Raw genomic sequence first — 45,343 nt, forward strand, 5'->3', positions numbered from 1 at the left:
GTGGTCTCCGGGCCGCCGAAGATCTCGACGTGCCCCGCCCCGGCCTCGCGCAGCGCGGTCGCCAGGTATTCGAAGTATTCGACGTGCCCGCCCTGATACGAACTGACGGCCACGCCCTGGACGTCCTCGGTCAGCACCGCGTCGACCACCTCGTGGACCGCGCGGTTGTGCCCCAGATGGATCACCTCGGCCCCCTGTGACTGCAGGATGCGCCGCATGATGTTGATCGCCGCATCGTGGCCGTCGAACAGGGCCGCGGAGGTGACGAAACGGACGGGATGGACCGGAACGTGCAGGTCGGCCATGTAATCCTCCACCAGAGGCCGGCGTGGGACCGCCGGGCGCCTACGCTTGGCGTCCCGATAGTAGGACGTCAAATCAACTGTACTGTGATGCGGACCACGGCGCCATCGGTGGCTTAAATCACATGACTTCCAATACTTGGATGTCCAACTATAGGATGGCCGCGTACTGCGTCGGCTCCGGCGTGGCAGGCATCGACCGCATCGAGAACAGGACTGGCATGGTTCGCGAACTCACTCATTTCATCGGCGGGCAGCGGGTGGCCGGGACCTCCGGTAACTTCGGCGACGTCTACGACCCCAGCACCGGGCAGGTCCAGGCGCGGGTGCCGCTGGCCAGTGTGTCCGAGGTCGAGGCGGCGATCGCGAATGCGGCCGAGGCGCAGCGCGCATGGGCCGCGTTCAATCCGCAGAAGCGGGCCCGGGTGCTGATGAAGTTCGTCGCCCTGGTCCAGGACGAGATGGATTCGCTGGCCGCGCTGCTGTCGAGCGAACACGGCAAGACCATCCCGGACGCCAAGGGCGATATCCAGCGCGGCCTCGAGGTGATCGAATTCGCGATCGGCATCCCGCATCTGCTCAAGGGGGAGTACACCGAGAGCGCGGGCACCGGGATCGACGTCTATTCGATGCGGCAGCCGCTCGGTGTGGTCGCCGGCATCACCCCCTTCAACTTCCCGGCCATGATTCCGCTGTGGAAGGCCGGACCGGCGCTGGCCTGCGGTAACGCCTTCCTGCTCAAGCCGTCCGAGCGCGACCCCTCGGTGCCGCTGCGGCTGGCCGAATTGTTCCTCGAGGCCGGGCTGCCGGCCGGTGTGTTCAACGTCGTCAACGGCGACAAACAGGCCGTCGACACGCTGCTGAACGACGAGCGGATCAAGGCCGTCGGCTTCGTCGGCTCCACTCCGATCGCGCAGTACATCTACGAGACCGCCACCGCGAACGGTAAGCGCGCCCAGTGCTTCGGCGGCGCCAAGAACCACGCGATCGTCATGCCGGACGCCGACCTCGACGACGTCGCCGACCAGCTGATCGGCGCCGGTTACGGCTCGGCGGGCGAACGCTGCATGGCCATCTCGGTGGCGGTGCCGGTCGGCGAGGAGACCGCGGATCGCTTGCGCGCCAAGCTCGTCGAGCGCATCGGCAAGCTGAACGTCGGCCGCTCCGACGATCCGGGCGCGGACTTCGGCCCGCTGGTCGGCCGCGACGGTGTGGACCGCGTGAACAACTACGCGCAGATCGGTGTCGACGAGGGCGCCGAGCTCGTGGTCGACGGCCGGGGACTGAAGGTCGCGGGCGCCGAGGACGGATTCTTCGTCGGCGCGACGCTGTTCGACCGCGTCACCCCCGAGATGCGGATCTACAAGGAGGAGATCTTCGGCCCGGTGGTCGCGATCGTGCGCGCCGCCGACTACGAGGAGGCGCTGCGCCTGCCGAGCGAGCACGAATTCGGCAACGGCGTCGCGATCTTCACCCGCGACGGCGACACCGCCCGCGACTTCGCCGCGCGCGTGCAGGTCGGCATGGTCGGCGTCAACGTCCCGATTCCGGTGCCGATCGCGTATCACACCTTCGGCGGCTGGAAGGCGTCCGGCTTCGGCGACCTGAACCAGCACGGTCCCGACTCGATCCGCTTCTACACCAAGACCAAGACGGTCACCCAGCGCTGGCCGCAGGGCCTGCGGACCGAACCGGCCGCGGGGGCCGGTGCCGATCACTTCGTCATCCCGACGATGGACTGAGGCGATGTTCGTACTCGACGAGGACGAACAGGCGATCGTGGATACCGCGCGGAGTTTCGCCGACGAGCTGCTCGCCCCGAACGCCTTGGAATGGGACGAGCACAAACACTTTCCGATCGATGTACTGCGCAAGGCCGGCTCGCTGGGCATGGGCGGCATCTACGTCGGTGAGGATGTCGGTGGGTCCGGATTGCGCCGCGTGGACGCGGTGCGGATCTTCGAACAGCTCGCCACCGGCTGCCCGGCGATCGCGGCCTACATCTCCATCCACAACATGGCCGCGTGGATGGTCGACAGCTACGGCACCGAGGCCCAGCGCAACCGCTGGCTACCGGGACTGACCTCGATGGATCTGCTGGCCAGCTATGCGCTCACCGAACCGGGCGTCGGTTCGGACGCGGCGGCCCTGAGCACCAGGGCCGTTCGCGACGGCGACGACTATCTGCTCACCGGGGTCAAGCAGTTCATCTCCGGTGCGGGCAGCACCGATGTGTACGTGCTGATGGCGCGGACCGACGACGCCGGCGCTCGCGGCATCTCGGCGTTCATCGTGCCCGCGGATACGCCCGGACTCTCCTTCGGCGCCAACGAGAAGAAGATGGGCTGGAACGCTCAGCCGACCCGGCAGGTCATCCTCGACGAGGCCCGGGTGCCGGCCGCGAATCTGCTCGGCGGTGAGGGCAACGGCTTCCGGATCGCGATGAACGGCCTCAACGGCGGCCGGCTCAACATCGCGGCCTGCTCCCTCGGCGGCGGCCAGACCGCGCTGGACCGGACCGTGGCATATATGGCCCAGCGCAAGGCATTCGGGGCCCGGCTGCTCGACAACGCGGCACTGCAATTCGACCTCGCCGATATGCGCACCTCGCTGGAGGCGGCGCGGACCCTGCTGTGGCGGGCGGCGGCCGCCCTCGACGCCGACGCCGCCGACAAGGTGGAGTTGTGCGCGATGGCCAAGCGCTTCGCCACCGATGCCGGATTCGAGGTGGCCAACAAGGCCCTGCAATTGCACGGCGGCTACGGCTATCTGGCCGAGTACGGAATCGAGAAGATCGTGCGCGACCTGCGCGTGCACCAGATTCTCGAGGGAACCAACGAGATCATGCGGGTCGTGGTGGCCCGCTCGGTAGTCGGCGCGGCATGAGCGGTCAGCGCCCGGAGGAGGCAGCGTGCGTAACCACGGAGGGCGCCCGCTCATGCCGAGTGGATACAGCGTGAGGAAAGACATGACCGAAGCAGAAGTATTGTTCGACAAGCGCGACGGCGTCGGCCTGATCACGCTCAACCGGCCCAAGGCCATCAACGCGCTCAATCATCCGATGGCGCAGGCGATTCTGTCGACCCTGCGCGAGTGGGCCGTCGACGACGAGGTCCGCACGGTAGTGCTGACCGGTGCCGGGGAACGCGGGCTGTGCGCGGGCGGCGATATCGTCGCCATCCACACCGACGCGAAGAACGCTGTAGCGCACGGCGTTTCGCGCCACGACAGCGCCGATTCGCCGAGCGGCCGGTTCTGGCGCGACGAGTACATTCTCAACGCCTTGATCGGCAACTACCCGAAACCGTATGTGGCCGTGATGGACGGCATCGTGATGGGTGGCGGCGTGGGACTGTCCGCCCACGGCAATCGCCGCATCGTGACCGAGCGGTCGATGGTCGGCATGCCCGAGACCGGTATCGGTTTCATCCCCGATGTGGGCGGTACGTATCTGCTGGCGCGCACACCGGGTGAACTGGGCACCCACGTCGCCCTGACCACCGCGCGCATGGGCGCCGGAGACGCGATCGCGGCCGGGTTCGCCGACTATTTCGTTCCCGCCGAACGCATTCCGGATCTGCTGGCCGAACTGCGCCGCACCGATGCCGACGCCGCGATCGCCGCGTTCGCGCAACCCGCACCGGTGTCGGATCTGGCCGCGCAGCGGTCGTGGATCGACGCCTGCTACAGCGCCGACACCGTCGAGGAGATCGTCGCGCGACTGCAGCGCCACGACGCCCCCGAGGCGGCCAAGGCGGCCGGCGACGTGCTGGCGAAATCACCGGTGGCGCTGAAGGTGACGTTGCGCTCGCTGCGCAACGCCCGCCGGGCGGCGAACCTGGAACAGGCGCTCGACGAGGAGTACCGGGTCTCGGTGGCCGCGTTGACCACCCACGACCTGGTCGAGGGCATCCGCGCGCAGGTGGTCGACAAGGACCGCAACCCGCAGTGGTCGCCCGCGACCCTCGCCGAGGTGTCGGATGCGCTGGTGGACAGCTATTTCGCCGGTCTGGGCGACCGGGAACTCGGACTGAGCGGAGCACAGGAGTGACGAACATGACGAACGTGGCCTTCCTGGGCCTCGGGCATATGGGCGGCCCGATGGCGGCGAATCTGGTGCGTGCCGGATATCAGGTCCTGGCCTACGACCCGGTGCCGGCCGCGCAGGAACAGGCCCGCGCCGATGGAGCGGAGGTCTTCGACACCGCCGCGGCGGCCGTGGCCGAGGCCGAGATCGTCATCACCATGCTGCCCAACGGGCGCATCGTGCTCGACGTCTACGACGCTGTGCTGCCGTCCGCCGAACCCGGCACCCTGTTCATCGACTGCTCCACCATCGACGTCGCCGACGCCAAGCGAGCCGCGGAAGTCGTTGTGGCAGCGGGACATCGGGCATTGGACGCGCCGGTGTCCGGTGGCGTGGGCGGCGCCACGGCCGGCACGTTGACCTTCATGGTCGGCGGTGCGGCCGAGGATTTCGCCGCGGCACAGCCGGTGCTGGACGTGATGGGCGGCAAGGTCGTGCACTGCGGCGGCGCGGGCGTGGGCCAGGCCGCCAAGATCTGCAACAACATGATGCTGGGCATCTCGATGATCGGGCTGTCCGAGGCGATCGTGCTGGGCGAAAAGCTGGGCCTCACCCACGACAAGTTCTACGACGTGGTCTCCACCGCCTCGGGCCAGTGCTGGTCGCTGACCACCTATTGCCCGGTGCCCGGCCCGGTGCCGACCAGCCCGGCCAACAACGAGTACCGGCCCGGATTCGCCACCGCGTTGATGAACAAGGACCTGGGCCTGGCCGCGAATGCCCTGCGCGACAACGATGTCGAGGGACGGTTCGGTCTGCTCGCGGCCGAGATCTACGAGCAGTTCAACCGGTCGGCGGGGGACCTGGACTTCTCCGCTATCGTCACCGATATTCGCCGCCGTTCCGGCGCGAAGCCGGGCCAGGATTCCGGCGAGTAGCCGAGAAAGGGAAACAGTGACCGACTTCGAAACCATTCTGCTGGAGCGCACCGGACGCGTCGCGGTGATCACCCTGAATCGGCCGAAGGCACTCAACGCGTTGAATACGCAGGTGCTCACCGATATCACCGCCGCACTCGACGAGGTGGAGGCCGATGCCGGCGTCGGCGCCGTGGTGCTGACCGGTTCGGAGAAGGCGTTCGCCGCCGGCGCCGATATCAAGGAGATGCAGTCCAAGTCCTATATGGACATGTTCCTCGCCGATTTCTTCCAGGGCTGGGACCGGGTCGGCGCGTTCCGCAAGCCGATCATCGCGGCGGTGGCCGGATACGCCCTCGGCGGCGGCTGCGAGCTGGCGATGATGTGCGACATCCTGATCGCCGCCGACACCGCGAAGTTCGGGCAGCCGGAAATCAAGCTGGGTGTGATTCCCGGTATGGGTGGTTCCCAGCGCCTGACCCGCGCGGTCGGCAAGGCCAAGGCCATGGACCTGATTCTCACCGGCCGCAATATGGGCGCCGAGGAGGCCGAACGCGCCGGACTGGTGGCCCGCGTCGTACCGGCGGCGGAACTGCTGTCCACCGCCCGGGAGGTCGCCGAGACCATCGCCGGAATGTCGCTGCCGTCGGTGATGATCGCCAAGGAGGCGGTGAACCGCTCCTACGAAAGCACCCTCGCCGAGGGCCTGCGTTTCGAGCGCCGGGTATTCCACTCGCTGTTCGCCACCGAGGATCAGACCGAGGGCATGACCGCCTTCGTGGAGAAGCGCGCGGCGAACTTCGAACATCGCTGAGCGGTCTCATCACCGAGCACCGCTCGTAGTCGACGGCCCGGTCGCCGCCGCCGTGTTCGCCGATCCGGCGAGTACGTGCCGGCGGGGACCGGGCCGATCTCGTCGCCGCCGCTGCTCCGCCCGAGCCGGAACCTGCACCGAGACGATCACGCCGAACGGCATCGCGATCAGGTCCCTGCCGCTTCGGCGATGCGCCGGTCCTTGCAGTGCCGGATAGCGGTCGGGTCCACGCCCGCCCCGAGGAGCGGTCGCGCGCCCGGGAATTCCCGTACGCTCATCGGCGTGAGATGGGTAGTCGCCGCGGTCACGGTGGCCACCGCTGTGGTGGTGGCGGGATGCGGCGCGTCCGGGCCCACACCGGCCGCGACGAGCCCGGCCCCGGCGCCGGTCTCCGCGCAGGCGTTGGCGGTCGCCGAATGCGGGTCCGCCACCGACGCCGATATCGTTGCGGCAACCGGGATTTCCGGCATACAGCAGATGTCGGCCAATCCGCTGCGCTGCCGCTGGGAGGCAGCCGCGGGCGCCGTGACCTTCGAATGGTTCCGCACCAGCCCGATCGCCGCGCATACCGCGACGGACCCGGCGGCCCAGGTGTCGCCGTTGCGGATCGGCGACCATACCGGCCGGCTCTTCTCCGCACCGCAGTGGTGTGAGGCCGCCGTCGACTCCGGTGCCGGGGATTTCGTCGACTGGCGTGCCGACGAGCCGCAACAGACTGCGGCACAAGCCTGTTCGGCGGTGCGGCAGCTGGCCGCGGCGACCTTGGCTGAGGCGGGGTGAGGACGATGCGCGGAGCGCGCCGTCTCGTCGTCGCGGTGGCCTTGATCGCCGCTGCGGCCGGATGTTCCTCCGGTCCGACGCCCGCGCAGCGGCCGGTGCAGGCCGAGGACGAGTTACTGCAGGGCTGCGGTCCGGAAACCGATGCCGAGATCGCGAATCTGGTGCACGCCACCGCCGTTCACCGCGAGGGCGGTCCGACCATCTGTGCCTGGGAGGGCACGTACGCCGACGGCGGGATCGTCGATATCACCTACGCCTGGTTCGCCCAGGACTCGCTGCTGCGCGACGGCCAGGTCGCCGCGGCGCTCGGCTACCGCACCAAGCATCTGGTGGTCGGCAGTTTCGGCGGCTTGATCTGGCACGACCCGCGCGATCCGGGCAGCTGCGGGGTGTCTGCGGCCGATTCCGGGACCGTCACCTACTGGGTGCAGAACCGCTCCCGCCTCGCCACGCCGGACCCGTGCGCCGCGGCGACGGACGCCGAGAAGGCCACCGTCAAGCTCGACGGATGACGTGCGGCATCACTTGCCGGGCGCGGGTTCGGAACTGCTGCCCGCCACCTCGACCGGCCGGGTCGGTGTGCCGTCGTGCGCCGGAGGCGCCGCATCGTGCCCGGTGACCAGCAAACCGGTGACCGTGGCACCGAGCGTCGCGGTTACCGCCAGCGCCGCGACCACCTTGCGCCGCGATACCGCCGGTCGCGAATTCGGCGTCGCCGAACCGCACTGCGGCGGCGCGAACCGGATGCCGCGTACCCGCCGCACGGCCGGTTGTTCGGTCGCCATCAGCACCGCCCCGCGCGCGGAGACGAAATCCGGCTCCGGATCGTAGATCACCGGCAGATCCAGTAGCCGTTCGAGCGAATCCCGGATACTCGGACTGCGCGTACAGCCGCCCAGCAGTGCGATCGCCTGCGGCGTGACCCCGGTTTCCTCGATCAATCGCCGCACATACGACACCGAATGATGGATTCCGGCCGCGACCAGATCGTGGAAGTCGCTGCGCGTCACGACGATTCGCGAGCCCGAGCGGGGGTCGCTGACCGTCACCACCCGGGTCGCGCTGAGCTGTTCCTTGTAGTCGCGCCCGGTGGCATTGTCGATCTCGACACCGCCGTGCGCGAGATGCCAGCGCAGCAGGGCGTCGTGGCCGTCGCCGCCCAGCAGGGTGCTGCGCGTCCCGGCCAGGATGGCCTGGGTGCGGCAATCGGCCTCGGTGAGGGTGAGTCCCGACGTGCCGAGGTCGTAGAGCAGCACCGCGCCCTCGTCGGGCAATTGCCCGCTGAACCGCAGATAGCGCAGCTGGGCCGGCGGTTCGTCGATGATGGTGAGCCGGCTGCGTCCGGCCGCGGCCCGGATGGCCTCGGCGTGCAGGGCGCAGCGTGAGGTGACGGCGATGCCGGTGACGAATTCGTCGCGGTCGGCTGCGGAGGCCCGCATCGCGTCGATGGCCTGGAAGACCGGCTCCTCGACCCCGGCTCCCGCGCGACGAGCGACCACGCAGCGATCGATCGGCGGCAGATGGGGCTGATCGGAGTGGGTGAGCATGGCGCGCGCGCCACCAGCGCCCGCCGACACGCCCAGGACCAGCACCATGGCGTCCATGGTGAACCTTTCGGCCGCCGATGGGAAGGCAGCGCCCCGGGATGTCGCTGCCGGAATGCCGGCAACCCGGTGGTCAGGCCCAGCGAGTCGGTGTGTCGCCGCTGTCGAAGTCCCCCGCCTCGCGCCGGAATTCCGCCAGCAACTGCAGCAGCAGGTGGAGACGCTCCGGGGGCAGCCCCGGCCGGGCGAAGACCTTCTCGTTCAACTCCCGGGTGGCCGCCGCCGCCAGATCGCGCCCGGCGGCCGTGATCTCGATCAGGGTTGCCCGGCGGTCGCTGGGGTGTGGTACTCGTTTGACCAGTTGGGCGGCTTCGAGCCGATCGACGGTATTGGTGACACTCGTCGGGTGAACCTGCAGCCGGGCGCTGGCCGTCGCCATCGGCAGGGCCCCGGTCTTGCTGAAGCTGAGCAGCGTCAGCAGTTCGTAGCGGGAGAACGTCAGTCCCGACGGGCGCAGTGCCTCGTCGACCCGGGCCATCACGATCTGCTGGGCACGCACCAGGGAGGTCACCGCCGCCATCCCGTCGGCGACATCGCCCCAGCCGTGCGAGGTCCACTGGCGGTGGGCCTCTTCGATGGGGTCCAGCGGAAGCGGGCGAGGTGCGGCCATACCGCCGAGTGTATTTGCCCGTCCGCTCCCACGCTGCGGTCCGGAGTCGCCGAATCGGTAATTCAGGACAGTCCCGAAAGATCACCGAGGACAACGTGGTTGCGATCGGCGGTGCTGCCCAGTGTGTATTCGGGCATCAACCCGAGATATTCGGCCCGGCTGCGGGTGCTCCACCGCCGCGCGTCCGGGGTGCGGGTCTTGTAGAAATTGACCATGTAGCCGCCCTCGTAGAGGCGCAGCAGGGTGTAGCCGCCCGGATACTCCTTCACCGCGCCCACTTCCAGAAATTCCACCCGGAGCGGGATGTCGGGCCGGGTGCGGCGATTGCGGTGGGTATGGCCCGCATGGTGGAAGAACACCCCGGGCGTCGCTTGATACAGCTGCTGCAGGGTGAGCGCGTCCGATCGATTCAGCACGAAATTCGGCCCGGCGAGATTGGTCAGGCCCGATTCCGCGGTGACCGGATGATGTCCGAAGACGACCGTCGGCCGATCGGGGTCGCGGTTCAGTGATTCCCGCAGGCGATCGAATTGCCCGGGACCGATACTGCCCCCGGATCCGTCGAGTTCGGTGGTGTCGAGCCCGATCAGCCGCAACCCGCCGAGCCGGTGCTCGCTGAATTGTTCCGGGGGAAGGAAGGATTCGCCCCAGCAGTCGTGGTGATCGGCGGTCACCGCCGGGCAGGCGGCGTAGTCGGCGCCGGTATGCGGCCGGTCGTGATTGCCGCGCGCGGCGAACCAGTCCCGTCCCTCGATTCCCCAGGCGTCCAGCCGGTTTCGTACGGTCCGGGTCTGCTCGGGAGTAGCTTCCGCGGTCAGATCACCGGCCAGGATCAGATGGTCGGCGCCGCGATCCGGTAGGCGTAGATCGTCGAGCAACGCCCCCAGCATCACCTCGGGGTAGGGCGGCAGTCCCGGTTCCTGCCGCACACCCGGTGGCAGGTCGGCGGCGATGATGCCGCTGGTCTCCTCACCGATGTGCACGTCGTTGCAGAGAGCGAGGGTGCGCAGCAGCCGGCCCGGGGGAGCGACCAGAGTGGTGAATTCGCCGGTGCATTCGGGTGCGTCCGGCAGATGGGTGACCAGCTCCGGCGCCGGTACCGCCCGCACGCCGTCCGACCATGCCTCGAATCGATACCGCCGCCCCGGTTCCAGACCGTCGATCTGCGCGTAGTGATACGGCGTCCGATCGGCGCCCGCCACGGCAACCGTCCGGGCGGGGCCGGTGGAATCCGCGGGAGCCAACCGGATTTCGGTGCCCGCATCGACCGGTACCGGGGCTCCCGACGCATCGACGCCGAGGGTCGTCCAGGTGATGATCGCAGACGTGTCGGTGATCGTGACCACCTCGAGATCGGTCGCGCGCAGTGAATCAGCCTGGGCCCGAGCCGAACCCGGGAGTACGAGCGGTGCGGCGGCCGCCGCGGCCAGAGCCGCGAGCAGCCGGCGGCGATTCGGCCCGCAGCAGGTCATCGTCGCTCCCTCGGAGGTGGTCGGTTCCGATCCGAAGCCGACCCTACCCAGATCGGCGCCATACCGCGTTTCGTGTCGCTAACCCACGCGGTAGGTTGGCTAGCCGGTCGCCTCGGCGCAATTTCCGATCGGAAGGACGGTCCATGGCAACGGCGCAGCAGCACGAACGCACCCGATGGAAACTCGTGCTCGGCGTGGTGGCGCTGGCCGCCTCGGCGCTGGTCACCGCCTGTTCGGCGTCGTCGGACGCGCCGGAGATCGTGGTCTACAACGCACACGATCAACGCCTGACCCGGCAGTGGGCCGACCTTTTCACCGAGCAGACCGGAATCCGGGTGACGCTGCGCGACGGCGCCGATGCCGAAGTCGCCGACCAGGTGCTGGCCGAGGGGGATCGATCGCCCGCCGATGTGGTTGTCACCGAGAATTCGCCGGCCATGGCCCGGATCGAACGCGCCGGGCTGTTCGCCGACCTCGATCCCGCCACCCTCGCGCAGGTGCCGGAACGGTTCCGCCCGAATTCGGGTCACTGGACCGGAATCGCCGCGCGTGCAACCGCTTTCGTTGTCCATCCGGCCGAGATTCCGCCCGCCGAGCTGCTGGACCTGCAACAGCCACAGTGGCACGGCCGCTGGACCACGGATTCGCACGGCGCGGATTTCCAGGCGATCGTCGCGGCGCTGCTGGAACTCGACGGCGAGAACGCCACGCGCGCGTGGCTGCGCGGGGTGAAGGACAACGCGTCCGTCGCGCCGAACGGTTTCGCCGCACTGAAATCCGTCGGCGCGGGCGGAGTCGGCGGCGCGCTGGTCTTCGCCACCGACTGGTACCGCGCGCAGCTCGCGCCCGAGCGGATCACCGGTCCCTCGGTGCCGCATTATTTCCGCGGCGGCGATCCGGGCGGATACCTCTCGCTGTCCGGTGCGGGCGTGCTGAAATCGAGCCGGCACGCCGCCGACGCGCAGCGTTTCGTGCGATTCGTGACGGCCGCGGCCGGTCAGGGTCTGCTCAGCGGCGGGGCGGCCATGGAGTATCCGGTGGCCCCCGGCGTACCCGCCGACCCGGCGCTGCCGCCGCTGGATTCACTGGACCCGCCGCGCGTGAATCCGAGCGACCTCGACCCGGTGAGGGTCGAGGCGCTGATGCGCGAGGCGGGGCTGCTCTGATCCGCTACGAGGCGGTCAGGTCGTAGCGGTACCTGCTGGTAGGGATGACGTCGAGGTCGCGATCGGCGCCGAAGGTCGCGACGCTGGCCATCATGCGACCGGCGCGGCGCTGCAACTCCGCGTCGTCACCACCGCTGCCCCAGAACGCGTGCTGGTCGGTCATCGCATCCATCGGGAACAGTTCCTCGACCAGCGCGTCCACCCGCGGCCCCGGAGTCACCGCGGCGACCACCGTGTTCTGCACATAACCGAAGGTGGCCTGGGTTTCGATCGCCACTGTCGTATGGCGATCCTGCCAGTTGTGCAGCCATTCGGCGCGGCTCAGTTCCTTCGGAATTCGCAGCAGCGCGATATTGGCCAGTGCGTCGTAGCGGGTTCCGTCCGGGGGCCGCGCGGTGGTGAGCGGTTCGCGTTCTTCCACGATCCAGCCGTTGATCCGCTCGGCGACGCCGCTGAGCACATCGGTGATCGGCCCGTTCTGCCCTTCGCTCCAGACGGCGACGATCGCGGCGACCGGTTCGTCGTAGCTGCTCACCCGCAGTTGTGCGGCGGCGACGTCGGCATCGCCGATGTTGACCTGCAGTTCGGTCGCCCCCGCGGCGGCCAGCCGCCGGTGGAAATCCGGCGCGTGGAGGATATCCGCGAGATCCGGCCCCCAGAGGGCGTACATCAATTTCATGCCGGATCCTTTCGGGGAACTGCGTTCGGCTGCGACGACGGTAATTCCGTCTACCGCGCGACACTCGCGATTCGCCGAACCCGGTCCCGCTCACCGGGACCGAATCGGATGCCGGATCGCCGCGCATGTGCGACGGTCCGGACGGGTCGGTCGCCTACAGTGAGAGCGACATTCATCCGGTGAGAGGAGACCAGGTGCGCCGCATACTGTTCGCGATGACGCTGTGTGCCGCTGTACTGCCCGCGCTCGCCTGCTCCGCCGAGGCCGACCGCGCACCGGCGGGTACATCGGCGCCCGCGTCCGCGCCCGCGGCTGCCGACCACGGCACCAACGGCACGATCGAGGTGGTGGCCACCCACGGTCCCGAGAAGTACGCCGCCGCCGGCCTCGCCGCGGGCATCACCACCTGTCAGGCCGGTTCGGTGCTGGCGACCCTGACCACCGGCCGCGACGGCAAGGCCCACCAGGATGTCGCCGCCGACTGCTATCAGGTGCAGGTGACGTCGGTGCCGATGGGATGCCGGTTGGCCACCGACACCGCCGAGAAGGTCGATGTGGTGGCCGGCCGGACCGCGACGGCGGAGTTCGGATTGGCCTGCGCCTGAGCGCATGTCACCGGTTGGCGAGTTCGGCGAGCCGGTAGGCCAGCGTCGCGCGCACCGCCGGAACGCGGGTGACGAGGCGGATCGCGGTATTGCGCAGCAGGCGGGCCGGGCGCGGGCGCAGGGTAGCCATCCGGGTCATGCGATCGGTGAAGGCGACCACGTCCAGCGCGACCGGGCGGCGGGTGCGCTCGTACTCGTCGAGCAGCGTGTCGGGTTCACCGCGCAGGACCCGGGCCAGCAGCGTGCCCAGTAGCGCGGCGTCCTGAATGCCGGTGTTCATTCCCTGCCCGCCGGCGGGGCTGTGCACGTGTGCGGCGTCTCCGGCCAGCAGAATCCGCCCGGCGCGGTACCGGTCGGCCACGCGGTGATGTACGCGGAAACGCGAGCTCCACAACACCTCTCGCACCGTGGCGCCGGGGCAGCGGGCATCGAGCAGCGCCTGCACTTGCGCGCGGGTGGGCTGTTCGGGTGCTTCGGCGACGGTGGCGACGATGCGGAAACGATCGTGCTCGGGGTCCGGCAGCGGCGCGACGACGGTGATGCCCTCCGGTGAGACGTGCAGCGATACTTCGTCGCGGGGCGCGGGCCAGTCCATCCGCACATCCGCGAGGACGAACGATTCCGGATAGGTGGCGCCGGTGAATCCGATTCCCGCCGCCTCGCGGACCCGGCTGTGCATCCCGTCCGCCCCGATGACGTAGCCGGCCCGGATCGACCCGGATTCCCCTGCGGCATCGGTGAATTCGACGGTGACCGCCTCCTCGCCCGGCATTACCGCGGTGACCTCGACGGGCCGCAGAACCGTTCCGCCCGCCCGCTGCAGCCGGTCGAGCAGGACCGCCTCGGTCGTCTCCTGGCCGATCATCAGCGTGTAGGGGAACGGTGTGGGGAGCCCGGAGAAATCGATGGTGGTCAGCCGATCGGTGCCTTCGTACATGACGAAGCGCGGTACCTCCAGGCCGCGATCGTGCAGGTCCGCGGCGATGCCGAATCCGTCGAGGACCTCCAAGGTCCGGGCATGGACCACCGCGGCGCGGGATGTGTTCGCCCCGGCGGCCAGCCGATCCAGCAGGACCACGTCGGCGCCGGCATCGGCGAGCGCGATCGCGGCGGTCAGCCCGGCGGGCCCGGCGCCGACGATGACGACCGCGGCGGTGGCGGGAACGGTGCTGTTCATGGCTACTCCCTCAGTTTGCCAACCTGTGTTGGCCAACGACTGTTGACTTAAGAATAAGGTCGCGGCCGCTGGAAAGTCAACAGTTGTTGGCCTACGGTTGTGGGCATGAGTGAGGAAACTGCGCCGCGCCGCTCGGACGTCACCCGCGCGGCGATTCTGGAGGCGGCTCGCCGGCATTTCGCCCGCGAGGGATTCGCCAAGGCGACCATTCGGGCCATCGCCGCCGACGCCGGCATCGATCCGTCGATGGTGATGCGGTACTACGGCAACAAGGATGGCCTGTTCGACGCGGCGCTCGACGTCGATCTCGGCCTCCCGGATCTGGCGGCGGTGGCCGAGGACGAGTTGGGTGAGACGGTCGCGCGACGGTTCCTGGAACTCTGGGAGACGCCACCGAGTAACGAACTGCTGCTGACCCTGCTGCGTTCGTCGGTGTCGGACGAGGCTGTGGCGCAACGGTTTCAACGCGTCTTCGCCGAACAGCTGATGCCGATGGTAACCCGGGTCGGTGATCCCGCGGACGCGCCGCGGCGAGCCGGATTGGTGGTCTCGCAGATTCTGGGACTGGCGGTGTGCCGCTATGTGCTGCGTCTGCCGCCCGTGGTGGCGTTGACGGCCGAGGAGATCGTCGCGGAGATCGGTGCGACGGTGCAGCGGTATCTGGTGTCGGTGCCGAAGTGAGGGTCCGAGTGGTCCGGAGGTGGACATGAAAATGCCCCGAGTCCGGCGGGCTCGGGGCATCAGGGCTGCGGCGCGGTCCTCGAGTGTCGGCGCACGGCATCTACCTCCGTTCGATCGGGTGGGCGCTGTCCTGGCCGGTCAGCTGTAGAGACGCTCGACGAATGCGCGCAGGTTCGTGCGCACCCGCTCGGCCTTCTCCTCGTCGGTCAGATCCTCGCGGTAGCGGTTGCCCAGCGCCGGACGCTTCTTGTTGCGCGCGTACAGCGAACAGGCGAGATCGGTGCACATGTAGATGCCGATCGAATTACCGCGCCGCCCGGAGTCGCCGACCTTGTGCGCGGTGAGCAGCGACACGCCGCTACCGGTATGCGTGGTCAGGCAGATCGAGCACAGCTGGGCCCGGCCGGATACGCCCGTCTCGTAGCGCAGGGCCACGCCGACCAGCCGATCGTCCTGCGGGGTCACCAGATAGGCGCGGCCCGGCATCGACCGATCGTTCCAGCCGAAGAAGTCCAGGTCGTCCCACGGTTGCGCGTCGAGATCCCGGGGGACCGGCATGCGTTTGGCCTCGCCCTTGGAACAGTTCACGAACGACGAGCGGATCTCGCGTTCGGTCAGTGGTTGCACGTGTTCACTCCCTTCCGAATGGATGAATGGAAAACGGAGCGAGGCTACGGCCACCGATCGCGGCGGGCAATCGAATATCGGCTCAGCCGGTGGTCCGCAGGCCGGCCAGGGTGACCGTGATCAGCCGTTCGGCCGCATCGGGTGATGTCTCGCACGCGACGCCGATCCCGTGGCCCAGGCGCAACAGATCGCGTGGTTCGATCTCCGGGCGGATCAACCCGGCGTCCTGGGCGGGTTGCAGGACCGAGGTCGCGGCGTCGGTGATCAGATTCGAGCACAGCGTGAAGGTCTGCGATCCGCGGTCGATGGCGGCCTTGAGGGTCACCGCCAGACTGCGTTTGTCCATCACGAACCGCACCTGGGCGCGGAACCACTGCTCCAGGGCCTCGAGCGGGGGGAGGGTTTCGGTCAGCTCGGCGGCGAGTTCGGCCAACGCCTCGATGCTCGATCGGTAGACGGCCTCGATGAGTGCGTCCCGGTTGGGAAAGTGCCGGTAGAGGGTGCCCGGCCCCACCGCGGCGCGGCGCGCGACCTCGTCGAGGGGCGCCTCGGGACCGTGTTCGGCGAACGCCTCGCGCGCGCATTCGAGTATGCGCTCGTAGTTACGCCGCGCATCCGCGCGCATCGGACGCGGCGGCGCCGCGCGCCCGGACCCCTGTGTCGACGGTGCGCTCACGATTCCTCCAGTGGAAACGGACGAACTCTCCGCTTAGTCTTGCGTAACCGGAGAACTTCTCCATATGCTATCTCCATTGGAAACGGAGACATTCTCCGTTTTAGTTCCGCATCCGATGGAGCCTCCTTGTCTACCTCCACGACCTCTACCTCCGTGCTTTTCTCGTCTGCGCAGGCCGGCGCACCGCCCGGCCGCCTGCGCTCCGGCATCGTGCTCGTCACGCTGCTGACCTGCCAGTTGATGATCGTGCTCGACATCACCGTCATGAATGTGGCGCTGCCGCGCATTCAGCACGATCTGCACTTCAGCGCCACCGGCCTGTCCTGGGTGATGAACGCCTACACGCTGGTCTTCGGTGGGCTGCTGCTGCTCGGCGGCCGGGCCGGTGACCTGTTCGGACGCCGGCGCCTGTTCATCCTCGGGACCGTGCTCTTCACCCTCGCCTCCCTCGGCGGCGGTCTGGCGCCGTCGGCCGCCTGGCTGATCGTCGCGCGCATCGTGCAGGGCCTGGGCGGCGCGATGGCCGGACCGAATACTCTCGCCCTGCTCACCACCACATTCGCCGATCCGAAGATGCGGGTCCGGGTGCTCGCCCTGTTCTCCGGAATGTCGAGTGCGGGATTCGCGATCGGGTTGATCCTGGGCGGGCTGCTGACCCAGTGGCTGAGCTGGCGCTCGGTGCTGTTCATCAACGTGCCGTTCGGACTGGTGGTGGCCCTGCTGGCGGTGCGGTATCTGCCCGACGCGCCGCGCCGTCGCGCGCACCTCGACCTCCCCGGAGCGGTGACCGCGACGGGTGCGGTGGCCGCGTTGGTCTACGGCTTCATCAGTGCCGCGGCGCACGGCTGGGACGATGTGACGACCGATGTGTCGCTCACGGTCGGCGTCGTCGCACTGGTGGCGTTCCTGCTCATCGAACGCCGCGCCGTCCAGCCGCTGCTGCCCCTGCACCTGTTCGCCGACCGCAATCGCGCCGCCGCGTACGCGAATATGTTCCTCGGCCCGATGGCGGGAACCTCGATGTTCTTCTTCCTCACCCAGTATCTGCAGGAAGTGCGGGGAATGAGCGCGCTGGCAACGGGTTTCGCCTTTCTGCCGACCGCGGTGACGATGTTCACCATGATCCGGCTGATTCCCCGCCTGCTGCCCCGTTTCGGACCCAAGCCGGTGACGCTGGTGGGGACGGCCGCGATGATCGCCGGACTGGTCCTGCTCACCCTGCTCGATACCGATACCGGTTACTTCCCGCTGCTCGCGGTGGCGACGGTCTTGATGGGATGCGGTATCGGCCTGGCATTTTCGCCGCTGAACGTGATCATCATGGCGAATGTGGCGCCTGAGGAGGCCGGTGCGGCGGGCGGTGCGCTGCAGACGCTGCAGCAGACCGGTGCGGCGCTGGGGCTGGCGGTGCTGGTCACGGTCTTCGGCACCGCTGTCCGGGCCGCGTCCGGCTCGGCCGTGCATGTGCTCGTCTCCGGCATCACGACCGCCTTCGCCGCGGCGGCGGGGATCGCGGTACTGACATTGCTTGTGGCGTCGACATTTCGGAGCGTACGGACGCAGCGGTGAGTGCCGGGACGGCGGCCCTCGGAGATGCCCCAGGGCCGCCGTCCTCGATATCCAAGATCAACTTCGGGCATATCGGACGATTCGAAACTCATTGTCGCGCAGTGACTTATCCGAGATTCGACTCACAGGAACCTTTATGATTGCCGTGCGAAACTCGTCGCGATGCTCACCTATTTCGAAGCGATGGTCATCGGCGCGGTGCAGGGTTTCACCGAGCTGTTCCCGATCTCCAGTCTCGGACATTCGGTTCTCGTGGCGGCCTGGCTGGGTGGACGCTGGGGAGCGCTGGCCGACCGGGGCGGAACCGAATCCGCCGCAACCTATTTGGCGTTCGTCGTCGCCCTGCACGTGGCGACGGCGGTCGCGCTGGTGATCTACTACCGGCGCGACTGGTGCGCGATCATCGTCGGATTCGTCGAGATGGTGCGGACACGGCGCCTGGATACCGTTCCGCAGCGGCTGGCCTGGTTGATCATCGTCGCGACCGTGCCGGTCGCGGTGCTCGGCCCGCTGCTCGAACATCCCCTGCACGATGTCTTCGCGGCTCCGTTGTGCGCCGCGGCCTTTCTGACCGTCAACGGCGTGGTGCTGGTCGTCGGCGAGGGGCTGCGTCGCCGCAACGAGCCCACCCTCGCCGAATACGGCCGTCGCTTCGCCCTGAACCAGGCGAACGGCCGAACTCGCACGGCGACAACGCTTTCCCTCCCGCAATCGGACCGCCGCTTGGCGGCCCTCGACTCCCGGGACGCGGTCGGCATCGGCCTGGCTCAGGCCGGCGCCCTCCTCACCGGCTTCAGCCGGGCCGGCCTCACCATGGTCGGCGGTCTCTGGCGCGGTCTGGAGCACGAACACGCCGCCAAATTCGCCTTCCTCCTCGCCACCCCCGCGATCTTCGGCGCCGGGATTGTCGACCTCCCGGACCTGATATCCCCACGCGCCGAGGTGATCTGGGGGCCGATCCTCGTCGGCGCGGTGGTGTCCGGTGTCACGTCGTGGTTCGCCGTGCGCTATCTCGAACGCTACTTCCAGACTCGAACCCTGTTGCCGTTCGCGGCGTACTGCGTGATCGTGGGGGTGGTGTCGATCGTTCGATTCGGGTGAGTGGCGAGCCGCTAGCGCGCCGCGGCGGGGCTGTTGTGGTACGCGGCAACCGTCCACTTGCCGTCGCGCCGGTGCAGGATCCAGGTCGCGTTGACGTACCGGTCGGCGGGGACGTCGGTTTCCCCGGCGAACAGAATCGCGGCCCTGCTGACCACCACGGCGTGGTCCGCGCCGAGGAATCGGATATCTCCGATGTCGTCGATGACGGTCGAGTTCGCGAGAACGGTCGCGAAACTGTCCGCCATACCCTGCCGGATCTCCGCCCGGCTGCGCCGATAGGTCCCCGGCATGATCGCCGTGGCGTCCTCGGCGTAGTCCGCGACGAAAGCGTCGGCGTCCCCGGCCGCCCAGGCCTTGTACTGCTCGGCCAAGATCTGCGCGATGGCGGCCGAGTCGTCGGTTCGAGTCGTGGTCATGGCATGTCCTTCGTTCGTCGGCGTGGCCCTCGTTCGGGCCGTACACCCCTCCGACGCGCGAGCATCCCCGGAATCGACAACCCGAACGGGACTGTGTGCCTACTGGCCCGACCGGACCGTCCTGAATGGGGTGTGGGAGCCGCCCCGGCAACGCGAGCGACTGAATTCTCCAGCGGTCCGGACCACAACTGCGCGCGCAGAAGGTGTGGACGAAAAAAAGCCCCTGACCAGTGCATCGCTGGTCAGGGGTCTATTTTCTGTGCCCTCGGCAGGATTCGAACCTGCGGCCTTCTGCTCCGGAGGCAGACGCTCTATCCCCTGAGCTACGAGGGCGGGGATTGGACCCGGTCGACACCAGTGGATACGTCGTCCGATCGGGCGGGGAAAGCGTATCGCATCACACGGCGTGCGCCAAAAGACAGGTCCGAGCAGGGATTGCGCGGCGGCGCGGCGTCAACGCGTCGGCATCGGCGCACCCGGCATGCCGGGAATGGCAGGGATGCCGGGGATGCCGGCCGGGAGTTCGTCCATCTGACCGGTGGGCGGGACGGCCTTCTCCTTGTCGGCGTGGTGGCGCGATTTGGGGACGAAATAGACGACCAGGGCGACGACCAAGGCGGCGATCACCACGACCGCGCCGACCAGCGCCCAGGGAACACGCCGGTGCTTCGGCGGGTTGGAATTACCGTTGTACGCCCCGCCGGGGGCGGATTTCGCGGCGGCACGAATCGCCTTGGCTGATTTCGCGCTGGTGTTCGGCATCGGCGTAGCGCTCTCTTCGGGTATGTCGGAGGGGTACGGGCGCGGCGGGCCGGGGCCGCCGGTGCCGGATGCCGGGTGCGCCGAGCAGGTGCCCGCTGGCGGCGCACACCCGCTCGGACCATAGGATAGAGACTCGTGACTCCAGCTGACCTTGCAGAACTCCTTCGTGCGACCGCGGCGAAGGTGCTCGTCGAACGTGGATCCGACCCTGCGGTCCTGCCCGACGAGGTCAAGGTGGAGCGTCCCCGTAATCCGGAACACGGAGACTATGCCACGAATGTGGCCATGCAGGTGGGCAAGAAGGCCGGAATGAATCCGCGCGAACTGGCCGGTCTGCTGGCCGACGCGCTGGCCGCCACCGACGGCATCGAATCGGCCGATGTGGCCGGTCCGGGCTTCCTCAACATCCGTCTCGCCGCGGCCGCCCAGGGCGCCATCGTGGAGCAGATCCGCGCCGCGGGCGCCGCCTACGGCACCGCACAGACGCTCGCCGGCACCAAGATCAACCTGGAGTTCGTCTCCGCCAATCCGACCGGCCCGGTCCATCTGGGCGGCACCCGCTGGGCCTCGGTCGGCGATGCGCTGGGCCGCATCCTGGCCGCTCAGGGCGCCGACGTGACCCGCGAGTACTACTTCAACGACCACGGCGCGCAGATCGACCGCTTCGCCGAATCGCTGGTCGCCGCCGCCACCGGCGCGCCCACCCCGGAGAACGGCTACGCCGGTGCCTACATCTCCGATATCGCCGGCCAGATCACCGCCGCGCATCCGGATGCGGTGACGCTGCCGGAGGACGAGCGGCACGAACTGTTCCGCCGCGAGGGTGTCGAGCTGATGTTCGCCCACATCAAGCAGACGCTGCACGATTTCGGCACCGATTTCGACGTGTACTTCAACGAGAGCTCGCTGTTCGCCTCCGGTGCCGTCGAGAAGGCGCTCGACCAGCTCAAGGCCTCGGGCAACCTGTACGAGAAGGACGGCGCCTGGTGGATCGCCAGCACCGAATACGGTGACGACAAGGACCGCGTCGTCATCAAGAGCGACGGCAAATCCGCCTATATCGGCGGCGACATCGCCTACTTCCAGAACAAGCGCTCGCGCGGGTTCGACCTCTGCATCTACATGCTCGGCGCCGACCATCACGGCTACATCGGCCGGTTGAAGGCGGCAGCGGCCGCGTTCGGCGACGATCCGGACACCGTCGAGGTGCTGATCGGCCAGATGGTGAATCTGTTGCGCGACGGTGTGGCGGTGCGGATGAGCAAGCGCGCCGGCACGGTCGTCACTCTCGACGATCTGGTCGAGGCGATCGGCGTCGACGCCGCCCGCTACGTGCTGGTGCGCAGTTCGGTGAACTCGAGTATCGATATCGACCTGGATCTGTGGACCAAGCAGAGCAGTGAGAATCCGGTCTACTACGTGCAGTACGCGCACGCCCGCACCTGTGCGGTCGCCCGCAACGCCACGGACTTCGGATTCGCCGGTGTCACACCGGATCTCGGTCTGCTGTCCGCCGACGAGGAGGGTGAGCTGATCCGCACCCTCGGCGAGTTCCCGGCCGTGGTGGCGAGCGCGGCGAGCCTGCGTGATCCGCACCGCGTGGCCCGTTATCTGGAGGAACTGGCCGGCGCCTACCACCGCTTCCAGACCAACAAGACGCTGCGGATCCTGCCGCAGAACGACGACCCGGTCCTGCCGGTCAACGCCGCCCGCCTGCAACTGGTCGACGCCACCCGTCAGGTGCTGTCCAACGGTCTGGCGCTGCTGGGCGTATCCGCCCCGGAGCGCATGTGAACCGCCGTCGGTCAGGTCATCGTGTGAGGAAGGAATTATTGTGAGTGCGCATCCGGCGGGACCTCGGCACGCCGAGATCCCCCACGCCCCCAACCTGCCGGAGCGGCCCGCCGACCCCCGCGCGATGATCGACCTGCCCGAAAAGGTCTGGCCCCGCAACGCCTCTCGCGACGCCGACGGCGTGGTGCGCCTGGCCGGTATGCCCGTCACGCAGCTCGCCGCCGAATTCGGCACACCGCTGTTCGTGGTCGACGAGGACGACTTCCGTTCCCGCTGCCGCGACATGGTCCGCGCCTTCGGACCCGGCGCGCGAGTCCACTACGCGTCCAAGGCATTTCTGTGCGGCGAGATCGCGCGCTGGGTGCGTGACGAGGGTCTGCACCTGGACGTGTGTTCCGGCGGTGAACTGGCCGTGGCGCTGCACGGCGGCTTCCCCGCCGAGCGAATCGCCTTGCACGGCAACAACAAATCGGTCGCCGAGCTGGAGCAGGCCGTCGCGGCGGGCGTCGGGCACGTCGTGGTCGACTCGCTGATCGAAATCGAGCGCCTGGAGTCGGTCGCCGCCCGCGCGGGCGTGGTGCAGGACGTGTTGGTCCGCGTCACCGTCGGCGTGGAAGCGCATACGCACGAATACATTTCGACCGCGCACGAGGATCAGAAGTTCGGCTTCTCGATCGCCGGCGGCGATGCGATGGAGGCGTTGGCCCGGGTCTTCGAGGCGGACAATCTGCGCCTGGTCGGCCTGCACAGCCACATCGGATCGCAGATCTTCGACATCGACGGCTTCGAGATCTCGGCGCGGCGCATGTTGCGACTGCTGCGCGATGCGATCGAGAAGTTCGGCGTCGAGCGCACCGAACAGATCGCGATCCTGGATCTCGGTGGCGGCCTGGGCATTTCGTATCTGCCGAGCGACGATCCGCCGCCGCTGGACGACTTCGCCGCGAAGGTGCGCGACATCGTCGAGGTGGAGGCGGCGCAGATCGGCCTGCCCACCCCGACCATCGCGGTGGAGCCCGGCCGCGCGATCGCCGGCCCCGGCACCGTCACCCTCTACGAGGTCGGTACCACCAAGGACGTCTCGCTCGACGCGGGCGCGCAGCGCCGCTACGTCAGCGTCGACGGCGGGATGAGCGACAACATTCGCCCCGCGCTGTATCAGGCCGACTACGACTGCCGGCTGGTCTCGCGCTCCAGCGAGTCCGCCCCCGTGGTGGCGCGTGTGGTCGGAAAGCATTGTGAGAGTGGCGATATCGTCATCCGGGACACGTGGATGCCCGCCGACGTCGGACCGGGAGACCTGGTTGCGGTCGCGGCCACGGGAGCGTACTGCTATTCGATGGCCAGCCGCTACAACATGCTCACCCGCCCGGCCGTGGTCGCGGTCCGCGACGGGCAGGCGCGGCTGCTGCTGCGCCGCGAGACAGTGGCGGATCTGATGAGCCTGGAAGCGACGGAGGTGCACTCATGACCGAGGCGACGAACCAGGCCCGAGGCGGTGCGTTCGGAATCGAACATCCCATCGGGGTCGCGGTGCTCGGCATGGGCAATGTCGGCACCGAGGTGGTGCGCATCCTGCGCGAGCACGCCGACGACCTGCGCTCGCGGGTCGGTGCCCCGGTGGTGCTGCGGGGCGTCGCGGTGCGGCGCCTCGACGTCGACCGCGGCATTCCGGCCGAGCTGCTGACCACCGACGCCGAAGCACTGGTCGCCCGCGACGACGTCGACCTGGTGGTCGAGGTGATGGGCGGTATCGATCCGGCTCGCAAGCTGATCCTGTCCGCGCTCAACGGCGGCAAATCGGTGGTGACCGCGAACAAGGCGCTGCTGGCCGACTACACCGGTGAGCTGGCCGCGGCGGCCGAGGGCAGCCGCGCCGACCTGTACTTCGAGGCCGCGGTCGCCGGCGCCATCCCGGTGGTGCGCCCGCTGATCCAGTCGATGTCCGGCGACCGGGTGAACCGGGTGGTCGGAATCGTCAACGGCACAACGAATTTCATTCTCTCGGCGATGGACGAGACCGGCGCCGACTACACCGATACGCTCGCCGAGGCGACCCGGCTCGGCTACGCCGAGGCCGATCCCACCGCCGATGTCGAGGGATACGACGCCGCCGCCAAGGCCGCGATCCTCGCCTCGCTGGCCTTCCATACCCGCGTCACCGCGGCCGATGTCTACCGCGAGGGCATCTCGAAGATCACCGCCGAGGATCTGGAGACGGCGGCGGCGGTCGGCTGCACCGTGAAGCTGCTGGCCATCTGCGAGCGGATGCCCGGCGGCGAGCGGCTGTCGATGGACGGCTCGGCGGTGGCCGCGCCGGGGGAAGCGGGCAGCACGCCCGCCGGTAAGGACCGGGTGTCGGTGCGCGTCTACCCGGCGCTGATCCCGCGGCGGCATCCGCTGTCGTCGGTGAACGGCGCCTTCAACGCGGTGGTGGTCGAGGCCGAGAACGCCGGCCGGCTGATGTTCTACGGCCAGGGCGCGGGCGGCGCGCCGACCGCCTCGGCCGTCATGGGCGATCTGGTGATGGCGGCCCGCAACAAGTTCTACGGTGGCCGTGCACCGGGTGAATCGGTTTATGCTGAGCTGCCGATCGCGCCGATCGGCGACATCCCGACCCGCTATCACGTGAACCTGCAGGTTGCCGACCGCACCGGGGTTCTGCAGGCGGTGTCCGGCAAATTCGCCGAGCACGGTGTCAGCATCTCGACGGTCCGCCAGGAGGGACACGACGAGGGCGCCCGACTGGTCGTGGTCACCCACCACGCACCGGAGTCGGCGCTGGCCGATACGGTGGCAGCACTTGCCGAGCTGGAATCCGTCACGTCCGTGACCAGCGTCTTGAGATTGGAAGGCACCGAGGAATGAGTCAGACAGGAGCGCCGCCGTCGGCCGGGGCCGTGCACACTCCGTGGCCGGGGCTGATCGCCGCCTATCGGGAACGCCTGGCGGTCGGCGCCGATTGGGAGCCGGTCACCCTTTACGAGGGCGGCACGCCGCTGGTGCCCGCGCATCACCTGTCCGAGCTCACGGGCTGTGAGGTGTATCTCAAGGTCGAGGGCCTCAACCCGACCGGTTCCTTCAAGGACCGCGGCATGACCATGGCGATGACCGATGCGAAGGCCCGCGGCCAGAAGGCGGTGCTGTGCGCCTCCACGGGTAACACCTCCGCGTCGGCGGCGGCCTACGCCACCCGGGCCGGCATGCACTGCGCGGTGCTGATCCCGCAGGGCAAGATCGCGATGGGCAAGCTCGCGCAGGCGGTCATGCTCGGCGCCAAGATCATTCAGGTCGAGGGCAATTTCGACGACTGCCTCGAGCTGGCCCGCAAGGTCACCTCGGACTTTCCCGAGGTCGGTCTCGTGAACTCGGTCAACCCGGCCCGCATCGAGGGGCAGAAGACCGCGGCCTTCGAGATCTGCGACGCGCTGGGCAAGGCCCCCGATGTGCACGCCCTGCCGGTCGGCAACGCGGGCAACATCACCGCGTATTGGAAGGGCTACAGCGAATATCACGCCGACGGCCTCACCGCGAGCCGTCCGCGCATGCTCGGTGTGCAGGCCGCCGGGGCCGCGCCGCTGGTCAACGGCGCGCCGGTGAAGGACCCCGAAACCATCGCGACCGCGATCCGGATCGGCGCGCCCGCGTCCTGGAACAGCGCGGTGGCCGCCAAGGAGCAGTCCGGCGGCGCCTTCCGGGCCGCCACCGACGAGGAGATCCTCGCCGCGTACCGCCTGGTCGCGAGCACCGAGGGCGTCTTCGTGGAACCCGCCTCGGCCGCGAGCGTGGCCGGTCTGCTGGCCGCGCGCAAGGAGGGCTGGCTCGACTCCGGGCTCACCGTCGTGTGCACCGTCACCGGCAACGGTCTCAAGGATCCCGACACCGCGCTGCTGGGTATGCCCGCGGTCGAGGCGATCGCGGTCGATCCGGTAGCGGTGGCTCGCGAGCTCGAGTTGGCCTGAGTTGAGTGCGCGCGAAGGTCAGCTCAGTGAGCGGGCGCGGCGAGTCGACCCCGCAGCGCCTTCGTCGGACGGCGCCGAGCGACAGCACGGTGCCGCGGTGACGCGAACCCTGCCCCCCGGAATCACCGTCACGGCCCGGGTGCCCGCCTCCAGCGCCAATCTCGGCCCCGGATTCGATTCGCTCGGTATCGCTTTGGGGCTGTACGACGAAATCGTGGTACGTACCACCGATTCCGGGCTTACCATCCGAGTGGAGGGTGAGGGCGCCGACGACGTTCCTTGGGGCCCTTCACATCTGGTGGTGCGCGCGATCGAACGCGGTCTGGAAGCCGCGGGCGTGTGGGCCGACGGGCTGGACGTGGTGTGCCGCAACGTCATTCCGCATTCGCGCGGGCTGGGATCCTCGGCCTCGGCGGCGGTCGGCGGACTCGCCGCCGCGCGCGGACTGGCCGCGAAATTCGACCCGGCGCTGACGGGTTCGGATGCCGAATTGGTGCAGCTGGCTTCGGAATTCGAGGGACATCCCGACAACGCGGCCGCCAGCGTGCTCGGCGGCATCGTGGTGTCGTGGACCGAATCCGACCGGGCCGGCGAACTCGACGCGAGCAGCTCGGTCGAGCGCTACCAGCGCGTCTACCGTGCGGTGCGGCTGGATCCGCACCCGCGACTGCGCGCGACGGTGCTGATCCCGCAGGAGCGGTCCTCGACCGCGCACACCCGCGGCCTGCTGCCGGAGATGGTCCCGCACGGCGACGCCGCGTTCAACGTCAGCCGCGCCGCACTGTCGGTGGTCGCCCTGACCGAGCGTCCCGACCTGCTCCTGCCCGCGACCCAGGACCGTCTGCACCAGGGTTATCGCGCCGCCGCGCTGCCGCTGACCACCGCCTGGATCACCCGGCTGCGCACCGCCGGACTCGCCGCGATGGTGTCGGGCGCCGGTCCGACCATCCTGGCGCTGGGCACCGGAGAATTTCCGGACGACCTGCGCAAACTCGCCGAGGACGACGGTCTGCGCGTCGTCGAACCCGACATTTCCGCGGGTGTACGCGTGGATTGATGGCGTGGCTGCCTTGCTGACGTGGTCATACAGAGCTATCCTGAGCACGTCCGTACATCGTGCGCGTCAGACGCCGGTGCTTCATCAGGGCAATCGCTCCAGCAGGCTCCTTGCTCAAGCTCGGTGGCTCGGGGGCTCGAATCACTCGGGACTTCGACCTCGACGTCGGGGACAGCGACTGGAATGATCACTCCCACTCAATGAACCGGTGGCCGTGACCAGGTGGTGATTCCATCGGTCCGGCGGGGCAGGCGATACGGCATCCGAGCTCGGCACAGTGATCGGGCTTCGGGACGAACCCTCGAATATGCACACGGCAATCGAGGGAAGGAAAGGATCTCCGTGACAGATACGGACCTGCTCGCGACACCCGGGGTGGACACTGCAAATCCCTCGGACGGCCGCGAAAGTGACTCCGGACAGATTTCGAAGATGAGCGAACACACCGACGTCGCACGATCGGGGCTGACTGGAATGTTGTTGCCGCAGTTGCGTGCGCTTGCCGGAGAGCTCGGTATCCGAGGCACATCCGGAATGCGTAAGGGCGATCTCATCGCCGCCATCAAGGAAAATCAGGCTTCCGCCGGCGCCGGCAAGTCCGCGCGTGGTGGCCGGGGTGATGCGAAATCCGCCGAAGCGGACTCGGGCGTCGAGTCCGTCGCGAAGTCCGCGTCGAATGCCGGCGCTGCGACCGAATCCGGCGCGGCGGCGAAGACGGACTCCCCCCAGACCTCCGAGAACGCCGCCGAGTCCACCGGCAAGGGCCGCGCCAAGAACGATGCGCCGAAGGGCACCCGCAACGGTGCCGCGCGCGGTCAGCAGCAGACTCTCGACGGTGTGGGCGCCGAGAACGCGTCCGCCAAGGCGGAAACCGCGGAATCGGCTGCGCGCCCGGCCGATTCGGGTGACGAGTCCGGCCGTGACGGCGGCCAGCGTGGCCGCGGCCGCCAGCGTCGTGGCCGCGACCAGCGTGGCGAGGGCGGCGACAACCGTGGCGACAACCGCGGTGGTGAGGTTCGCGCCGAAACCAAGACCGAACCGAAGGCCGAGGGCGGCGACGCCAAGGCGGATCAGGAGTCGGGCGATCGTCGCCGCGACCGCAACCAGTCCGGCGGTCAGAACCAGGCCGGCCAGAACGGCGCCGCCCGCGGTGGCGACCGTGGCGGAGACCGTGGTGGCGACGACGAGGAAGGTGGGCGCGGGCGCCGCGGCCGCCGGTTCCGGGAGCGCCGTCGTGGCGGGCGTGACCGCGAGGGCGGCGAGGGCCGCGAGGTCGAGATCCGCGAGGACGACGTCCTGCAGCCGGTCGCCGGCATCCTCGACGTGCTGGACAACTACGCGTTCGTCCGCACCTCCGGCTACCTGGCCGGCCCGAACGACGTCTACGTGTCGATGAACCTGGTGCGTAAGAACGGCCTGCGTCGCGGCGACGCGATCACCGGTGCGGTGCGTGCTCCGCGCGAGGGCGAACAGGGCAACCAGCGGCAGAAGTTCGATCCGCTGGTGCGGCTGGACACGGTCAACGGCTCGGATGTCGAATCCGCCCGCCGCCGGCCGGAATTCAACAAGCTCACCCCGCTGTACCCCAACCAGCGGCTGCGGCTCGAGACCACGCCGAACAAGCTGACGACCCGCGTGATCGACCTGATCATGCCGATCGGTAAGGGTCAGCGTGCGCTGATCGTGTCGCCGCCCAAGGCGGGTAAGACCACGATCCTGCAGGACATCGCGAACGCGATCGCCACCAACAACCCCGAGTGCTACCTGATGGTGGTGCTGGTGGACGAGCGTCCCGAAGAGGTCACCGATATGCAGCGCTCGGTGCGCGGCGAGGTGATCGCCTCCACGTTCGACCGTCCGCCGAGCGACCACACCTCGGTCGCCGAACTCGCCATCGAGCGGGCCAAGCGCCTGGTCGAGATGGGGCAGGACGTCGTCGTGCTGCTCGACTCGATCACCCGGCTGGGTCGTGCGTACAACAACTCCTCGCCGGCCTCCGGTCGCATCCTGTCCGGTGGTGTGGACTCGACCGCGCTGTACCCGCCCAAGCGGTTCCTCGGCGCGGCTCGCAACATCGAGAACGGCGGCTCGCTGACCATCATCGCCACCGCCATGGTGGAGACCGGTTCCACCGGTGACACGGTGATCTTCGAGGAGTTCAAGGGCACCGGTAACGCCGAGCTCAAGCTCGATCGCAAGATCGCCGAGCGCCGCGTGTTCCCGGCCGTCGACATCAACCCGTCCAGCACCCGGCACGACGAGCTGCTGATGTCGCCCGACGAGATGGCGGTCATCCACAAGCTGCGCCGGGTGCTCTCGGGCCTCGATTCGCAGCAGGCGATCGACCTGCTCATCGACCGTTTGAAGAAGTCGAAGAGCAACGTCGAATTCCTGATGACGGTCTCGAAGACCGCGCCGGGCGCCTTGGACGAATAGGAGAGCAGTACATCTCTCCGTGCCCGGTGCGCACCCGCAGGTGCCGCTCGGCTCGCGATAATGCGGCCCCGCTTCGGCGGGGCCGCATTGCTGTCTGCGGGAACCGTCCACGTCGATGATCGCGTCGCCGGTCGGCGTGTGGCGGGGTCGGCGCATAGAACAGCAGGCCGATCACCGCGGCGCCGGTGATCAGGCAGATCAGAATCAGGGCGGTGACGCCGGTGATGGACCCGGTGGAGACCGAGGTCGCGGCGAATTCGTAGGGCCGACCCGGTCCGGCGGGCGTCGCGACGCTCGCGCGGGGCGGGGTGCCGGAGGCGGTCAGCCACCCGGTGACGACGAGTACGCCCAGCGTGGCCAATACGGTCGCCGCGCCGATCTCCTTCGCATGTCCGTGGCCCGGCACCGGGCGGACGGTGCGATCTCCCAGGCGGCGGTCTCCGGGGCGGGGCTCGCCGACGGCGGGGGCGCGCGATCTCCTACTCGCCCCCCGCGCGGTGTGGAAATTCACTGCTGTCCCTCGGATCGTCGGCTCGATTGCCATGGGTCTTCTTCCTGCAACGAATCTACGAACAAAGGTGTTCATATTCCCGAGTAGCCGACTACTCGTTTTCAGGGTGGCTCGAGAATCGCGAGTTCGCGTGCCGTCAGTTCCTTGGGGTGTGCGGCCTTCCGGGGCGCGCCGATGCCGGAACAAATCCGGTGCGGGGTGCGTTGTGAGTGCGTATCGGCGGTTCTGGCATACTGGACCGTCGGTGCGTCTGCGATCGGCAGACCATCCCGCCTAGTCGGTTCCGGTTCACGTCCAGCACGGCAGCACGGCAGATACAGCCGTGGGCCGGGGCGACCCGGGGCCAGATCGAGAGGACACCCATGAAGGCAGGAATCCACCCGGCATACGTGCCGACCACCGTTGTCTGCGGTTGCGGCAACACCTTCCAGACTCACAGCACCAAGGAGTCGGGCCACATCACCGTCGAGGTCTGCTCGCAGTGCCACCCGTTCTACACGGGCAAGCAGAAGATCCTCGACACCGGCGGTCGCGTCGCCCGCTTCGAGGCCCGCTACGGCAAGCGCGCCAAGAAGGCCGAGGGTTCGGAAGCCAAGTAGCTGCCCCGCCAACGCCCGTCCTGCATTCGCAGGCCGGGCGTTGGTGCGTTTATAGGTGACCGAAAGCTCCCAGCAGGAGGCATAACCGCCATGGCCGACAAGATCACGGCCCCATCCGCCATCGACGACATTCTCGCCGAGCACGCCGGCCTGGAAACCCAGCTGTCGGATCCGGCGCTGCACAACAATCCCGGTGAGGCCCGTCGCGTCGGTAAGCGGTTCGCCGAATTGGCGCCGATCATGTCGACCTACACCAAGCTCACCGCGGCCCGCGACGATCTGGCCGCGGCCCGGGAGCTGGCAGCCGACGACTCGTCCTTCGCCGCCGAGGTGCCCGGCCTCGAACACCAGGTCGAGGAACTGGAGAAGACGCTCACCGATCTGCTCGCCCCGCGCGATCCGCACGATGCCGACGATGTCGTGCTCGAGGTGAAGTCGGGGGAGGGCGGCGAGGAGTCGGCCCTGTTCGCCTCCGATCTGGCTCGCATGTACATCCGCTACGCCGAACGCCACGGCTGGAAGGTCGAAGTACTCGACGCCAACGTGTCCGACCTGGGCGGATACAAGGAGGCGACGCTGTCGATCAAGAGCCGCGAGCCCAGTCGCGACGGCGTCTGGTCCCGGCTGAAGTTCGAGGGCGGGGTCCATCGCGTGCAGCGCGTGCCGGTCACCGAATCGCAGGGCCGCATCCACACCTCGGCGGCGGGCGTGCTGATCTACCCCGAACCCGACGAGGTCGAACAGGTCCAGATCGATGAATCCGATCTGCGCATCGACGTCTACCGCTCCTCCGGTAAGGGCGGCCAGGGCGTCAACACCACCGACTCCGCGGTCCGCATCACGCACCTGCCCACGGGGATCGTTGTGACCTGCCAGAACGAGCGTTCGCAGCTGCAGAACAAGATCCGCGCGATGCAGGTGCTCTCGGCGCGGTTGCAGAGCCTGGCCGAGGAACAGGCCGAGGCCGACGCGGCCGCGGGCCGCGCGTCACAGATCCGCACGGTCGACCGCTCCGAGCGCATCCGCACCTACAACTTCCCCGAGAACCGCATCACCGACCACCGCATCGGCTTCAAGGCCCACAATCTGGATTCGGTGCTGGACGGCGAACTGGACGCGCTGCTGGACGCTCTGGGCGAAGCCGACCGCACCGCCCGGCTCGCGGCGGAATGATGCCGGACCCGGGTGAGGCGGGCAAGCACCGGCTGCCGCTGCGACCCGCGATCCTCGACGCGGCCCGCACGCTCGCGGCGGCCGGGGTGCACAGCCCGCAGATCGACGCGGAATTCCTGGCCGCCTTCGTCCTCGAGGTCGAGCGTTCGCGCCTGGCGCTGATTCCGATGGTCACACCGGAACAGCTCGAACGGTTCCACAAACTGGTGGCTCGCCGGGCCGAGCGGGTGCCGCTGCAGCATCTGACCGGCGCCGCCTCCATGGGTGAGGTGGATCTGGCGGTGGGCCCCGGCGTCTTCATTCCGCGACCGGAGACCGAGCTGATCTTCGCGTGGGCGCTGGCCCAGCTCGAGGCCGCCGGCCACGGGCACCCCCCGATCGTCGTCGACCTGTGCACCGGATCGGGCGCGCTGGCCCTGGCGATCGCCAACGCCCGTCCCGACGCCGAGGTGCACGCGGTCGAAATCGACGCCACCGCAAGGCAATGGGCGCAGCGCAACGCCGAACGGCAAGCAGCGCAGGGAGATACGCCGATCGTTCTGCATGCCGGCGATGTCACCGACGCGCACGTGCTGGCCGAGCTGAACGGCCGCGTCGACGTCGTGGTCGCCAACCCGCCCTACATCCCCACCGGCGCGCGGCTGGATCCCGAAGTGGCCGAACACGATCCGCATCTCGCGCTGTTCGGCGGCCCGGACGGACTCGAGGTGATCGCCCCGATGGTCGCCACCATCGCGCGGCTGCTGCGGCCCGAGGGCGTGACCGCCGTCGAACACGACGACTCGCACGGTGCCCAAGTCGCGGCGTTGTTCGCCGGGCACGGCGGATTCTCCGACATCGTCGAACATCCGGATCTGGCCGGCCGGCCGCGCTTCGTCGCCGCGCGTCGCACTCGCTGACGCACGGATTGCCGAGAATTTGCGCGAAGCCGGGCAACGTGCCGTGAGACACATTCAATAGACTCACCGCCGTGAGTACCGTCTACGACTGCTCCGATCCCGATTCTCGTGCCGCCGGATTGACCGCCGCGCGGACCACCTTGAAATCCGGACGGCTGGCCGTCATCCCTACCGATACGGTCTACGGAATCGCCGCGGACGCGTTCGATTCCACGGCTGTGGCCGGTCTGCTGGCGGCCAAGCGGCGCGGGCGCGACATGCCCGTGCCGGTGCTGGTGGGCTCGTGGAACACCATCGACGGACTCGTCTTCTCCGTGCAGCCGCAGGCGCGGGATCTGATCCGTGCCTTCTGGCCGGGCGGGCTGAGCCTGGTCGTGCAGCAGGCGCCCTCGCTGGCCTGGGATCTCGGCGACGCCCGGGGCACGGTGATGTTGCGCATGCCGCTGCACCCGATCGCGCTGGAACTGCTGCGCGAGGTCGGCCCGATGGCCGTATCGAGCGCGAACGTCTCCGGGCAGCCGCCCGCCACGACGGTCACCGAGGCGCGACACCAGCTCGGGAACCAGGTCGGCGTCTACCTCGACGGCGGCCCGGCCGAACACGGCGTGCCCTCCACGATCGTGGACCTGACCGGCGACCGCCCGCGGGTGCTGCGGGCCGGCGCGGTGACCGTCGCGCAGGTCGCCGAGGTGCTGGGCATGGCGCCGGACGAACTCTCGCCCGAGACCACCCGCTGACGGCCCGGTAGATGGTTTTCAGTCAGGGTGCGGTCGTCCCGCTGCGCGAGCTGCTTCTGGTGCTGCTCGTGTCCGCGGTGGTGACGATGTTGTCCACCGGCGGAATTCGGGTGCTGGCCATCGGTTTCGGCGCCATCGCGGTGCCACGCGATCGTGATGTGCATCTCGAGCCGATTCCCCGCATGGGCGGGGTCGGCATCTATCTGGGCGTACTGGCCGCGGTGCTGTTCGCCCACCAGCTGCCGGCGCTGCGCCGCGGTTTCGACTACCCGCGCGACATTCCGGCCGTGCTGGTCGCGGGCACGCTGATCGTCCTCGTCGGCATCGTCGACGACCGCTGGGGCCTGGACGCGCTGACGAAGTTCGTGGGCCAGATCTCGGCCGCCGGGGCGATGGCCGTGATGGGCCTGAGCTGGGTGGCCATCTACAACCCGTTCAGCAACACCACGGTCGTGCTCGACCAGCTGCAGGGCTGGGTGGTCACGGTGGCCATCACCGTCACCATGATCAACGCGATGAACTTCGTGGACGGCCTCGACGGTCTCGCGGCCGGGCTGGGGCTGATCGCCGCGGCGGCGGTCTTCGTGTTCACCGTGGGTTTGCTCTACCAGCAGGGCGGTGCCACCGACGGCTATCCGCCGGCCCTGCTGGCCGCGGCGCTGGCGGGCGGATGTCTGGGATTTCTGCCACACAATTTCCACCCGGCGCGAATATTCATGGGCGATTCCGGATCGATGTTGATCGGTTTGATGCTCGCCGCCGTGTCGACCGGCGCGTCCGGCCGAATTCCGCTCACCGGATACGGGCCGCGCGACATCGTGGGTCTGCTGTCACCGCTGTTGCTGGTGGGAGCGGTGATGTTCATTCCGGTATTGGATCTGGTGCTGGCAATCGTGCGTCGCGTGCGCGCGGGTGTGAGTTTCTCCACTCCCGACAAAATGCATTTGCATCACCGTTTGTTGCAGATCGGCCATTCGCACCGACGCGTGGTGTTGTTGATCTATCTGTGGGTCGGCGTGCTCGCATTCGCGGCCGTCGGAACCTCTTTGATGGACCGTCGCGTGGTGGTTCTGCTGTTCGCGGCGGGTTTGGTTTTCGCCTTGGTTGTGACGGCCGTCCCATCGCTGCGCGAAGTGGTCGGGCTCCGCGGTCGCCGCAAGTAAGGAACGGGTAAAGTGGCTCGACGTGAGCACGGCACCCGAATTGCACCCCGACGCGCCACTACGAGCAGCGCTGCGTTACGGCATCGCCGGATTGTGCGTGCTGGTGGTGGTTTCGGTCGTCGCCGGCTCGGTCGTCGCGGGCTGGGCCGGTTTCTGGGGCGCGCTCATCGGATCCGCGATCGGTGGTTTCTTCATTCTCACCACGGCCGCGCTCGTGCTGTTCAGTGCGAAATTGGATTCCGGCATTCAGGGCATGGTGATGCTGGCGAGCTGGATCGGCAAAATACTGGTCGTGATGATCGTGGTCGCGATCTTGCACCAGTTCGATTTCTACAGCCCCGGCACCCTCTTCCTGACCGTCGTGGGCGCGTTGCTGATTGTTCTCGGAGCCGAGACGTACGGGCTTCTGCGCCAACGTGTTCCGGTGATCGACCCGCCCGCGGGCTCCGCCGACCAAGATCGTTCGAACGTGTGAACAAGACCCCCTACACGTTGTCGTAGATACCTTGGTAAACTCTTTACCGTAAGCATCCGAACCAACGGGGCCGACCGCATCGTCGCCGGTGCGAGAGGTTATGCTTGCTGCCGTGCCGGTCCTTCGGTGAGAAGATCCGGCCCTGCACCGTCGACGATGTCGCCGACGTACAGACGCCACGGCGGGACTTCCCGCGCAGCTGCTGACGAACTTCGAGCCGACCTGAGTCGACCCACCTGATCGTCAATGTCCGATCGAACCGCGAGATGGAACATGTCTCGCGGCCCGAACACGGGAGAGAACGCTGAGCGTCACCACTTTGGCGGGCGAGTTCCACGCGCCTTCGCTGCAAGACTTCTTCCCTCCGGCTGTGCTGTTCGAGGGGACGCCTTTCGAGCTCGACCGTTTGATGCTCATTCGCATCATCATGGCGGCAGTCCTGGTCGCGGTCATGTTGCTCGCATTCCGGAGCCCGCGCCTGGTGCCGCGCGGACTGCAGAACGCCGCGGAAATCGGTCTGCTGTTCGTTCGGGAGCAGATCTGCGAAGAGGTGCTCGGCAAGGAAAGCGGCCGCCGGTATTTCCCGTTGATCGCCACGATCTTCTTCACGGTGCTGTTCCTGAACTTCTCCAGCGTCATCCCGTTCTTGAACATCTCCTCGAACGCACGCGTCGGTATGCCGTTGGTGCTGGCGGTCATCGCCTATGTCGCCTTCAACTACGTGGGTATCCGCAAGTACGGCTTCTGGAAATACATGCGCTCGTCCATCGTCGTGCCGAATGTTCCGGTCGCGCTGCACGTGCTGCTGATTCCGATCGAGTTCATCTCGACCTTCATCCTGCGTCCGTTCACGCTGACCGTCCGACTCATGGCCAACATGCTGTCCGGTCACATCATGCTGGTGCTGTTCTTCAGCGCCACCCAGTTCTTCCTCTTCGACGCCGCTTCGTGGATGAAGATCTTCTCGCCGTTCTCCTTGCTCGCGGGATTCGGATTCACCCTGTTCGAACTCCTGGTGATCTTCCTGCAGGCCTACGTGTTCGCGCTCCTGACGGCCGTCTACATCGGCCTCGCGCAGCACGCCGACTCGCACTGACCGCACGACCGCACAAGAACTGCCCCACCGGCCGCCGGGCGGGTGGGCAACAGAAAGGGAAAGAAATCTCATGAGCCTCTCCTACGTGGCCGCCGAACTCGCCCAGACCTCGGATCGGGTCAAGGGCTACGGCGCTATCGGTTACGGTCTGGCCGCGATCGGCCCGGGTGTCGGCGTCGGCATCGTCGTCGGTAAGGCGATCGAGGGCATCGCCCGTCAGCCCGAGCTGCAGGGCACCATCCGGACCAACATGTTCCTGGGTATCGCGTTCACCGAGGCCCTCGCGCTGATCGGCCTCGTCGCCGGCTTCATCTTCTGATTCCGATGAACAGCATGTACTTGCTCGCCGAGAATGCAGAGGACAAGAACCCTCTGATTCCGGAGCCATACGACATCGTCTGGTCGGTGGTGTGCGTTGTCGTCATCGGGATCCTGTTCTACAAGTACGTGGTTCCTCGATTGACGAAGGTGCTCGACGAGCGCTCGGAGAAGATCGAAGGCGGCATGGCCAAGGCCGAGGCCGCACAGGCCGAGGCGCAGGAAACCCTGCAGCAGTACCAGCAGCAGCTGGCCGAGGCTCGACTCGAGGCCGCGCGCATCCGCGAGGAAGCGCGTACCCAGGGCCAGCAGATCCTCGCGCAGCTGCGCTCGGAGGCTCAGGCCGAAGCCGATCGCATCGTCTCCGCCGGTCACGCGCAGCTCGACGCGCAGCGTCAGCAGATCGTGACCGAGCTCCGGTCCGAGCTCGGCCGCACCGCGGTCGACCTGGCCGAGAAGATCATCGGGCAGTCCGTGGCGGACGAAGCCAAGCAGGCGGCGTCCATCGATCGGTTCCTCACCGAGCTGGATCAGAAGGCCGGCATCGGGGTCGGAAGGTAACCTGCGCCTGAGAGGTCTTGTCGGTGACGCAAGTCACCGGCGCCCGACCACTCCGGGCCCCGGAATTCAACACAGTGAAAGTGGGAAGCATGTACGCAGCGAGCCGCGAGGCGAGTTCCCGTGCGAGGGAAGCTCTTTCGGCCGCACTCACCGGGAGTGACTCCGTCGCCGCCACGACGGGCTCCGAACTGTTCGCCGTAGTCGCCGTGCTCGACGACCAGCGTTCGCTGCGTGTGGCGCTCGCGGATAAGTCGGTGTCGAGTTCGGTGCGTGCCGAACTGGCCGAACGCGTTTTCGGCGGCAAGATCAGCGCGGCCACCCAGGCCGTGCTGACCACTGCCGTCGCCCAGGACTGGTCTCGGACCCGAGATCTGGTCGACACCCTGGTGCTGCTCGGGCAGGAGGCGCTGTTGCGCGCCGCGGCCGACCGCGGACGTATCGACGCCGTCGAGGACGAGTTGTTCCGGCTGGGCCGCACCGTCGAGGACAACCCGGATCTGGAGCAGGCACTCACCGATCGCGGTAAGCCGGCGGCCGCCAAGCGCGACCTGCTGGCGCGGCTGCTCGCCGGGAAGGTCGAAGACGTCACCATGCAGCTGGCCGAGCAGGCGGTCGGCCGGTCGCGCGGTGATGTCGGCGTCGCCTTCGACCAGCTGTCCGATCTGGCGGCGTCGCTGCGCAAGCAGATCGTCGCGCACGTTCGTTCGGCGACGGCCCTGACGCAGCAGCAGCGGGAGCATCTCGCCGCATCGCTGCAGCGAATCTACGACAAGCCGGTCACCATCCACGTGCAGGTCGATCCGGCACTGCTGGCCGGTGTCGTCGTGCGCATCGGCGACGACGTCATCGACGGCAGCGCCGTCGGCCGACTGCAGCGCCTGCGCCAGGCCCTGGCCTAGCCGAGCCCCCCAGCCCGGCACCCACCCGACATTCCAGACCACAGCGAGAGCAGGAAGAACCATGGCGGAGCTGACGATCTCCCCCGATGAGATCCGTAGCGCGATCGAAAGCTACACCCAGAGCTACACCCCCGAAACCTCCATCGAGGAAATCGGCACGGTCACCGACACCAGTGACGGCATCGCGCACGTCAGCGGCCTGCCGTCGGCGATGACCAACGAGATCCTCGAATTCCCCGGCGGTGTGCTGGGTGTCGCGTTGAACCTCGACCCCGACGAGATCGGTGCGGTCATCCTCGGTGAGTTCGACGGCATCGAAGAGGGCCAGCAGGTCCGCCGCACCGGTGACGTGCTCTCGGTGCCGGTCGGCGACAAGTTCCTGGGCCGCGTCATCAACCCCCTCGGCCAGCCGATCGACGGCCTGGGCGAGATCGAGGCCGACGAGCGCCGCGTGCTGGAGCTGCAGGCCGCGACCGTGCTGGAGCGCCAGCCGGTCGAGGAGCCGATGGCCACCGGCATCACCGCCATCGACGCGCTGACCGCCATCGGCCGCGGCCAGCGTCAGCTGGTCATCGGCGACCGCAAGACCGGCAAGACCGCGGTCTGCATCGACGCCATCCTGAACCAGAAGGCCAACTGGGAGTCCGGCGATCCGACCAAGCAGATGCGCTGCATCTACGTCGCGATCGGCCAGAAGGGCTCCACCATCGCCGGCGTGAAGTCCGCGCTCGAGGCGCACGGTGCGATGGAATACACCACCATCGTCGCGGCCCCGGCCTCCGACTCCGCCGGTTTCAAGTGGCTCGCGCCCTACACCGGTTCCGCGCTCGGCCAGCACTGGATGTACCAGGGCAAGCACGTCCTGATCGTGTTCGACGACCTGTCCAAGCAGGCCGAGGCCTACCGCGCCATCTCGCTGCTGCTGCGTCGCCCGCCGGGCCGTGAGGCGTACCCCGGTGACGTCTTCTACCTGCACTCCCGTCTGCTGGAGCGTTGCGCGAAGCTGTCCGACGCGATGGGCGCCGGTTCGATGACTGGTCTGCCGATCATCGAGACGAAGGCCAACGACATCTCGGCGTTCATCCCGACCAACGTCATCTCCATCACCGACGGCCAGGTCTTCCTCGAGTCCGACCTGTTCAACAAGGGTGTGCGTCCGGCCATCAACGTCGGTACCTCCGTCTCCCGTGTCGGTGGCGCCGCGCAGACCAAGGGCATGAAGAAGGTCGCCGGTTCGCTGCGTCTGGAGCTGGCCTCCTACCGCGAGCTGGAGGCGTTCTCCGCCTTCGCCTCCGACCTGGACGCCGCCTCGCTGGCCCAGCTCGAGCGTGGTGCCCGCTGGGTCGAGCTGCTCAAGCAGGACCAGTACTCGCCGGTCGCCGTCGAGGACCAGATCGTCTCGATCTACCTGGTCGACGCCGGCTACTACGACTCGGTGCCGGTCGGCGACGTCCGCCGCTTCAACTCCGAACTGCTGGAGACGCTGCACCGCGCCGCGCCGCAGGCCTTCGAGTCGATCGCCGGTGGCAAGGTCCTCGAGGGCGAGGCCGCCGACGCGATCAAGACCGAGACCGAGCGCTTCAAGCAGGGCTTCCTGGCCTCCGACGGCAGCCGCGTGGTCAACGAGGCCGAGGCCGGCGAGCTGGACCACGAAGAGGTCGAGTCGCTGTCGGTCACCCGTAAGCACGTCGAGAAGTAAGCCGGGTCCGACGATGCCTACGAATTCGATACGCGAAGGGAGTGTGAACCGCTGATGGCGAACTTGCGTGAATTGCGCTCCCGTATTCGTGGCGTGAGCTCGATCAAGAAGATCACCAAGGCCCAGGAACTGATCGCGACCTCGCGAATCAGCAAGGCCCAGGCCCGGGTGGCCGCCGCGAAGCCGTATGCGGAAGAGATCACGAAGGTGCTCGGCGAATTGGCCAGTGCGTCCTCGAATCTCAACCACCCGCTGCTCACCGAGCGGGCCACTCCGCGCCGCGCCGCCATCCTGGTGATCACCAGTGACAGCGGTATGTGCGGTGGCTACAACTCCAACGTGCTCAAGCGCACCGAGGAGCTCATCACGACGCTGCGCTCCGAGGGCAAGGAGCCGGTGCTGTACGTGATGGGCAACAAGGGCCTGACGTACTACACGTTCCGCAACCGGCCGCTGGCCGGTTCGTGGACCGGGTTCTCGCAGCAGCCGCACTACACCGACGCCTCGGCCGCATGCCATCACCTGGTGGATGTGTTCATGGCGGGTTCCGAGACCGAGGTGGAGGCTCCGGGCGGCGGGACCATGGAGGGCGTGGACGAGATCCACATCGTCTACACCCGCTTCGTCTCGATGCTGTCGCAGGTGCCCGAGGTTCGCCGGCTCGCTCCGATCCAGGTGAGCTTCATCGACGAGAACTTCGAACTCGGCGAGGACATGCTCACCGACTCGCCGGACGCGAAGATCACCTCGCTCTACGAGTTCGAACCGGATGCGGACAAGCTGCTCGGCGCCCTGCTGCCGAAGTACATCAACACCCGCATCTACTCGTCGTTGCTCGAGGCCGCGGCCTCGGAGTCGGCCGCGCGCCGCACCGCAATGAAGGCTGCCACCGACAACGCCACCGAGCTGGTCAATACCCTGACCCGCCAGGCGAACTCGATCCGGCAGGCGAACATCACGCAGGAAATCAGTGAAATCGTCGGCGGCGCGAACGCGCTGGCTGCGTCCTCGGATCGCGACTAAGCCCTAGCCCCCATGGAAGAGAACAAATGACCGCAGCTGTCACGCAAGAAAACGCAAGCCGGGCGGGCGCTGGCACAGGCCGCGTCGTCCGGGTCAACGGCCCCGTTGTGGACGTCGAGTTTCCGCGCGGCGCCATCCCAGATCTGTTCAACGCGCTGCACGCCGACGTCACCCTGCCGTCGGTGGCCAAGACGCTGACCCTCGAGGTCGCGCAGCATCTGGGCGACAACATCGTCCGCACCATTTCGATGCAGCCGACCGACGGCCTGGTCCGCGGCGTCCCGGTGTCCGACACCGGCAAGCCGATCTCGGTTCCGGTCGGCGACGTCACCAAGGGCCATGTGTTCAACGCCCTCGGCGACTGCCTCGACACCCCCGGCCTGGGCCGCGACGGCGAGCAGTGGGGCATCCACCGCCAGCCGCCGGCCTTCGACCAGCTCGAGGGTAAGACCGAGATCCTGGAGACGGGCATCAAGGTCATCGACCTGCTGACCCCGTACGTGAAGGGCGGCAAGATCGGTCTGTTCGGTGGTGCCGGTGTCGGCAAGACCGTTCTGATCCAGGAGATGATCACCCGTATCGCGCGTGAGTTCTCCGGTACGTCGGTGTTCGCCGGCGTCGGTGAGCGCACCCGTGAGGGCACCGACCTCCACCTGGAAATGGAAGAGATGGGCGTCCTTCAGGACACCGCCCTCGTCTTCGGCCAGATGGACGAGCCGCCGGGCACCCGTATGCGCGTCGCGCTGTCCGCGCTGACCATGGCGGAGTACTTCCGCGATGTGCAGGGCCAGGACGTGCTGCTGTTCATCGACAACATCTTCCGCTTCACCCAGGCCGGTTCCGAGGTCTCGACCCTGCTGGGTCGTATGCCTTCGGCCGTCGGTTACCAGCCGACCCTGGCGGACGAGATGGGGCAGCTGCAGGAGCGCATCACCTCGACCCGTGGTCGTTCGATCACCTCGATGCAGGCGATCTACGTCCCCGCCGACGACTACACCGACCCGGCGCCGGCGACCACCTTCGCCCACCTGGACGCGACCACCGAGCTCTCCCGCCCGATTTCGCAGAAGGGTATCTACCCCGCCGTCGACCCGCTGACCTCGACCTCGCGAATCCTCGAGGCCTCGATCGTCGGCGAGCGGCACTTCGCGGTGGCCAACGAGGTCAAGCGAATCCTGCAGAAGTACAAGGAACTGCAGGACATCATCGCGATTCTGGGTATGGACGAGCTCTCCGAAGAGGACAAGGTCCTGGTCGGCCGGGCGCGTCGTCTGGAGAAGTTCCTCGGTCAGAACTTCATCGTGGCCGAGAAGTTCACCGGTCAGCCGGGTTCGGTCGTGCCGCTGGAGCAGACCATCGACGACTTCGAGCGGGTCTGCAAGGGCGAATTCGACCACCTGCCGGAGCAGGCGTTCAACTCCTGCGGTGGCCTGGACGACGTCGAGGCGGCCGCGAAGAAGATCGCCGGGAAGTAGTCCACCATGGCGGATATGTCAGTTGATCTGGTCGCCATCGAGCGGCGGCTGTGGTCGGGGACGGCGAGTTTCGTCAGCGCCCAGACCACGGAGGGTCAGATCGGTATTCTGCACGGCCACGAGCCCGTACTCGGCCAGCTGGTCGAGGGCGGGATCGTGACCATCGACAGCACCGAGGGCGAGCGGATCGTCGCGGCCGTGCACGGAGGTTTCTTCTCGTGCACCGGTGAGGCGGTCCGGATTCTCGCCGAATCGGCGGAATTCGCGGGCGATATCGATCTCGACGCCGCCCGCGCGGTCCTGGCCGATCCGAATGCCTCGGAGCAGGAACAGAACGCGGCGACCGCGCGAATTCGCGCGGTGGAAGCGATGAGCGCCTGACGCGAACGCCTCAGGGCGACAACGGAATAGCGCAACCGTGTGGCGGTCCGGATCTCCGGGCCGCCACCCGGCGTTTCTGCCGGAATTTCGCTGGTGATGAATCGGCCACACCCTCGCCGGGGTGACCGTCCGGGGGTGCGCCCTCCACCCTGTCCTGAGCGCGACCCGATGCCGGCGGGCGAATACGAGACCCATCGTGAACCCGCGCACAGCCAACCCTGACGGGCTTCGAATGCCCTTGCGCGAGTGTGCCTCTGATCACCTTCCTCCGGATCGGCGAATCGGCCGATATCCTCGTTTGTGGAACGGATGTACCGGCTGTGTGCCGCGGCGCCCTGGTTTGTAGACTCGCTGCGGGAGCGGCCTTGTTCGGGGATGGCACGGCGCTGGCGACGGCACAGGGGCGAAGCGAAGGGACGGACCTGGATTGCGGACCGGGATGGTGCTTCTGATCATTCTGGTGCTGCTGCTGGTCGGCGTAGCGCTGGTGTCGCTGTATCGCCTGATCATGTTGCGCCGAGGTGGAACCGCGGCGATTCTGCGCGTCCTTCCGGCGCAGGGTGGTCAAGGGTGGCGGCACGGCCTGATTCGCTACGGCGAATCCCGGCTCGTCTTCTACAAGCTCACCAGCCTGAAGGTGGGACCGGATTCGACCATCCGGCGGCTGGGCATCGAAGTGGTCGATCGGCGTTCTCCGGTGGGCGACGAGTACGACATCATGACCGACGACATCGTCGTGATCGCGGTCTCCGACGGTGACGGCAGCTATGAACTCGCCCTGGATCGGCCGGCGCTGACGGCATTCCTGTCCTGGGTCGAATCGCGGCCCTCCGAACGCATCCGGCGCCGACCGGGACGTTGACCCAGAAATAGGTGGTCACCAGCAATGAGTGTGCATCTGACCAAGATCTATACCCGGACCGGAGACGACGGCACCACCGGTTTGAGCGACTTCTCCCGGGTTCCGAAGACCGATCCGCGGCTGGTGGCCTACGCCGACTGCGACGAGACCAACGCCGCACTCGGTGTGGCTCTCGCCCTCGGCCGGCCGGAATCGCGCATCGCCGAGGTGCTGCGCCAGGTGCAGAACGATCTGTTCGACGCCGGCGCCGATCTGTCCACCCCGGTCGTGCCGGATCCGAAATATCCGCCGCTGCGGATCACCCAGTCCTATATCGACCGGCTGGAACGCTGGTGTGACGAGTTCAATGCCGAACTTGCTCCGCTGAATTCGTTCATCCTGCCCGGCGGCACGCCGTTGGCCGCGCTGCTGCATACGGCCCGCACCGTGGCGCGCCGGGCGGAACGCGCGGCGTGGGCGGCGGTGGACGCACATCCGGACGACATCAGCGTGTTGCCCGCGAAATACCTCAATCGGCTGTCCGATCTGCTGTTCATCCTCGGCCGGGTGGCCAACCCGGACGGTGACGTGCTGTGGCGGCCCGGGGGATCGGAGACCGGCGGACCGGCCGCGACCGACCAGCCCTCCCGTTAGGCTGGCCCCCGTGAGTGAACGGTTTCTGGTGACCGGGGGCAGTCGGCTGGTCGGCGAGGTCGCAGTGGGTGGCGCGAAGAACAGCGTCCTCAAGCTGATGGCCGCCGCCCTGTTGGCCGAAGGCACGACGACGATCACCAACTGCCCGGACATCCTCGACGTACCGCTGATGGCGGAGGTTCTGCGCGGTTTGGGCTGCGATGTCACCGTCGACGGATCGGTGGTCGCCATCACCACCCCGGCCGAGCCGAAGTATCACGCCGACTTCCCGGCGGTGACGCAGTTCCGCGCCTCGGTCTGCGTGCTGGGGCCGCTGATGGCGCGGTGCAAGCGCGCGGTCGTCGCGCTGCCCGGCGGTGATGCGATCGGGTCCCGTCCACTCGACATGCATCAGGCCGGTCTGCGACTGCTCGGCGCGACCAGCGAAATCGAGCACGGCTGCCTGGTCGCGCGCGCCGACGAGCTGCAGGGTGCGCGCATCCGGCTGGATTTCCCGTCGGTCGGCGCGACCGAGAACATCCTCATGGCCGCGGTCCTCGCGGAGGGGGAGACGGTGATCGACAACGCCGCGCGCGAACCCGAGATCGTCGACCTGTGCACCATGCTCACCCGGATGGGCGCCCGCATCGACGGCGCAGGCACCTCGGTGCTCACCATCTCCGGCGTGCGCAAACTCGCGCCCACCACCCATCAGGTGATCGGTGACCGGATCGTGGCCGCGACCTGGGGAATCGCCGCCGCGATGACGAGGGGCGACGTGCGCGTCACCGGCCTGAACCCCAAGCACCTCTCGCTGGTGCTGGACAAACTGCGTTCGGCGGGTGCGCGAATCACGTTCGAACCCAACGGTTTCCGGGTGGAACAACCGGAGCGGCCGCGCGCGGTGAACTTCTCCACCCTGCCGTTCCCGGGCTTTCCCACCGATCTGCAGCCGATGGCGATCGGCCTGGCGACCATCGCCGACGGGACGTCCATGATCACCGAGAACATCTTCGAGGCGCGCTTCCGTTTCGTCGAGGAGATGATCCGCCTGGGCGCCGACGCCCGCACCGACGGCCATCACGCGGTGGTCCGGGGCATCCCGCGGCTGTCCAGTGCGCCGGTGTGGTCGTCGGATATTCGCGCCGGCGCGGGTCTGGTGCTCGCGGGTCTGGTCGCCGACGGCGTCACCGAGGTGCACGACGTGTTCCATATCGACCGCGGCTACCCGCACTTCGTGGAGAACCTGCGCTCGCTGGGCGCCGAGGTGGAACGGGTCGGCACGCCGGCGTAGTCGGGCGTACATCCGAAAGACCTTCCTGACCAGGCGATTTGACATAGAATCAACCGCCACGTAACTTATTCCAGGTCAGAGCGACACGGACACCAACCCCGGGCCGAAAGGCAAGGGGACAACGAGGTAGTACGGGGAGCGCCTGACGATCACACTGGTTCGACCGAGACCCGGATTTGGTTCGGGTCCGATGGTTGAGCTAAGCTGGAAAAGTTGCCTCGCCGATCGAACAGATGAAAATCTGGGAGATGGTGAGTGCGTGTGTTCTTTGAGAACTCAATAGTGTGTCGATGAATGTCAGTGCCAAATATTTATTTTGGTTCCGTTCATCC

45 protein-coding genes and 1 tRNA gene are annotated in these 45,343 nt (G+C 67.9%); 35 read left to right on the forward strand and 11 right to left on the reverse strand.

The genetic code is table 11. The features are described from left to right. A partial coding sequence (locus tag A5789_RS19100; protein ID WP_156773020.1) for a cobalamin-dependent protein occupies window positions 1–305 on the reverse strand: 305 nt, incomplete at its 3' end. 218 nt (window positions 306–523) lie between these two features. On the opposite strand from A5789_RS19100, the gene A5789_RS19105 reads away from it, so the two are divergent. The 7 genes from A5789_RS19105 to A5789_RS19140 all read left to right on the forward strand — a co-directional run bounded on the left by A5789_RS19105 (window position 524) and on the right by A5789_RS19140 (window position 7,352). Next, a complete protein-coding gene (locus tag A5789_RS19105) occupies window positions 524–2,044 on the forward strand; it encodes a CoA-acylating methylmalonate-semialdehyde dehydrogenase (RefSeq protein WP_064905660.1) in 1,521 nt (506 codons plus the stop codon). A gap of 4 nt (window positions 2,045–2,048) precedes the next feature. Continuing rightward, the gene (locus A5789_RS19110; protein WP_064905658.1) at window positions 2,049–3,188 is read left to right on the forward strand and encodes an acyl-CoA dehydrogenase family protein; all 1,140 of its coding nucleotides are present in this window, start codon (window positions 2,049–2,051) and stop codon (window positions 3,186–3,188) included. Window positions 3,189–3,270: 82 nt separating this feature from the next. Beyond that, window positions 3,271–4,353 carry an enoyl-CoA hydratase/isomerase family protein gene (locus tag A5789_RS19115; protein WP_064905656.1) on the forward strand — a complete coding sequence of 361 codons (1,083 nt, stop codon included), beginning with the start codon at window positions 3,271–3,273 and terminating at the stop codon, window positions 4,351–4,353. 5 nt (window positions 4,354–4,358) lie between these two features. Continuing rightward, window positions 4,359–5,267: a 3-hydroxyisobutyrate dehydrogenase gene (gene mmsB / locus A5789_RS19120; protein ID WP_082940817.1), complete on the forward strand. Its 909-nt coding sequence runs from the start codon at window positions 4,359–4,361 to the stop codon at window positions 5,265–5,267. A gap of 16 nt (window positions 5,268–5,283) precedes the next feature. Next, entirely contained in the window at window positions 5,284–6,060 is a 777-nt protein-coding gene (locus A5789_RS19125) for an enoyl-CoA hydratase (protein WP_064905652.1), read from the forward strand. A 282-nt stretch (window positions 6,061–6,342) separates the two neighbouring features. Further along, the gene (locus A5789_RS35710; RefSeq protein WP_193615521.1) at window positions 6,343–6,840 is read left to right on the forward strand and encodes a DUF3558 family protein; all 498 of its coding nucleotides are present in this window, start codon (window positions 6,343–6,345) and stop codon (window positions 6,838–6,840) included. Between the two features lie 5 nt (window positions 6,841–6,845). Further along, a complete protein-coding gene (locus A5789_RS19140; protein WP_064905645.1) occupies window positions 6,846–7,352 on the forward strand; it encodes a DUF3558 family protein in 507 nt (168 codons plus the stop codon). Window positions 7,353–7,361: 9 nt separating this feature from the next. Here A5789_RS19140 and A5789_RS36690 read toward each other — a convergent pair whose 3' ends face one another. The 3 genes from A5789_RS36690 to A5789_RS19155 form a co-directional block, all read right to left on the reverse strand. Beyond that, entirely contained in the window at window positions 7,362–8,444 is a 1,083-nt protein-coding gene (locus A5789_RS36690) for an Hsp70 family protein (RefSeq protein WP_227462900.1), read from the reverse strand. Between the two features lie 73 nt (window positions 8,445–8,517). Next, the gene (locus A5789_RS19150) at window positions 8,518–9,054 is read right to left on the reverse strand and encodes a MarR family winged helix-turn-helix transcriptional regulator (protein ID WP_030518305.1); all 537 of its coding nucleotides are present in this window, start codon (window positions 9,052–9,054) and stop codon (window positions 8,518–8,520) included. 62 nt (window positions 9,055–9,116) lie between these two features. Further along, window positions 9,117–10,526 (reverse strand): metallophosphoesterase, encoded by a 1,410-nt coding sequence (locus A5789_RS19155; protein ID WP_064905643.1) that lies wholly within the window; start codon window positions 10,524–10,526, stop codon window positions 9,117–9,119. A gap of 143 nt (window positions 10,527–10,669) precedes the next feature. Here A5789_RS19155 and A5789_RS19160 point away from each other — a divergent pair, with 143 nt between their 5' ends. Beyond that, complete coding sequence (locus tag A5789_RS19160; RefSeq protein WP_064905641.1) at window positions 10,670–11,692, forward strand: extracellular solute-binding protein; 1,023 nt, start codon at window positions 10,670–10,672, stop codon at window positions 11,690–11,692. 4 nt (window positions 11,693–11,696) lie between these two features. Here the strand turns inward: A5789_RS19160 and A5789_RS19165 are convergent, their stop codons facing one another. After that, window positions 11,697–12,371, reverse strand: coding sequence for a hypothetical protein (locus A5789_RS19165; protein WP_063015853.1), 675 nt, complete (start codon window positions 12,369–12,371; stop codon window positions 11,697–11,699). A gap of 194 nt (window positions 12,372–12,565) precedes the next feature. Between A5789_RS19165 and A5789_RS19170 the strand changes: the two genes are divergently transcribed. Then, a complete protein-coding gene (locus tag A5789_RS19170; RefSeq protein WP_146098777.1) occupies window positions 12,566–12,976 on the forward strand; it encodes a hypothetical protein in 411 nt (136 codons plus the stop codon). A gap of 7 nt (window positions 12,977–12,983) precedes the next feature. On the opposite strand, the gene A5789_RS19175 is transcribed toward A5789_RS19170, so the two are convergent. Beyond that, entirely contained in the window at window positions 12,984–14,153 is a 1,170-nt protein-coding gene (locus A5789_RS19175; RefSeq protein ID WP_064905639.1) for an NAD(P)/FAD-dependent oxidoreductase, read from the reverse strand. 105 nt (window positions 14,154–14,258) lie between these two features. On the opposite strand from A5789_RS19175, the gene A5789_RS19180 reads away from it, so the two are divergent. After that, window positions 14,259–14,834 carry a TetR family transcriptional regulator gene (locus A5789_RS19180; RefSeq protein ID WP_174555003.1) on the forward strand — a complete coding sequence of 192 codons (576 nt, stop codon included), beginning with the start codon at window positions 14,259–14,261 and terminating at the stop codon, window positions 14,832–14,834. 138 nt (window positions 14,835–14,972) lie between these two features. Here A5789_RS19180 and A5789_RS19185 read toward each other — a convergent pair whose 3' ends face one another. After that, window positions 14,973–15,461: an FBP domain-containing protein gene (locus A5789_RS19185; RefSeq protein WP_063015849.1), complete on the reverse strand. Its 489-nt coding sequence runs from the start codon at window positions 15,459–15,461 to the stop codon at window positions 14,973–14,975. Between the two features lie 82 nt (window positions 15,462–15,543). After that, complete coding sequence (locus tag A5789_RS19190) at window positions 15,544–16,137, reverse strand: TetR/AcrR family transcriptional regulator (protein WP_227462901.1); 594 nt, start codon at window positions 16,135–16,137, stop codon at window positions 15,544–15,546. Window positions 16,138–16,290: 153 nt separating this feature from the next. Here A5789_RS19190 and A5789_RS19195 point away from each other — a divergent pair, with 153 nt between their 5' ends. Both A5789_RS19195 and A5789_RS19200 read left to right on the forward strand, forming a co-directional pair. Next, on the forward strand, window positions 16,291–17,706 hold the full coding sequence (locus A5789_RS19195) for an MFS transporter (protein ID WP_064905637.1): 1,416 nt from the start codon (window positions 16,291–16,293) through the stop codon (window positions 17,704–17,706). Window positions 17,707–17,868: 162 nt separating this feature from the next. Next, on the forward strand, window positions 17,869–18,807 hold the full coding sequence (locus A5789_RS19200) for an undecaprenyl-diphosphate phosphatase (RefSeq protein ID WP_063015846.1): 939 nt from the start codon (window positions 17,869–17,871) through the stop codon (window positions 18,805–18,807). 11 nt (window positions 18,808–18,818) lie between these two features. Here A5789_RS19200 and A5789_RS19205 read toward each other — a convergent pair whose 3' ends face one another. The 3 genes from A5789_RS19205 to A5789_RS19215 form a co-directional block, all read right to left on the reverse strand. Further along, entirely contained in the window at window positions 18,819–19,223 is a 405-nt protein-coding gene (locus tag A5789_RS19205) for an SgcJ/EcaC family oxidoreductase (protein ID WP_063015845.1), read from the reverse strand. Between the two features lie 260 nt (window positions 19,224–19,483). Further along, window positions 19,484–19,556, reverse strand: a tRNA-Arg gene (locus A5789_RS19210). A gap of 120 nt (window positions 19,557–19,676) precedes the next feature. Continuing rightward, window positions 19,677–19,985 (reverse strand): hypothetical protein, encoded by a 309-nt coding sequence (locus tag A5789_RS19215; protein ID WP_063015844.1) that lies wholly within the window; start codon window positions 19,983–19,985, stop codon window positions 19,677–19,679. Between the two features lie 135 nt (window positions 19,986–20,120). Between A5789_RS19215 and argS the strand changes: the two genes are divergently transcribed. From argS to murA, 23 genes are all read left to right on the forward strand, one after another. After that, a complete protein-coding gene (gene argS, locus A5789_RS19220; RefSeq protein ID WP_064905635.1) occupies window positions 20,121–21,779 on the forward strand; it encodes an arginine--tRNA ligase in 1,659 nt (552 codons plus the stop codon). 40 nt (window positions 21,780–21,819) lie between these two features. Then, on the forward strand, window positions 21,820–23,250 hold the full coding sequence (gene lysA / locus A5789_RS19225; protein WP_063015842.1) for a diaminopimelate decarboxylase: 1,431 nt from the start codon (window positions 21,820–21,822) through the stop codon (window positions 23,248–23,250). Further along, window positions 23,247–24,647 (forward strand): homoserine dehydrogenase, encoded by a 1,401-nt coding sequence (locus tag A5789_RS19230; protein WP_063015841.1) that lies wholly within the window; start codon window positions 23,247–23,249, stop codon window positions 24,645–24,647. The genes lysA and A5789_RS19230 overlap by 4 nt, the downstream gene beginning before the upstream one ends. Continuing rightward, window positions 24,644–25,741 carry a threonine synthase gene (gene thrC / locus A5789_RS19235; RefSeq protein WP_063015840.1) on the forward strand — a complete coding sequence of 366 codons (1,098 nt, stop codon included), beginning with the start codon at window positions 24,644–24,646 and terminating at the stop codon, window positions 25,739–25,741. The genes A5789_RS19230 and thrC overlap by 4 nt, the downstream gene beginning before the upstream one ends. A gap of 97 nt (window positions 25,742–25,838) precedes the next feature. After that, complete coding sequence (thrB, locus tag A5789_RS19240; protein ID WP_063015876.1) at window positions 25,839–26,798, forward strand: homoserine kinase; 960 nt, start codon at window positions 25,839–25,841, stop codon at window positions 26,796–26,798. A 432-nt stretch (window positions 26,799–27,230) separates the two neighbouring features. Continuing rightward, window positions 27,231–29,234 carry a transcription termination factor Rho gene (rho, locus tag A5789_RS19245; RefSeq protein WP_104364089.1) on the forward strand — a complete coding sequence of 668 codons (2,004 nt, stop codon included), beginning with the start codon at window positions 27,231–27,233 and terminating at the stop codon, window positions 29,232–29,234. Window positions 29,235–30,107: 873 nt separating this feature from the next. Further along, window positions 30,108–30,344, forward strand: a complete 237-nt coding sequence (gene rpmE / locus A5789_RS19250; RefSeq protein WP_030518286.1) for a 50S ribosomal protein L31 — start codon at window positions 30,108–30,110, stop codon at window positions 30,342–30,344. Window positions 30,345–30,434: 90 nt separating this feature from the next. Further along, window positions 30,435–31,517: a peptide chain release factor 1 gene (gene prfA, locus A5789_RS19255; RefSeq protein WP_063015839.1), complete on the forward strand. Its 1,083-nt coding sequence runs from the start codon at window positions 30,435–30,437 to the stop codon at window positions 31,515–31,517. Next, window positions 31,514–32,416 (forward strand): peptide chain release factor N(5)-glutamine methyltransferase, encoded by a 903-nt coding sequence (gene prmC / locus A5789_RS19260; protein ID WP_227462902.1) that lies wholly within the window; start codon window positions 31,514–31,516, stop codon window positions 32,414–32,416. Before prfA ends, prmC begins: the two co-directional genes overlap by 4 nt. Before the next feature lie 71 nt (window positions 32,417–32,487). Beyond that, entirely contained in the window at window positions 32,488–33,153 is a 666-nt protein-coding gene (locus A5789_RS19265; RefSeq protein ID WP_036498542.1) for an L-threonylcarbamoyladenylate synthase, read from the forward strand. 11 nt (window positions 33,154–33,164) lie between these two features. After that, window positions 33,165–34,316 (forward strand): MraY family glycosyltransferase, encoded by a 1,152-nt coding sequence (locus A5789_RS19270; RefSeq protein ID WP_030518282.1) that lies wholly within the window; start codon window positions 33,165–33,167, stop codon window positions 34,314–34,316. Window positions 34,317–34,413: 97 nt separating this feature from the next. After that, window positions 34,414–34,791 (forward strand): hypothetical protein, encoded by a 378-nt coding sequence (locus A5789_RS19275; protein ID WP_321190243.1) that lies wholly within the window; start codon window positions 34,414–34,416, stop codon window positions 34,789–34,791. 370 nt (window positions 34,792–35,161) lie between these two features. Next, window positions 35,162–35,887, forward strand: coding sequence for a F0F1 ATP synthase subunit A (gene atpB / locus A5789_RS19280; protein WP_064905633.1), 726 nt, complete (start codon window positions 35,162–35,164; stop codon window positions 35,885–35,887). A gap of 70 nt (window positions 35,888–35,957) precedes the next feature. Beyond that, on the forward strand, window positions 35,958–36,206 hold the full coding sequence (locus A5789_RS19285) for an ATP synthase F0 subunit C (RefSeq protein ID WP_025347580.1): 249 nt from the start codon (window positions 35,958–35,960) through the stop codon (window positions 36,204–36,206). Window positions 36,207–36,211: 5 nt separating this feature from the next. After that, entirely contained in the window at window positions 36,212–36,766 is a 555-nt protein-coding gene (locus tag A5789_RS19290) for a F0F1 ATP synthase subunit B (RefSeq protein ID WP_039776814.1), read from the forward strand. An 89-nt stretch (window positions 36,767–36,855) separates the two neighbouring features. Continuing rightward, window positions 36,856–37,665, forward strand: coding sequence for a F0F1 ATP synthase subunit delta (locus A5789_RS19295; RefSeq protein WP_030518278.1), 810 nt, complete (start codon window positions 36,856–36,858; stop codon window positions 37,663–37,665). A gap of 61 nt (window positions 37,666–37,726) precedes the next feature. Next, window positions 37,727–39,364 (forward strand): F0F1 ATP synthase subunit alpha, encoded by a 1,638-nt coding sequence (gene atpA, locus A5789_RS19300; protein WP_064905631.1) that lies wholly within the window; start codon window positions 37,727–37,729, stop codon window positions 39,362–39,364. 54 nt (window positions 39,365–39,418) lie between these two features. Continuing rightward, complete coding sequence (locus tag A5789_RS19305; protein ID WP_063015836.1) at window positions 39,419–40,387, forward strand: F0F1 ATP synthase subunit gamma; 969 nt, start codon at window positions 39,419–39,421, stop codon at window positions 40,385–40,387. Window positions 40,388–40,413: 26 nt separating this feature from the next. Continuing rightward, on the forward strand, window positions 40,414–41,862 hold the full coding sequence (atpD, locus tag A5789_RS19310) for a F0F1 ATP synthase subunit beta (RefSeq protein WP_039776817.1): 1,449 nt from the start codon (window positions 40,414–40,416) through the stop codon (window positions 41,860–41,862). Window positions 41,863–41,868: 6 nt separating this feature from the next. After that, window positions 41,869–42,243 (forward strand): F0F1 ATP synthase subunit epsilon, encoded by a 375-nt coding sequence (locus A5789_RS19315; RefSeq protein ID WP_030518274.1) that lies wholly within the window; start codon window positions 41,869–41,871, stop codon window positions 42,241–42,243. A 439-nt stretch (window positions 42,244–42,682) separates the two neighbouring features. After that, a complete protein-coding gene (locus A5789_RS19320) occupies window positions 42,683–43,105 on the forward strand; it encodes a DUF2550 domain-containing protein (protein WP_030518273.1) in 423 nt (140 codons plus the stop codon). Window positions 43,106–43,129: 24 nt separating this feature from the next. Further along, window positions 43,130–43,738, forward strand: coding sequence for a cob(I)yrinic acid a,c-diamide adenosyltransferase (locus tag A5789_RS19325; RefSeq protein ID WP_063015835.1), 609 nt, complete (start codon window positions 43,130–43,132; stop codon window positions 43,736–43,738). Window positions 43,739–43,748: 10 nt separating this feature from the next. Beyond that, complete coding sequence (murA, locus tag A5789_RS19330; protein ID WP_030518271.1) at window positions 43,749–45,011, forward strand: UDP-N-acetylglucosamine 1-carboxyvinyltransferase; 1,263 nt, start codon at window positions 43,749–43,751, stop codon at window positions 45,009–45,011. Window positions 45,012–45,343: the final 332 nt, after the last annotated feature.

This window comes from Nocardia sp. 852002-51101_SCH5132738 (assembly GCF_001665695.1).
GTDB lineage: Bacteria > Actinomycetota > Actinomycetes > Mycobacteriales > Mycobacteriaceae > Nocardia > Nocardia nova.

Excerpts from the sequence above, each read along its gene's own strand:
- A5789_RS19325 (WP_063015835.1), top strand. The coding sequence starts at position 43,130 with ATGAGTGTGCATCTGACCAAGATCTATACCCGGACCGGAGACGACGGC.
- A5789_RS19150 (WP_030518305.1), bottom strand. The coding sequence starts at position 9,054 with ATGGCCGCACCTCGCCCGCTTCCGCTGGACCCCATCGAAGAGGCCCAC.
- A5789_RS19105 (WP_064905660.1), top strand. The coding sequence starts at position 524 with ATGGTTCGCGAACTCACTCATTTCATCGGCGGGCAGCGGGTGGCCGGG.
- rpmE (WP_030518286.1), top strand. The coding sequence starts at position 30,108 with ATGAAGGCAGGAATCCACCCGGCATACGTGCCGACCACCGTTGTCTGC.
- A5789_RS19230 (WP_063015841.1), top strand. The coding sequence starts at position 23,247 with ATGACCGAGGCGACGAACCAGGCCCGAGGCGGTGCGTTCGGAATCGAA.
- A5789_RS19165 (WP_063015853.1), bottom strand. The coding sequence starts at position 12,371 with ATGAAATTGATGTACGCCCTCTGGGGGCCGGATCTCGCGGATATCCTC.
- A5789_RS19110 (WP_064905658.1), top strand. The coding sequence starts at position 2,049 with ATGTTCGTACTCGACGAGGACGAACAGGCGATCGTGGATACCGCGCGG.
- A5789_RS19160 (WP_064905641.1), top strand. The coding sequence starts at position 10,670 with ATGGCAACGGCGCAGCAGCACGAACGCACCCGATGGAAACTCGTGCTC.
- A5789_RS19295 (WP_030518278.1), top strand. The coding sequence starts at position 36,856 with ATGTACGCAGCGAGCCGCGAGGCGAGTTCCCGTGCGAGGGAAGCTCTT.
- prfA (WP_063015839.1), top strand. The coding sequence starts at position 30,435 with ATGGCCGACAAGATCACGGCCCCATCCGCCATCGACGACATTCTCGCC.
- A5789_RS19305 (WP_063015836.1), top strand. The coding sequence starts at position 39,419 with ATGGCGAACTTGCGTGAATTGCGCTCCCGTATTCGTGGCGTGAGCTCG.
- A5789_RS19285 (WP_025347580.1), top strand. The coding sequence starts at position 35,958 with ATGAGCCTCTCCTACGTGGCCGCCGAACTCGCCCAGACCTCGGATCGG.
- atpA (WP_064905631.1), top strand. The coding sequence starts at position 37,727 with ATGGCGGAGCTGACGATCTCCCCCGATGAGATCCGTAGCGCGATCGAA.
- A5789_RS19290 (WP_039776814.1), top strand. The coding sequence starts at position 36,212 with ATGAACAGCATGTACTTGCTCGCCGAGAATGCAGAGGACAAGAACCCT.
- A5789_RS19175 (WP_064905639.1), bottom strand. The coding sequence starts at position 14,153 with ATGAACAGCACCGTTCCCGCCACCGCCGCGGTCGTCATCGTCGGCGCC.
- A5789_RS19315 (WP_030518274.1), top strand. The coding sequence starts at position 41,869 with ATGGCGGATATGTCAGTTGATCTGGTCGCCATCGAGCGGCGGCTGTGG.
- rho (WP_104364089.1), top strand. The coding sequence starts at position 27,231 with ATGAGCGAACACACCGACGTCGCACGATCGGGGCTGACTGGAATGTTG.
- A5789_RS36690 (WP_227462900.1), bottom strand. The coding sequence starts at position 8,444 with ATGGACGCCATGGTGCTGGTCCTGGGCGTGTCGGCGGGCGCTGGTGGC.
- mmsB (WP_082940817.1), top strand. The coding sequence starts at position 4,359 with ATGACGAACGTGGCCTTCCTGGGCCTCGGGCATATGGGCGGCCCGATG.
- thrC (WP_063015840.1), top strand. The coding sequence starts at position 24,644 with ATGAGTCAGACAGGAGCGCCGCCGTCGGCCGGGGCCGTGCACACTCCG.
- A5789_RS19215 (WP_063015844.1), bottom strand. The coding sequence starts at position 19,985 with ATGCCGAACACCAGCGCGAAATCAGCCAAGGCGATTCGTGCCGCCGCG.
- prmC (WP_227462902.1), top strand. The coding sequence starts at position 31,514 with ATGATGCCGGACCCGGGTGAGGCGGGCAAGCACCGGCTGCCGCTGCGA.
- A5789_RS19180 (WP_174555003.1), top strand. The coding sequence starts at position 14,259 with ATGAGTGAGGAAACTGCGCCGCGCCGCTCGGACGTCACCCGCGCGGCG.
- A5789_RS19140 (WP_064905645.1), top strand. The coding sequence starts at position 6,846 with ATGCGCGGAGCGCGCCGTCTCGTCGTCGCGGTGGCCTTGATCGCCGCT.
- A5789_RS19320 (WP_030518273.1), top strand. The coding sequence starts at position 42,683 with ATGGTGCTTCTGATCATTCTGGTGCTGCTGCTGGTCGGCGTAGCGCTG.
- A5789_RS19270 (WP_030518282.1), top strand. The coding sequence starts at position 33,165 with ATGGTTTTCAGTCAGGGTGCGGTCGTCCCGCTGCGCGAGCTGCTTCTG.
- A5789_RS19205 (WP_063015845.1), bottom strand. The coding sequence starts at position 19,223 with ATGACCACGACTCGAACCGACGACTCGGCCGCCATCGCGCAGATCTTG.
- A5789_RS19200 (WP_063015846.1), top strand. The coding sequence starts at position 17,869 with ATGCTCACCTATTTCGAAGCGATGGTCATCGGCGCGGTGCAGGGTTTC.
- A5789_RS19115 (WP_064905656.1), top strand. The coding sequence starts at position 3,271 with ATGACCGAAGCAGAAGTATTGTTCGACAAGCGCGACGGCGTCGGCCTG.
- atpD (WP_039776817.1), top strand. The coding sequence starts at position 40,414 with ATGACCGCAGCTGTCACGCAAGAAAACGCAAGCCGGGCGGGCGCTGGC.
- A5789_RS19155 (WP_064905643.1), bottom strand. The coding sequence starts at position 10,526 with ATGACCTGCTGCGGGCCGAATCGCCGCCGGCTGCTCGCGGCTCTGGCC.